The following is a 57,671-nucleotide window of genomic DNA, read 5'->3' on the forward strand; positions in this document are numbered from 1 at the left end:
CATTTTTGAGAGATAATTTTTACTTGGACTTCTTTATTGATATTGCTCTTGAAAATGGAGAAATTCGTGGTCCGGCTGGCAGGGGCCGTGTGTCAGCTGTTGCCCGTAAGGACACTTCTAGGGTCGCAGCAGAGATTCTCTTAAACCCTAAGGAATGGGAAAATCAAACCTTGAATCTAACAGGACCAGAGGATCTTTGTATGGAAGAAATCGTAGAGCTTCTCTCAAAAGAGACCGGTAATGCCATCACGTATGTAGACGAATCGGTAGAAGAGGCCTATGAGTCACGGAAAAAATGGCCAGCACAAACTTGGGAGTACGATGCTTGGGTCAGTACCTATACAGCTATCAAAGTTGGGGAACAAGCTGGGGTTTTTACAGATGTCGAAAAAGTCTTAGGGCATCCAGCAAGTAGCTTATTGGATATTCTTAGAGACAGAAAACTTATTGAGGAAAAATATGATTGAATACAAACATGTAGCTTTGCGCTACACGGAAAAGGACATTTTAAAAGATGTCAATCTCCGTATTGAAAATGGAGAATTTATGGTTCTTGTGGGACCTTCAGGATCTGGTAAGACCACCATGATAAAGATGATTAACCGTCTTTTGGAGCCGACAGATGGCAATATCTATATGGATGGAAAACGCATTAAGGACTATGATGAACGGGAGTTACGTCTCAGCACCGGCTATGTCCTTCAAGCCATTGCCCTATTTCCTAACTTGACCGTTGCGGAAAATATTGCTCTCATTCCTGAGATGAAGGGCTGGAGCAAGGAGCAAATTGCTTCTAAAACAGAAGAACTCTTGGATAAGGTTGGCCTACCTGCTGCAGAGTATGCAAATCGCATGCCTAGTGAATTATCTGGTGGGGAGCAACAGCGGATTGGCATTGTCCGAGCTATCATTGGGGAACCAAAAATTCTATTGATGGACGAGCCCTTTTCAGCCTTGGATGCCATCTCTCGAAAACAATTACAAGAATTGACCAAGGCCTTACATAAAGAATTCGGCATGACGACCATCTTTGTAACACATGATACGGATGAGGCCTTAAAATTAGGGGATCGAATTGCAGTTTTGCAGGATGGAGAAATTCGCCAGGTGGCAGACCCTGAAACAATTTTACAAGCGCCTGCGACAGACTTTGTAGCAAACTTGTTTGGAGGTAGCCTTCATGTCTAATTTCATTTCAACCTTTCAAGAACGTTTTGGGGACTGGTTAACGGCCCTCGGACAGCACTTACAATTGTCTCTTTTGACCTTAATTATTGCAATTTTCCTTTCAATTCCTTTGGCCATTTATCTTAGTACGCGCGAACGTGCCAGTAATTGGGTCTTGCAACTCGCTGGTGTCTTTCAAACCATCCCTTCCATGGCCCTTCTAGGACTCTTTATCCCTATTATGGGAATTGGAACTCTTCCTGCTTTAACAGCTCTAGTCATTTATGCGATATTCCCAATTTTGCAAAATACTATTACAGGATTGCGTGGGATTGACCCTAGTTTGGAAGAAGCTGGGATTGCCTTTGGGATGACCAAGTGGGAACGCCTCAAGAAGTTCGAGATTCCACTGGCTATGCCTGTGGTGATGTCAGGGGTAAGGACTTCTGCGGTAATGATTATAGGGACAGCAACCTTGGCAGCCTTGATTGGGGCTGGAGGACTTGGTTCCTTTATCCTTCTAGGTATTGATCGAAGAAATTATAGCTTGATTCTGATTGGGGCCATTTCTTCAGCGGTTCTTGCTATTTTATTCAATATTGTTCTAAAATGGATGGAAAAAGCCAAGTTACGCACGATTTTTGCAGCTTTCGCTATTATGGTGCTTGGTTTGGGAGCAAGTTACGCACCAAGTATGATGCCTCAGAAAGAGAAAGAAAATTTAGTCATAGCCGGTAAATTGGGACCTGAACCAGAGATTCTCATGAATATGTACAAGCTTCTCATTGAGGAGAATAGTGACATGACGGTGACGGTTAAGCCTAACTTTGGGAAGACAGATTTCCTTTATCAAGCGCTTAAAAAGGGTGATATTGATATCTATCCAGAATTTACAGGGACCATTACAAGCTCTCTCTTGCAGCCAGCTCCTAAAGTCAGCAACGACTCCAAAGAAGTTTTCGAGGTCGCGCGTGATGGTATAAAGAAACAAGATAGTCTAGCTTTGCTCAAACCCATGGCTTATCAAAACACCTATGCAATTGCTGTTCCGAAAAGTATTGCGAAAGAGTATCATCTGAAGACGATTTCTGATCTCAAGAAAGTTCAGGACAAGCTCAAAGCTGGTTTCACGTTGGAATTTAACGACCGTGAGGACGGAAACAAAGGACTTCAATCAGTTTATGGACTAAATCTTAATGTAGCTACCATGGAGCCGGCACTTCGCTATGAGGCAATCCAACAAGGCAACATCCAAATAACAGATGCCTATTCAACAGACCCAGAAATTGCTCAATATGATTTAGTTGTTCTAGAGGATGACCAACACCTCTTCCCACCTTACCAAGGAGCACCCCTCATGAAAGAAGCTCTTCTTAAGAAACATCCAGAATTGGAAGGTATTCTTAATAAGTTATCTGGTAAAATCACAGAGAGCCAAATGAGCCAAATGAACTACCAAGTGGGAGTAGAAGGAAAACCTGCTGCTCAAGTAGCGCGTGACTTTTTGGTCAAACAGGGATTATTGAAGAAATGATCAAGCAAGAAAAAAATACAAGAAACTCTTCTGCGACTCTGTGAGCACTATGGAGAACAAAATTGGTGGCAATCGGATAATAAGATTGAAGACTTGGTATCGACCATTCTGATCCAGCGAACAACAGAGAAGAATGCTAAGTTGGCTTTAGCTGGTCTTATGGATGTCATGACAGTAGAGGAAATCCTGGCTTTACCGCTAGAAGAGTTACAGGAACGTATTCGACCTGCTGGATTTTTTAAGCAAAAATCTCAAACGATTAGGGGACTTCTGATCTGGTTAAGAGAAGTTGGTGGTTTTGAGGTTCTGTCCAAGATTGGAACAGAAGAGTTACGGAAGCAACTTTTGGAGTTAAAAGGGATTGGACCAGAGACTGCAGATGCACTTTTACTTTATCTTTTTGATCGTCCAGTTTTTATTTCTGATGAATATGCGAGAAGACTCTTTCGACGCTTAGGATTTGGAAACTTTGATACCTATAATGAAATGCATGCTGTTTATGGTAACGTTTTGGAAGGCCTCACTCTCAAGCAGTGCTAGGAGATTCATGCAGTCATTGACGAACATGGGAAAGCTTTTAGCAAAAGTAAAGGCCAGTTAGACGAAAGTTGGTTACGATAAAAAAGAGCCTGGGACAGTAGTCCTTTGACTCCACAAAAGAAACGGATTTTGTACTAACCTAAAGTTAGACAATTTATTTAAGCAAAGGATTTAGTTCTGTATTGCACAGGACTAAGTCCTTTTTGTTTTATCTTAATGCGGTTTGTTGTTGTAATAATCAACACAGTCTACACTAGCTTGTTCCAATTTCCCAAGTGACTTAAACGTCTTCTCATGACCATAAAACATCTCAGACTTCAGAATGCCAAAGAAGGATTCCATCATGCCGTTATCTGGACTATTGTATTTACATGACATAGATGACTGGAGTATAAGAGTCATCCAAAAGTATGTGCCTCCTTGTTCACTATCAAAAGATTGGTGAAATGAATAGCGAATATCTCTTTTTTTTGCTCCAAATCAGATTTTTGGATGGAAATACCAGATGATAAAGTAAATCATTTCGAAAATAAAAAAGACAAACGCCCACAATGACGTTTGTCTAGAACAGGGAAGTTATCCTTGTACTTTAGCTCTACTTTATTAGCTTAAATCGTATGTTACTCAACAGATTTTAGGGCTTCGAGCATGTTGACTTTCTTAAGGTGTTGGTTCACAAAGATACCGAGACCTGTCAGAATGACAATAACTACAAGTGTTGGAATAGCATAGATGAGCCAGCCCAGGCTTGGATTGAACATGATATTTTCAGGAGGGATAACCTCTACCATGTATTGATGCAATCCCAAACCAAGTCCGAATCCAACCAAGATACCAATAATAGAGAGATAAATGGTTTCTCGGTAGATGTAGAATGTCACTTCTTTGTCAAAGAAGCCTAGAACCTTAATGGTTGATAACTCACGGATACGTTCTGCCACATTGATATTTGTCAAATTAAAGAGAACAACTAAAGCAAGAAGAACAGAAATCCCAATCAATACTGCCATAACACGGCTAAGGGAGTTGACGATGGTCTTGATTTGTGCCTTTAGAGTAGTATTTTGAACAACACCTTTGACACCATCAAGCTCCATAAATTGACTGGCTGTTTGCTCAACGTTTTTGTCTGAGTGATTCTTCAGTGTCAGAATAGTAGCATTTTGGCTCGCCTCTTTACCAAAAGCATTTCTGTAAGTAGTTTCATTCATAAAGATGAAGTGACCCATATACATTTCAGAAATACCAGCAACTTTGAGTTTGATATCCTTGTCTTGACTATTTTGAACGGTTAACTCATCTCCTACAGAAACGCCAGCTAAGTCTGCCAATTTCTCAGAAATAATAATCCCTTTGTCGGTCAATTCGAGTTTTTGACCAGTTTCACGATTATTGAGCTTGATGTAATGTTGTAGAGTTTCTTGATCCTTGTCTTTGACCACAAGGGTTGTGATATCTTGACGATCGTTATTAGTTCCTGCCTCTTTCGAAAGCATTTCGTAATGAATAGAAAGATGTTCCTTGACCTTGCTATCGTTAATTAATTTTTGGATGTTTTCCTTTTCCTGCTCATTCAGGTGATCCTTATTTGCGACAATCATATCATAACGAATGATGTTAGGGAATTGGCGTGTGTTAAGGTCTCCGATAGATGAACGAATACCGAGTCCCGCAAAGAGAAGTGCGATGGAACCGCAGACACCAAAAATGGTCATGAACATCCGTTGCTTGTAGCGGAAAATATTACGGGCAGTGACTTTTTGTGTAAAGCTCATCCGGTTCCAAAGCGGGGTGATGCGCTCCAGAAGAATTTTAGAACCAGATGTTGGAGGTTTTGGAAGAAGAAGTTGGGCTGGTTTTTCACCTAATTCGCGCTTGGCTACCATAAAGGCAGGAAGAACTGTGGACAAAAGACCAAGCACAATTGCTAGAAGAGTCTTAAACGGATAGAAGTGTAACTCAATCGGTGCGAGCAGGATCCGTTCTTTAAAGCTATTGTAAATGATGGATGGAAGGAGAATATGTCCAGCAGCAACCCCAATAGCAGTACCAATCATGCTCGTCACAAATCCATAAATGATAAATTTACGGATGATGTCCTTGTTTTGGTAACCGAGAGCTTTGAATGTCCCTGCCTTAATCCGTTCTTCCTCGACGAAGCGTCCCATCGTGACGAAGGTTACCAAGGCAGCAATAAAGTAGAGGATAACAGGGAAGATATTACTGAGGTTCTGAAAAACAGAAGCGTTGGTCTCGTAGGAAACGTACCCTTCTGACCAAGGAGCTTCACGACGTGTGTAGACATCGTAGCTTGGTTCAGTAATGCTATCGATTTTTTCTTGAGCTTCCTTTATTTGCTCCTTCTTTTCAGCTATTTCATCTTGTGCTTGTGTCAATTGTCCCTGGACAAGAGGATTCTTATCCTGACCGCTCGCTTTTGCTTGTTCTAGTTTCTTGTTAAGTTCAGTCTCTGCCGTTTGAAGTTGACTTGTTTGTTGGTCAATCTTAGCCTGTGGATCAGCTTTTAATTCTTTCAAACGGTTAGCAGGTTGATTTTTTACTAATTTTTCGAGCTCATTTTCGTGTTTGGAAACCTTGTCAGTGTAATCCTGGGTATAGGGGTTAGCACTATGGACGTCTTTGTAAGCTAAGCGTGCAATCATGTAGACGTCGGAATCAAAACTAGATTTAGGAACTACCGCATAACCATTGAGTTCCCCACTACCAGCTGTCGATGAACCGAGGTCAACACTTGATAAGATTTCAGATGACTGAACAAAGCCAGTGATGGTAAAGGTGTGTTCTTTTAAGACATCCTTACCATTGTCACCCTCTTTTTCAGAAAACGAGATCTTGTCACCAATCTTATATTTGTCTTGATAGACTGAAGAAAGAGCAATTTCACCTTGCTTACTTGGAAGTTTTCCTTTTACAACCTCATAAGTTGAGATATCTTTTGGTTTTGATAATAGTCGAAAGGCATCAGTGGAATCTTTCAGAACGACATCTTTAAAGTAACCGTACTCAATGTTTGCCTCTGAAGAGACTTGATTTAGGAGGTCTTGATCCGACTGGTTAAGTCCATAGCTACCAGTAACTGTGAGGTCAGCAGTTTGGTGTTTAGTGAAATAGCTTGTTCCCGTGTGTTGCATATCTGGGGTTGTCACCTTTAGACCCACAAGAGCGAAAGAACCCAAGGCCATGAGTGAAGCAATAGAAACCACCCGTCCTTTAGAACTAGAGAAAGACTTTCTCACGTCCTTCCAATAAGTTTTACGATTCATGAGACATCCTTTCTAGTACTCGAGGCTATCAATATCTTGTGGATGGGCATTGAGTTCAATACTTTGAACACGCGCATCATGCATATGAATCACACGATCAGCAATCGGGGCAAGCGCCCCGTTGTGAGTGACAATGATAACAGTAGCTCCTTCATTGCGAGCCTTATCTTGGAGAATCTTCAAGACCTGTTTTCCAGTATTGTAATCCAGGGCTCCTGTAGGTTCGTCACAGAGGAGAATTTTAGGATTTTTTGCGACGGCGCGAGCGATAGCTACCCGTTGTTGTTCACCACCAGACAATTGTGCAGGGAAGTTGTTGATGCGTTTCCCAAGACCAACATCAATCAAAGTTTGTTCCGCATCTTTAGCATCCGCGACAATTTCAGAAGCCAACTCTACATTTTCTTTGGCTGTTAAGTTTGAGACCAAGTTATAGAATTGAAAGACGAATCCGACATCGTTTCTACGATAAGCTGTTAATTGTTTCGCATTATAATTGGAGATGTCTTTCCCATCGATGATGACCTTTCCTTCATCATTGGTATCCATACCACCAAGAATATTGAGAACAGTTGATTTTCCTGCCCCAGAAGAACCGAGTATAATCACTAACTCCCCTTTTTCGATCTCGAATGTGATATCATTGTTTGCGATGATTTCCACATCACCTGTTTTATACCGTTTGTAACTATGTTTCATTTCAATATACGCCATGTGTATTTGTCTCCTTTAAAAGTTATCGGCTGCTAAAACAACAACCTGTTGAATGATTACGAACGTTATTTTATGATTTTTTAAATACGATTGCTACAACACAAATCAACAATGTGTTGAAATAAGGATGTGGAAGTTGTATTAATCAATGAAAATACTTGATGATAGTTGACAATTTCAAAAATCAAGATATACTTTAATCAACAATTTGTAGAAACAAGGGGTTCGTATGCAGCAGAGACAAACGACAACTAAGTCAGATATAAAAGAAGCCTTCATTCAGCTGTTAGCTACAAGAAGCTTAGAGGACATTACGATTAGTCAGTTAACCAAAAAAGCGGGTGTTAACCGCTCGACATTTTATCTGCACTACCTTGATAAACAGGATTTTTTAGAGCAGTTAAAGGAAGAAACCTTGACGACTGTTCGCATGATCTTAAGGAAAGAAACCTTTCATCCCAAAGAAGCGTTGGAATCCATCTTGTCTCATTTTCAAGAGAACAGTGCTTTTTTTGTTGAAATTGCAAAAAATCCAAGCTTTCGTTTTGCAGATAACATTCGTTCTTTTATTTTGGGTATGATTGAGTCAACGCCACGTTCTCGACCAGTCATTGTGGCAGCTTATCAAATGCCAGAGCGCTATGCTATTACCATGTATGTTTCTGGTTTGACAGGACTTATTGTCGATTGGATTATCAATGGGACTCAAGAAAGCCCACAACAATTGACCAAAATTATACTAGGTTCTCCAGGAATGGAGTGGTTTCAGGGGTAAGGTGTAGATGGACAAGAAATAATTTAATTTGATACTTTACTAAATTTTCTACACTCACTTGTAGTTTTAAAACAAGGTTAACAATTTAAGGAGCTGAACTTATCAATGAATCACTATACCATCCCACAATTTATCGTCGATGCTTTTACAGATACTGTTTTCAAAGGGAACCCGGCGGCTGTTTGCCTTTTGGATAAATGGCTGTCAAATGATACCTTACAGAATATCGCTAAAGAAAATAATCTTTCTGAGACAGCTTTTACGGTTAAAAATGATAATCACTACGAATTACGTTGGTTTACTCCCGGCGGAGAAATCGATTTGTGCGGACATGCAACCTTGGCAACGGCTTTTGTTCTTTTTAGATTTTTTGAAAAGGATGCTGAAAGTCTAACTTTTGCAACACAGAGTGGGGAACTTTTAGTTACCCAAAAAGATGAGTACTATGAGCTGAATTTTCCAGCATACTCCATGCAACAGGTTGCAGTCACAAATGAGATGGAAGAAGCAATCGGGATCCGTCCGCTTGAAGCATGGCTTGGAAGAGATCTAGTTTGTATCTTGCCACATGAAAATGATGTCATCAATGCAAGTCCAGATTTTGATAAAGTAAAAGCTTTAGATGGGCTTCTCCTGAATATCACTGCCAAAGGAAGCAAGTATGATACTGTGACGCGAAGTTTCGCTCCAAAATTATCAGTCAAGGAAGATCCGGTCTGTGGCTCAGGACACTGTCATGTCATTCCTTTGTGGGCTAATAAGTTGGCACAAGCAGAATTTAGGGCCTACCAAGCCTCTGAAAGGAGTGGACTGCTCTATTGTCGTCTAGCAGGAGATAGGATTTACCTTGCAGGTAAAGCTGCCCTTTATAGTCGTGGTGAAATCTATGTCTTGGACTAAATTTTGTTCAATGACAACAGCGTAGAAGTAATAGTAATTTAAACAAAATACCAGTCGAAAGATGTCTAGCTCTGCTAGGCATTTTAAATTTTCCAATATTATTTGAAGAATTTTCAGAAAAGACTTGACAATTTTGAAAATAAGCGTATGATAAGACTAAGAACTTTTAAAAATAGTAATTTTACTATATTAACTCATGTCGACTACGGATGGTATGGTAAAGTGACTATATGGTTCTAATAACTATTCTATAGAGCGTTGCGTCCGAAAGTCATTCCTGACACGGCTCTTTAAAAACAAAAGGAGAAGATTATGAAAACAGAACCGATTCATCGTACCAGTATGTGGAAATTTAAGTTAAGTGCTGCCACCATGACTTTGATTCCCGCTGCCGTGGGGATTAACTATGTTGCCAAAGCCTTGGCGGAGGGGTTAAAGTTGCCCGTTTGGCTGGGGTCTTTGGGAACCTTTCTTGCCAGCATGTTGGCTGGGCCGGTTGCCGGTGCCATCAGTGGTTTCATCAACAACGTGATCTATGGGCTGACCTTATCGCCAATTTCAACCGTGTATGCGATTACCAGCATCGGAATTGGGATTGCTGTCGGAGTTTTGCACGCCAATGGGTGGTTCTCGTCAGCGCGACGAGTATTTGTTTCTGCTATTATTATTGCCTTCGTTTCAGCTGTCATTTCAACGCCACTCAACGTCATCTTTTGGGGTGGTCAGACCGGTATCGCTTGGGGTGACTCATTGTTTGCGGTAATGGTCGCCAATCATGCACCAGTGTGGCTGGCCTCATTTACCGATGAGTTTGTCTTGGATATTTTGGATAAAGTCTGCGTGGCCTACCTCGCATTCTTCATCTATCGTCAGCTGCCGAAGCGGATGGTGCACTTCTTTAGCGGTGATAAATGATGACTGATCAAACATTGATTTCTGGAGCGCCACGGGTCAAGCTCAAGTGGTACCAGGTGATCGATCCGATTACTAAGCTCTTGTTCATCTTGGACATGACGTTGTTGAGCTTTGCCAGTATGAATTTATTGCTTCAGGCCGGATTAATTCTTGTCGCAACACTGCTATTGTTATTTTCCAAATTGAGTTCTACCATCTTTAAGGCGCTGGGATTCAGCCTGTTTCTGATTTGCACCATGCTGATCATCCAGGGGTTATTTTACAGTCGGAATCAAACTGTGCTGTTTTCTGTGCTTGGGGTGTCGTTCTACAAAGAAGGCCTGATTTACGCCACCACTCTGGGTTGTCGAGTATTGGTGATTATTTTGACCAGTGGCTTTTTTATGGTGACCACGAGTATTTCAGAAAACGCGGCCTATTTGGAACTGTCCGGATTGTCTTATAAAACCGTCTACGTTCTGATGTCGGTGTGTTATATTTTGCCGGAAATGATGCGCAATATGCGGAAAATCCAGCAGGCACAAAAAGTTCGCGGAATCAATCCGCAAAAAACGTTGATTCAGAAATTAAAGTCAGTCCTGCCGGTTCTAATTCCATTGGTGATTAAGACCTTGGATCAATCGATGACGCGGTCGATTTCTCTCCAACTGAGAGGTTTTGATAATCTCAACCGGACTGTCAGAACCTCCCAGCGCGTGTATCGCCTGTCGCGGACGTTGCACATTGGTCTGACTGGATTGGCAATTTTATTGATTGGGTGGAAGATATGGACGAAGATAAACGGATTGTAATTGAAAATTTGACTACCCGTTATCCGGGTACTGAGCAACCACAACTGCGTCAGATTAACGCGGAGGTTCATACCGGCCAGGTGGTTGGGATTATCGGGAATAGCCACTCCGGCAAATCGACTTTGTGCCATGTGCTAGCAGGGGTCATTCCCAAAATTATGTCTGCTGAGATTGAGGGCGACTGGCACATGTTTGGCCAGCGAGTGTCCGACAATTGGCCCGTTTATAATGCCATGAATGGAGTTGTACTGCAAAATCCAGCTGGCCAACTAAGCGGGTTGGCAGACACGGTTGCCGATGAAATCGCCTTTGACTTGATTAATCAGGGAATGGCTGAAGGACTGATTCAAAAACGGGTTGAAGAAGTTGCCACGCAAATGGGGCTGATTGAACAGCTGAATTTGCGTCCCGAGAGCCTTTCCGGTGGTCAGAGCCAGCGGTTGGCAATTGCCACGGCGATTGCGGCTAACCCGGCTGTTTTGATTATGGATGATCCGACCAGTCAGATGGATCCCCTTGGCCGCCGACAATTTTTTCAATGGCTGGCCCAAGTCAAAGAGACGACTGTCTTCATTGTCACCAGTGAAATTGACGATTTGTGCGAAGTCGCCGACGTTGTGTGGGTGCTGCACGAGGGTCAAATGGTAGCCCAGGGCAGGCCGGGTGAGGTGTTTAATCATTTGGCAGCTGACTGGCAGATTCCAGCCCCGACAATCCAGCAACTTGCTCAAAAAATGGATTGGCACTTGGCTGATGGCCGGTATCCGGTGAATTACGCTGATCTGAAGGAGGTTCGTTATGTCCACAATTGAACTGAACAACCTGACGTTCACTTATCCGGAACGGTCCTTTAGCTTGGATGTTGAAGACAAACACTTCGCCGATCCGATGGTGGCGATTGTCGGCCAAAATGGTGCCGGCAAATCAACGCTCTTCAAATTGTTGACGGGCTTGCTGACACCACAAACCGGTGTCATTAAGATCGATGGAGAAAATTTTAATGATCTTAAACCAGTCGAAAAGTTACTGAAGGTTGGGATTACTTTTCAGAATCCTGACGATCAGCTTTTCAATTCGACCGTTCAACGAGAGGTGGAGTGGAGTGTCGCGCAGGTCATGGATGACCACGACACGATTACGAGGCGGGCTTTAGCGGCTCTAAAAAGAGTTGGCTTAGATGATAAAACAGCTGAAAGTCCATATGACCTGTCATTGTCGGAACGCAAGCTGTTGAGCGTTGCCACAGTTTTGGCAGTGGATCCGGCGATTTATTTATTTGATGAGCCGATGATGTCGCTTGATTGGGAAAGCCGGCGCAAGTTGACCGCAATTTTCCATCAGTTGGCTGATTCGGGCCACCAAGTTGTGACCATCACCCATGACATGGATTGGGTCGCCGCCGAGTTTGAGTCGGTGTATGTTATGGAACACGGGAAGTTTGGCTTCGCCGGCAGTCCACGGGAATTGTTCAGCGATCACGAACTTGTCCAGCGAGTGGGATTACTACCACCGCGGATTATGGACATAGCGGAGTCGTTGGGTGATTCACAGACATATTTATCGGTTAATGATTATTGCCAGAAAAATCGAGATGTATAGAAAAAGTCACCTCTGCGGGTTTTCCAGGTTGAAGGATTAACTTCAACTTCTGGCAAGAACTCACATGGGTGACTTTTGTGTTTAATAGGCTCTATGTCAACTGTAGTGGGTGACGAAAAGCTAACATCTAGAGAGGACCAGATAGGTCTTCTCTTTTTTATGTTCAGAGTGATGAAGACACGCTTCCTAAAGTTAATAAAGTTTCTAAAACCGAAGCCCAAGCGTTTTATGTCTTTGATCAACTTATTAGTCGCTTCAAGTTTTGCGTTTGAATAGTGTGTTTCTAGTGAGTTTTTGATGTATTGTTTGTGTCTAAGAAAAGTCCTAAAGACAGTTTGAAAATAATGATTGACGACGTTTAAGTTTTCTTGAATGAGTTCAAAAAACTCATCTGCTCTTTTCTCCTGAAAGTGAAAAAGTAAAAGAGTCGGTTAGCTCTTCTGAAAAGTCTAGTGTCTTCTCAACGACTTCATGTGGACTAAAGGTTTGACGGAAAGTCTTTGAATAAAAAGAGTTGAGAGATAGTTTACGGCTGTCCTTTTGAAAGAGTCTCCAGTGATTTTTCAAGGCTCGATAGGGTAGTGACTTCTTATCAAACTGGTTCATAATCGCAATTCTTTTCTTTAAAAAGGCTCGACTAAGGTGCTGGATAATGTGGAAACGATCAAGAACGATTTTAGCGTTTGGAAAAAGCCTTTTGGCAAGTGGAATATAAGCCCCAGACATATCCATAGTGATAAACTGCACCTGTTGACGAGCTTCATGCTTTCCTGCTGCAATTTCACACAAAGGCTATTGCACCATGAAAAGCTAGATTTGTAAAGGGATTTTACGGTTTTATTTCAAACTAAGGCTGAATGTAAACTTGCTTCCTAAGCCATACTGACTTTCTACTGTAATTTCGCCACCAAGCTGATAAGCTAGTTCTCGTGCAATCGCAAGACCTAAGCCATGCCCACCTGTTTTCATATTACGCGAAGTTTCTACACGATAAAGTCGTTTAAAGATCTTTTCCAAATATTCAGGAAGGATCCCCTGACCCTCGTCTTTCACACTGATTGTCAGCTCTTGTTCTGTTAATTGGGCAAGAACCTCGATTCTGGTTCCTGGTTCTGAATATTTAAAGGCATTGTTTAACAAATTGACCAGAATGCGAGAAAGTTTGTCAGAATGGCTCTTGATTTTCGCCGACTCAGGTGACACTTGAATGTAAACATCTCGCTCTTCTTGTTCAATCTGGAGCTGGAATTCACTCATTGACTCAATCAACAGCTGATCTAAAAAGATCTCTTCGACTTCTTCATCAGCAGTATCTTGAGGTTGTGTATTAAGAGTCAAAACATCCAATTCCTCCACTAGCTTGTTTAGACGCTCAGTTTGCCGACCAATCGTGGATAAGTAGTGGAGCCGCTCCTCTTCCTTAATCACTCCATCTAGAATTCCCTCCACAGTAACCTGAATGGAGGTAATGGGAGTTTTAATATCGTGAGAGAGCTGCGCAATCATCATTCTCTTTTCTTGCTCGCTCTCATCAAGTGATTGAAAGGTAGCCTGCAATTTGTGGGACATGTCATTAAAAGCCTGGTCCAGCTCTTGAAATTCTAATGGGCCTTTGGTTTCAATTTCTGTGCTGAAATCCTTGCTTGCTATATTCTGAGCTTGTTTTTTCAAATGTTTCAGAGAAGAGAAAACAGGCGACAAAAGAAAGATGCTCACTGCAGCGCCAATGAAACTAGCAATCAAGGTCATTCCAACTAGAAAGTAAACTTCACTTTTATCAATCAACATTCGTTGGACTGCCCAGAAAACGACCAAAATAGTCAGTATAGTAGACACTAGATAACCCACTAAAATATAGTTTTTTAATTTCAATTTCTACCTCTTGGTTTTTCCATCTTATAGCCCAAACCCCAGACAGTTTTGATAGCAGGAGCATTTGAATTCGTATACTTGGTCAATTTTTGCCTCAAAGCATGAATATGAACATTGAGTGTATTGGTATCATCCACATAGTCCTCTTGCCATACCTTCTCGTAAAGTTCCGTCTTTGAAAAGACTCTCTCAGGATTGCTGGCCAATACCCATAGAAGTTCAAAGGATTTTACTGTCAATTCCAAAGGTTGCTCCCCAAGGCGGACCTCATGAGTCACATGGTTGATTACCAAGTCACCAAACTCGATCTGTTCTGTCTCTCCCCCACGGCTAAGGCGACGCAAGATATTATTCACTCTTAAAACTAATTCGCGTGGGCTAAAGGGTTTGACTATAAAATCATCTGCCCCCAAACTTAATCCATAAATCTTATCTTGTTCGCTTGTCTTAGCAGTTGTAAAGAGGAAGGGTTGATTCGGGGCGATATACTGAACTTCACTGATAAAATCATAACCGTCCATATTGGGCATCATGATATCTGTGATAATAAGGTCGATAGATTTTTTTCTAAAAAGCTCTAATCCCTCTTTACCATCATGGGCGACTAAAACGTCATAACCAGCCTGTATAAGATAGCGGTTTTGAATATCTAGAATATTTATCTCATCATCAACCAGCAAAATTGTCTTTTTCATTTGACACTCCTTCGATAAAAACAGTGTTACACTTGCTTTAGTATAACACTGTTTTCTCTAATGTTTAAGTGATTTGAATCTTAATCTTCTCGTTTGGTTGTCAAACCCAAAAGTCCAACAAGCCCTGCCAAGGTTAGACCAAAGATACCAAGGCCAGCTGTAGCTGTTTTAGCTTCCCCAGTATTTGGTAGCATCGCTTTATCATCTTTTTTCATCATATTAGCCATTGGGCTAGAAGCTGGTTGATCTACTTTCATATCTGACATATGGTGATTTGTACCCATCATACCCTCAGTCGTACCTGTAGAGCCTGTTTCAGAAGGCTTCGTATTCATCTGACCTTGTTGAGATGGTATTGTCGCCATTTCTTTTCCACGAAGCTGAATCGTTACTTGACGAGTAGCAATCAGATTGGTCAAATCAGGTTTGCCGTCTTTAGCGCCATAGACTTTAACAGTAGCTAGATACGTATGGGTTCCGTTAGCTCGAAGTTGCTCCAGCAAGGCCTGACCATCTTTGCCAACCGTATTGCCATTCAAATCCACTTCGTAGAAATATTGGCCTTTAGCCAAGCCTTCAAGTGGCAATAGAGCAGGATTTTTAGCTGTTCCGTTGTCTGACCACGGAGCCTTGTCTGAAGCTTTCAAGATTAGACGAGTCAACATGCCATCTCCACCAAAAGCTTCGTAGGGAATTACTTGGTTGACACCGGCCAAGAAAGGTCCAGGAACCTTAGCCTTATCAAGGTAGCTAGCTGGAACATCAATCATGTCTTTGATATTGTTAACAACAGACTCTTTAACCTGATTTCGTGTGGTCAAGCCATTCAAATTGACAGTAAAATCTTTAGTTGCTACGAGATTGCTCAAATCTGCCTTGCCATCTTTAGCGCCGTACACCTTGATAGTAGCTTTATAACTTTGAGTGCCGTTTTGTTTTAAGAGGTCAAGCAACTCTTTATCTGATTTTCTTTGGGTGCCTGATAAATCCACTTCATAGAAGTAAAGACCTTTGCCCAATTTCTCTACTGGTGGGAGAGCAGGATTTTTAGCTGCACCATTGTCTGACCATGGAGCCTTGTCTGAGGATTTCAAAATCAAACGAGTTAACATACCGTCACCAGCGAAGAATTCATATGGAATGACTTGGTTAACACCGGCTGTGAATGGACCAGGGAAATTGGCCTTGTCCAAGTATGTAGCTGGAACATCAACCGTATCTTTAGTGTTGTCGGCCACACCTTTTTGAACTTCAGCTGAGGTAGTCAAGCCGTTCAAGTTAACATCCAAATCTTTAGTTGCTACCAGATTGGTTAAGTCAGGTTTGCCATCTTTCACACCGTACACCTTGATGGTAGTTTTATAACTTTGAGTGCCGTTTTGTTTTAAGAGGTCAAGCAACTCTTTATCTGATTTATCTTGAGTACCTGCCAAATCCACTTCATAGAAGTAAAGGCCTTTGCCCAATTTTTCTACTGGTGGGAGAGCAGGATTTTTAGCTGAGCCATTGTCTGACCATGGAGCCTTGTCTGAGGATTTCAAAATCAAACGAGTTAACATACCGTCACCAGCGAAGAATTCATATGGAATGACTTGGTTAACACCGGCTGTGAATGGACCAGGGAAATTGGCCTTGTCCAAGTATGTAGCTGGAACATCAACCGTATCTTTAGTGTTGTCGGCTACACCTTTTTGTACTTCAGCTGGGGTGGTTGCTGGTTGAGCTTCACTTGCTTCACGGTCTTGTCCAGAGACGGCAGGCGCAGGATTTGTCGCAGGTTCAACCACATCTTCTGTTTCTTTCTTAGATTCTGATTTTGCTTGCACTTCTTCTTTTGGTGCTACTACTTGGTCTTCAGCAGTCACATCCGATTTTTCTGGAGAGCTTGTAGTATCCAAGCTTGCTTTAGGTGCTGAGTTTACCTGTTCTGAAGGAAGAGCTGTATCGACTGCTTCTTTGAGAAGTTCAGCTGGTAAGTCGCTCTTTTCACTCACCGAAGCAGCGTCTGGTACGACTTGAGCAGGGGTCGGATTGACGACATCGGCACGTGCAGAACTTGGTTGCCCAACTAGGACAAAGAAGCCACTAGCCACAACAACTGAGGCAACACCGACACTGAGACGGCGAATAGACCAACGAGTATATCTTTGATTTTGATTGAATTTCATAGGATTCTCCTTAGAGTTTTTCTTTATTTGATGGCTCTAGTATAATATCCTAAAATAAAAAAGGCTTAAGGAAAAGTTAAATTTTTCCTTAAATCCCTCTTAAAAATACTTATATTGATTCATTAATCATTGGGGAAGAAAGCAGCCCTTCCTCTCCAACTCACTCAGCTCTGTTAGAGTATCCAAATGTTAGTTATTAATCACCGCCATGATATAGGTATCTGCCTGTAAGAGGTCATAGTGCTTTCTAAGTTCTTGAGAGTATGAAAGCAGTTTTTCTAAAATCTCTTTATTGGTCAAGTGTGAGTAAAAAGTCGGGCGATAAAAACGTCTATCGCTGAGTTTACTACTATCCTGTTGAATGAGTTTCCAGTTACGAATGACTGTCGAAGTAGAGACAGATAGACTGTCTGCGATAGCCGTCATAGGGACTTTCTCGATTAATTTTTGAGTGATTTTCTGGTTGACGATGGTCGCGATTTGGTGATTCTTTTTGACTAAGGAAGTCATATTTAGCCATTTGTCCTAAGTAGCGAGGGCACATAGGTGCAGGATAATCATCTAGCTTATCGATGACTTCTTTATGTGTTCCAGCATCAAAATAATCAAAAATCTTGATGTTCTTGTCTTTAATTACGAGTAAGTTTGTGATAAAATTTAATTGTTTCATAAGATTCTTTCTAATGATGGTTTGGTCACTTTTCATTATAGGTCTTATGGGACTTTTTTTCTACAACAAAATAGGCTCCATAATTCCTATGGTGGTTTTACCCACTACAGAAATTATAGAGCCTTTTATTGCAGTTTACAAAGACTTTTTAAGGATTTTAATTGCATTTTCTTCAGTCTTACTTGTATAATGAATAAAAAAGTAAAAATAGTATTATGAAAAAGAAATGGAAGGTAGTGACCAATTTCTCCAGCAGTGCAACGATTTCTTATATGCATGGAAGAGAAGTTTTTTGGATTGCTAAAGACAACGCCTTGATACTTCGTCAGCTTTTGGTACAATAGTACAAATTTACAAGAGGTGATTTATGATTTAGCAACTCACGATTCCCATTTTAGAGTTTGACAACAAGTCACATGGCCTGATCATTTAAAAAAAGTGAAGTAAGGAAGTCTTGCTTTACATATCCTAATGATGATTAGTAAGAGCAAGGAGTCATTACGTTCTAAAGCACTAGCAACTAGCGTTGGCACCAATGCTAGTCACATTCGAAAGGTAATCGCTTTTTTGAAAAATGCAGTTTTGATTCGTTCCTAGCAAGAAAAACAGTCCTCACTTTTAAAAAATAGAAAATAGGGGAGTTAAAAAGGATATAAACTGTAAAAGGTATAGCATTTTGGATGATGTATAGAATAATAAAAGAGCTCAAGTTTTCATTGATAAAACTTGAGCTTTTTTTATAGTAAGGCTAACAAGATGGTAAGGACCAGAGCGATGCTCATCCGAATCAGGTGGTGGGCTGGGTGGAACACTTCTTTGCGTTTCCCATTCCAATAGGCCCCGTAGCCAATCAAACCACAGCCAATCAGCCAAAGAACTAGAGTGACAATCGGTAAAAAGAAGTAGAGGGTGAGAGATAAGGTCGCAAGACTACTTCCGATGAGGAGAAATGTATTTCCTAGAGTGTGATTCCCTTTTTTAACTTCAGACAGAGAAGCCAATAAGTGAAGAAGAGCAAAAGCAAGGGCAAAGAAGGCCGTAAAAAAGCCGAGAAGAATGGGGAAGAACATAGGGTTTCCTTTCTAAGATATGATTGCCTGAGTACTATTTTTTATGACTGATTTTATGAAGAATCATAAATGATACTACAAGATTTAAAATAATAACCAATAAGGTAAAAAGAGAGTAACCATAAAGTTTAATTGGAAATTCATTTTTGAGATTGCAAAGAGCAAACAAACTCGTTAAAATGCCCGTCAACAATCCAGGCACATATTTTCGAATAACGACTGTCTGAATCAGATGTCCTAAGACATGGTAGATATAAGCGATTATGATGGTTGCGTAAATGCTATAGTTGTTAAACTGGTAACTAAGAAAAAGAGATAGAAGTAGAATCAGAAATTGCTCTAAGACAATGGCATTGAAAGCAAAAGGTGTGTAATAAGATAGGATTCGATTATTTGGATACTGGATTGATATTTTTTTGATAAAGGATGGCATCCAAACGATTTCTTCAAGTTCGTGAAGCATGAAGAGTGATGGAAATAGAAACTAAAATTGCACGCTGGTCATTGAAAATACTCCTTTCTAGTTTGTACCAACTTTCAGAATCTCCAAATAAAACTGAATCACTTCTTGTTCGGTGTAGGACTTACCTTTCTTCAACCACCAGCTGAGGGTTTCGATGAAATGGCTGACGACTAGGTGTTTGAGATAGGAGTGAGGAATGTTAGGGTACGATTGGATGAGTTCGTCGGCTACCATTGGGTAGACATCGTGTTCTAGTTCTTTTCGCAGTTGCCGTATAAAATAATCGTTTTTAGAGAGCAAGAGACTGGTCACATGATCTTGATTTTTCTTGAAATGCTGAAAGATATGGGCCAGATAGTCTTGTGGTGAGAGGTATTCAGCACGCTCAAAGAGATGGTGAAAGAGCTTTTGACAGAGTTCATCCAGTAGTAACTCCTTACTCTCGTAATGGCTGTAAAAGGTCGAGCGCCCCACATCAGCAAGGTCTATGATTTCCTGAACCGTGATGGCCTCGTAGTCTTTTTGATTGAGTAGTTGTAAAAAAGCATTATAGATGGCTTTTCGAGTCTTAGTAATACGACGATCCTGAGCAGTCATATGGACAATTTGAACAAACTGTTCAGTAACGTACAACCTAAACGGTTTGCTCCTATCCTTTCTGTTGATAGTAGTGGATAATAGATAATGAACAAGATGTTCATGAATCTATTATATCAGAGGATTTAGGATTATGAAGACAAAACATGCGGTCTGGATAGCTTTTTTCTTGAATTTAGGCTATGCCATTGTTGAGTTTATTGCAGGAGGAATTTTTGGATCCAGTGCGGTCCTTGCTGATTCCGTCCATGATTTGGGAGATGCGATTGCTATTGGGATTTCAGCCTTTTTGGAGAGCATTTCCAATCGTGAAGAAGACAGCCATTATACCTTGGGCTACAAGCGCTTTAGCCTTTTAGGGGCCATGGTAACGGCTGTGATTCTCATGACAGGATCCGTTTTAGTTATTTTGGAAAATATAACGAAACTCTTTCATCCACAACCTGTCAACGATGAGGGCATTCTCTGGCTTGGAATTATTGCCGTCAGCATCAATGTGCTAGCGAGTCTCGTCATTCGCAAAGGACAAACCAAGAACGAATCCATTCTCAGCCTGCATTTTCTAGAAGATACCTTGGGCTGGGTGGCTGTCATCCTAATGGCCATTGTTCTTCGATTTACCGACTTGTATATTCTGGATCCGCTCTTATCTCTTGCTATTTCCTTCTTTATTCTGTCAAAAGCCATTCCACGTTTTTGGAGTACGCTCAAGATTTTCCTGGATGCTGTGCCAGAAGGAGTGGATATCCAGCAAGTTAAGAGTGATTTGGAGCAGTTGGACTATGTGGCTAGTATCAATCAGCTCAATCTTTGGACCATGGATGGTTTGGAAAAGAACGCCATTGTCCATGTTTGTCTAGAGCATGTCAACCACATGGAGGTTTGTAAAGAAGCGATTCGTACCTTGCTCAAAGATTGTGGCTTTCAAAACGTTACCATTGAGGTTGATGAAGACTTAGCAACCCACCGAGCCCATAAACGCAAGATCAAAGAGTTGGAAGTGAATCAAAGTCATGGACATATTCATCACCATTAAGCAACGTTATTTAAACTCTTAGAGTTTGTCTCTAGGAGTTTTTTTGATACTAAGTTAACTAAAGTAAGCCTTTTCATGATAAAATAGAACAAACGTGGAACAAGGAGTAATTATGAGTAAAAGAGCTGTGTTGATGATGACTTTTGGGTCGCCAGAAGATATTACCTATGAAGGAGTAGCAGAATTTTTCACAAATATACGACGTGGAGTTCGTCCCGAACCCCATGAAATTCAGACCTTATATGACCATTACCTACGAATCGGTGGAACGCCGCTCCAAAGGATAACAAAGAAAGAAGTTGACTTGGTAGCTTCCGCTCTTGGAGAACAAGTGTCGGTTTACTTTGCCAATAAATTTTCCCGACCTTTCATCATAGATGCGGTTAAAGAGATGGAGAATGACGGAATTGAAGAGTGTTTGTGTTTGATCCTAGAGCCCCATTATTCATACTATTCAGTCATGGGCTATGAAAAATTTTTAGAAAGTGATCAAATTAAGTTCCAAATTATCAAGGACTGGTACCGCGAACCTTCTCTACTTCACTATTGGGCTGATGAAATCCGAAAGATTTTAGATCAGATTGGAGACGATAGCTATAAGGTAATTTTTTCAGCTCACAGTGTCCCAGTTTTGGCACTAGATTTTGGTGACCCCTATATCGACCAGATTTATGACAATAGTCGCTTGATTGCGGAGAATTTAGGACTTAGGGAAGAGCAGTACACCAATACTTGGCAGAGTGAGAGTGATATAGGTATTCCTTGGATTAAGCCTGATGTTTTAGAATATCTGCGAGATGAGAGTAACCACCCTGACCACTATATTTTTGTTCCTATTGCTTTTATTAGTGAGCATATTGAGGTTCTTTTTGACAATGATGTGGAATGTAAGGAGCTTTGCCAAGAGCTAGGTGTAGCCTATCACAGACCTCCTATGCCAAATAGCGATCCTCGTTTAATCAAGGCACTTCTTTCGACAATTCAGTCTCATATAGACGGTGACTATAGTGACTATCAACCTCAGCTGGAGACCTTTGATGAGTTGGAGGCTCCATCAAGTACGAGTCAGATTTTGGAAGAAGAGAATGATATCCAAATGCCAGATTTTGTGAAGAAGTTAATTGCCAAGAAAGGCCGCGAAAATGTCAAAATGCCCTATTTGATTAAGAAAATGCTAGAAAAGAAGTATGGGAAAAAATATGATTAGTTGCTATTGTTTGAAAGTAATTTGGATGGCTTGATTTGAGCCAGAGCTTAATTAAAAGTGTATACTAACAGTAACTAAAGAAAAAGAGGTAAACATATGAAATCAGCAGTTTACACCAAAGCTGGCCAGGTTGGTCTGGCAGAAATTGACCGCCCACAAATTGAGGCTCCGGATGATGCCATTATTCGCATTGTCCGTACCTGCGTTTGTGGTTCCGACCTTTGGAGTTACCGTAATCCTGAAATCGAAGAAGGACATAGTAATAGCGGTCATGAGGCTATCGGAATCGTCGAAGAAGTTGGTGAGGCTGTCACTACTGTAAAACCAGGTGACTTTGTCATCGCGCCTTTCACTCATGGTTGTGGAGAGTGTGATGCCTGTCGTGCCGGTTATGATGGGACTTGTGACCGCCATATCGGCAACAATTGGTCTGGTGGCGTACAGGCTGAGTATATCCGTTTCCATTTTGCCAATTGGGCACTTGTGAAAATTCCAGGTCAACCTTCAGATTACAGCGAAGGCATGCTTAAGTCACTTTTGACACTTGCTGATGTCATGCCGACGGGTTATCATGCGGCGCGTGTGGCTAATGTGCAAAAGGGTGATAAAGTGGTCGTTATCGGGGATGGGGCTGTTGGCCAATGTGCTGTCATTGCAGCTAAGATGCGTGGAGCATCGCAAATCGTCCTCATGAGTCGCCACGAAGACCGTCAACAGATGGCCTTGGAGTCAGGTGCGACAGCGGTTGTGGCTGAACGTGGTGAAGAAGGCATTGCCAAGGTGCGAGAAATTCTCGGTGGTGGAGCAGATGCAGCTCTCGAATGTGTGGGTACTGAAGCAGCAGTTGATCAAGCTCTTGGTGTTCTTCACAATGGAGGTCGCATGGGATTTGTCGGCGTTCCTCATTACAATAACCGTGCTTTAGGTTCGACCTTTGCCCAAAATATTTCTGTGGCAGGTGGAGCGGCCTCAGTTACTACTTATGACAAACAAGTTTTGTTAAAAGCAGTTCTTGACGGTGATATCAATCCGGGTCGTGTCTTTACTAATAGCTACAGCTTGGATGAGATTAATCAGGCTTATAAAGATATGGATGAACGTAAGACCATCAAGGCTATGATTGTGATAGAGTAACGAAAAGTCTAGTAGAATTGTTTCTACTAGACTTTTAACTTGGTGTACATAAAATTTTTTAAAATCCCCAATTTGTAAATTAGGCTAGACAGAAAAAGCCATCTATGTAAGGCCAGATAAACACCACATTTGTCTGAAAGGAACTAATATAAATGACCTATACTCATCTTATCACAAACGAGCTCGTAATGATAGAGGCTTACTATCAAGAAAACACAAAAGTTTCAGATATTGTGACCTCACTTGGCAGATCAAAACAGACAATCTACAATGTCATCAACTATCTGAAAGAGGGGGACTCTGCATATGATTACTATAACCGTTATAAAGTCAATAAGAAACGTTGTGGTCGGAATAAAACAAGTCTTACGCAATCAGAAAAAGATTTTATCCAAACTCATTTAGAACAAAGTTGGAGCCTTGATGTCATTAAAGGAACTTATCCAGATAGGGTTTCTTGTTCTATGGGAACTCTCTATCGACTAGCAGACCGTGGTATTTTAAAGAAAGAGGATTTCCCTTGGAAAGGCAAAAGAAAACCAAATGGTCATAGCGAAAAACGAGGAAAACAAGCGTTTCGTAGCGATTTGCGTGAGAGAGCAGACAGTTATCCCGATTTTAAGACGGAATTCGGTTATCAAGAAGGAGCTACAATTGTGGGTGAAAAGAACAAAAGTGCAGTCATTACCTTAGTAGAATGCTGCTCAAAAGCAATCATCACACTGAAAATCAAATGATGGAAAGAAAGTGATATTGAGGCTTCCATTAATCAATGGTTGTCTCTAGTCCTCAGCAATCTCTTTAAGTCGATCACTTTTGATTGCGGAAAAGAATTTTCTAATTGGAAATCTATTTCGAATGCACATGACATTGATATTTTCTTTGCGGATCCAGGATGTCCTGGGCGACGAGGTCTCAATGAACATTCTAATGGCTTATTAAGACGAAATAGACTACCTAAACAAATGGATTTTACGAATATTTCTCAAAATTATTTATCAGCTACAGCTGATAAAAGAAATAGAATTCCTAGGAAGTCTTTGAATTATCAAACACCATACCAAGTTTTTCTGAGTTAAAGGAGTGAAAAAGCCCAATCAGACAAATCTTCAAAGGAGGATTTGTTTTTTTTAAAACTTTTGGTTGACAAATGTAAATCTTAGGAGTAGAATAACATCGTAAGGTTTACAAATGTAGATTTAGAAAGGAGAGGTCATGCAAATTTCCAATGCGGAATGGCGCATCATGAAGATTATCTGGATGGAAGGCAAGCAGACCAGCACGGATTTGATCGCCGTCTTGTCCGAGCGCTTTGACTGGTCGAAGTCAACCATCAAGACTCTCTTGACCCGCTTGGTGGAAAAGGGGTGCTTGACTAGAGAAAAATCAGGCAAAGCCTTTGTTTACTCCGCTCTGTTGACGCAGGATCAGAGTTTAGACTTGGTGGTTGAGGAGGTGAAAGACAAGGTTTGCTCCAAAAGGATTGTCCAGGTGCTTGAAAACTTGATTCAGGCGAGTGACTTTACGCTTGCAGATCTTAATCAGCTGCAGCAGGTCCTGGAAGAAAAGAAAGCAGAGGCTGTCGAAACAGTCCCTTGCAATTGTATGTAATAGAAAGAAGGAATTTCAATGTTTGGATTGTTAATTAGTATTGTATGTTTACTTGGGGTTGCTTTTATTGCTTGGTGGTTCTTTGCAGAGCATGAAAAGGTAAGCGGCCACGCTCGTCAGAAATCAGGTTATCAAGAAATTGAAGTCGAAGTCATGGGGGGCTATTCGCCTGAAACCATTGTCCTGAAAAAGAATGTTCCAGCCCGGATCATCTTTCATCGCAAGGATCCATCTTCATGTCTGGCTCAAGTGATCTTTCCAGATTTTGGCGTTCATGAAGATTTGCCTTTAGGTGAAAAACATGTCATTGAAATTACGCCAGAAAAAGCGGGCGAATATGGGTATTCATGTGGAATGAACATGATGCATGGTCAAATGATTGTGGAATAAAGGAGTTAGGTATGGTAGAAAAACAAAAAGCAGTTGTGGAAAACGGAGTGCAAAAGATCCGTATTACAGCAGAAAAGGGCTATAGTCCCAAAGAATTTCAACTTCAAAAAGGGATCCCTGCTGAAATCACCTTCCATCGGGTCAATCCTTCTGGCTGTTACAAGGAAATTTTGTTTGAAGATCAGGGGATTTTAGAGCCTTTGGAAGTCGGTGTGGATAAGGTGATATCCTTTACCCCGACAGAAACAGGGGACTTTGAGTTTTCATGTGGAATGAAGATGCAAAAGGGTTCCTACACGGTTGTGGAAAAACGCCGTCGTGTCTTAAGTTTACTGGGTCGCTTTTGGATTACTAGTATCTTTACCCTTCCTTTATTGATCTTGATGATTGGGATGTGGGCAGGATTTGTCTCCCATCCAGTCAGTCGCTGGGGGACTTTTCTAGCGACAACGCCGATCATGTTGGTAGCAGGAGTACCTTTTATCAAGAGTGCCTGGGCCTCATTTAAGAAGCACCATTCCAATATGGATACCTTGGTAGCTCTTGGAACCCTGGTAGCCTATGTCTATAGTGTATTTGCCCTTTTTACTGGTCAGCCAGTATACTTTGAGGCTGCGGGTTTTATCATCTTCTTTATCCTTTTAGGGCAAATCTTTGAAGAACGGATGCGTAACAATGCCTCCGAGGCTGTGGAAAAGTTGTTGGATTTGCAGGCAAAAACGGCTCAAGTTCTCCGTGATGGGAACTATGTCGAGGTGGCGGCAGAAGATATCCAAATTAATGACTTGATTCGGGTCCGTCCTGGGGAAAAGATTGCGGTTGATGGGACGATTGTAGAAGGAAGTACGACCATTGATGAGTCGATGGTGACAGGTGAAAGCTTGCCTGTGGAAAAATCAGTTGGTGATGCAGTTATCGGCTCCACTATCAACAGCAATGGGACCATTCTCTTTAAGGCTGAAAAAGTCGGTAGTGAGACCCTCTTATCTCAAATTGTGGACTTTGTCAAAATGGCCCAATCCAGTCGTGCTCCAATTCAAGATTTGACGGATAAGATTTCAGGTATCTTTGTTCCAGTGGTGACGATTTTGGCCATTGCGACTTTCTGGGTTTGGTCCGTGCTTCTGGGCGCGTCGCTTCAAGAGGCCATGCTCTATGCAGTCTCTGTCCTCATTATTGCCTGTCCTTGTGCTCTTGGTTTAGCAACCCCAACAGCCCTGATGGTCGGAACCGGCCGTAGTGCTAAGATGGGGGTTCTGATTAAAAATGGAACAGTTCTTCAAGAAGTGCAAAAGATTCAAACCGTTGTGTTTGATAAGACAGGGACTATTACCATTGGCCAACCACTTGTAACCGATGTTGTAGGAGATGAAGCGCGTGTCTTGACACTGGCTGCTAGTCTTGAAACCTTTTCAGAACATCCACTAGCCCAAGCGGTGTTATCCCAAGCAGAAGAAAAAGGTTTGGTGTTATCCCCTGTGGAAAACTTCCAAGCGATTGAAGGAAAAGGGGTCCAAGGTCAAATCGACCAGCAGTTGGTGACCTTGGGAAATGGTAAACTTCATGACGGGACAGCGATGGATCCGGAGCTTGAAAAACGGATGGTAGAGTTGCAAGAGCAGGCCAAAACAGTGATCAATTTGGCTGTGGATGGGCAAGTGATTGGCTTGATTGCCATTCAAGATGCTCCGAAGGCCAGCTCAAAAGAAGCGATCAAAAAGCTCAAAGAACGGGGCTTGAAAACGGTCATGTTAACGGGGGATAATGAACGGGTGGCCCAAGCTATTGCTAAGCAAGTGGGAATTGACACCGTCATTGCTGATGTCCTTCCTCAAGAAAAAGCTAGCGCCATCCAAAAACTGCAAGAAGCTAGCAAGGTCGCGTTTGTTGGAGATGGGATCAATGATGCTCCAGCTCTCTCGATCGCGGATGTGGGGATCGCTATGGGATCTGGAACGGATATTGCGATCGAGTCCGGTGGCATCGTGCTCACGCAAAATGATTTGCTTGGCGTTGTGCGCGCCTTTGACATGAGTCAAAAGACCTTCCGCAGGATCTTACTCAATCTCTTCTGGGCCTCTATCTACAATATCCTTGGGCTTCCAATTGCTGCTGGAGTCTTTGTAGGACTGGGATTGACCCTCAATCCAGAACTAGCAGGTCTTGCCATGGCCCTTAGTTCTTTGTCTGTTTTGACTAGCTCTCTGCTTCTCAATGTTGCGAAAATTGATTAGACTCAACAAAAAAAGTGGTACAGAATTCATTTAATATTCTGTACCACTTTTTTCTCTTCTCTTCTCTTACAGCCACAAGAGAAAACAGAAGCATATATTTTATAATAAAATATCCTATTATAAGATAGTTTGTGAAAATTTCTCAAATTCAGCATCTGTTATGTAATAGGAATTGAGCATCTCTGAGCAGATCCTTATACATATGAATCTCTTTGTGTTAAATTAGTACTTCAATCGTTTTCATGAGAATGGTCAGAATAAATTCATTTTCAAGACGAGCTTTGATCGGAAAGATGAAGTAGAAGCGCTGTGCTTCATTTTTCAGGATCAAATTAGAAATAAAGGAGAGTTAGAATGACTCAAGAGAAAATTACTGCATCTGCAGCAATGTTGAACGTATTGAAAACAAGGGGCGTAGATACCATCTACGGAATCCCATCAGGAACACTTAGCTCATTGATGGACGCTTTGGCTGAAGACTAAGATATCCGTTTCTTGCAAGTTCGCCACGAAGAAACTGGTGCTCTTGCAGCAGTTATGCAAGCTAAATTTGGTGGCTCTATCGGGGTTGCAGTTGGTTCAGGTGGACCTGGTGCGACTCACTTGATCAATGGTATTTATAAAGAAAAAAGATCTTATTTTCAGTCTTTTAGCAATGCTTGGTCTTGTTTGTGTAGGTGGTTGGCATTTTATTTCCCAAAACCAAGCGCAGGCCGTAAAAGCAGAAGCAAGAAAAACATTTATTCAATCAAGCCGTCCGACCATTTTTTTCCATGGTTGGGGCTCAAGCAGTCGTGCTGAAAGACATATGGCTAATGCGGCTAAAAAAGCTGGCGTTACTCAGACTATTATCGAAGCTAAGGTAGCTGAGGATGGGACAGTCACTCTAAAAGGAACCATTCCTAAAGATGCTGTCAATCCGATTGTCCTAGTCAATTTTGACAATAATCGAGGAGCTAGCACTCAGGATCAGGGCAACTATGTCTACGCTGTTGTCAAAGCTCTCCAAGATACTTATGGAATTACGGAAATGAATATGGTTGCTCACTCATACGGGAATATGGCCATCGTCTACTATATGCTCCAACACGGCAGTGATACGAGTCTACCTAAATTGGTCAAACAAGTGGATATTGCTGGTCACTTTAACGGAATCATCGGTATAGATGAACCGGAAAATCTCACACTAGATGACGAAGGAAAACCATCTAGCATGACAGAGTCCTATCAAGAGCTCTTGTCTCTTGGAAATCACTACCCTCAAGGTCAGGTTGAAGTTCTTAACATCTATGGCAATACAGGTAAAGGGAGTGATGAGCGCGTGACCAATTTGTCTAGTCAATCTTTGGGCTACCTGCTTAAAGGACATGTCAAATCCTATCAAGAAAAGGAAATCTCAGGTCCTGGTGGCCAACACAGTAAACTTCATGAAACAGCTTTAGTTGATGGGCCGATGATTGCTTTCTTGTGGGGCAAATGAGTTTATAAGAAAACAAAAAATTCTAGTAGAGGATGTCTACTAGAATTTTTTTAATACAAATCCCAATCCAGAGTTGAGAATTTCTTGGTTCGGGTTATATAAAAATGCGTAAAATGAATTTCCATTGCTAAGGTCATCACAGTTGCGATGGAGATGACAGTAGTAGGATTGGCTGAAAAAAGAAGGGAGAGAGCCAGTCCGAAAAGGAAGATTCCTGCTTGGATACCATAAAATGTCTTATTATAGCGAAGGTAGCTCTTGTTTTTCTGAAAAAAATTAAATTTTCCGCTTGACAAGTGAGTGAACACTCACTACAATATCACTTGTAATTGAAAGTGAGTAAATACTCACCAAGGAGGATGCAAATGAAAACATTGCTACATTTACAAGATTTACAAAAATCTTTTGGTCAACAACTTGTGTTAAACCACGTTGGTTTTGAATTACAGTCTGGGGAAATCATTGGTCTAATCGGTCCTTCTGGTGCTGGTAAATCAACCATGATTAAAACCATGTTAGGGATGGAAAAGGGAGATAGCGGTATCGCTTTAGTCTTAGACCAGACCATGCCCAATCGTCATATTCTGGGAGATATAGGCTATATGGCCCAGTCAGATGCTTTATATGATGCTTTGTCAGGACAAGAAAATCTGGAATTTTTCGGTCAGCTAAAAGGACTTTCCAAAAAAGACTTAACAACAGAAATTGCCCATGTGTCTCAGGTGGTAGATCTAACAGATCACTTAAATAAGGCTGTGTCTGGTTATTCCGGAGGCATGAAACGACGCTTGTCGCTGGCGATTGCGCTTTTAGGAAATCCTCAACTCCTGATTTTGGACGAACCGACAGTTGGAATCGACCCTTCTCTTCGAAAGAAAATCTGGAAGGAATTAATTACTCTTAGAGACAAGGGTGTAGGAATTTTGGTTACCACCCATGTCATGGATGAGGCAGAGCTGACAGATAAGGTTGGCCTCTTGTTAGGTGGAAACATCATTGCCTTTGATACACCAAAAAATCTCAAGGAAAGTTATGGTGTTTCAAGTATTGAAGAAGTCTTTTTGAAAGCGGAAGGAGAATAAGATGAGAACCCTTGCCATTGCAAAAAAAGTTATCAAAGAATTGCTTCGTGACAAACGAACCCTTGCCATGATGTTTGTGGCTCCAGTCTTTATCATGTGGTTGATGAACCTCATGTTTTCGGCTAGTACAACCGTGAACATCAAGCTAGCAACGCAGGATCTACCAACTAGTTTGGTAAAGAAAATGGATGATCTGGACCATGTCAATGTGAAAACATACAAAGACATGGAGCAAGCCAAAGAAGACTTGGCTGATGAGAAAGTCGACGCCGTCATTTCTTATAAAGACGGGGAGTATCAGGTAGATTATGCCAATACAGATGCTTCGAAAACTGCTATGACCCGTCAAGTATTGCGGACCAGTATCGCCAGTGAAGGCACCAATCAACTATTAACTCGTGTTAAACAGGCCCTTCCTCAATTGAAACTCGATGCAAAATCACCAGAAATTAAGGAATCTTATGAGTATGGGAATGAAGATACAGGTTTCTTTGCCAAAATGATTCCAGTCTTGATTGGATTTGTCGTCTTCTTCTTTGTCTTCTTGATTTCAGGGATGGCGCTGTTGAAAGAACGCACCAGCGGGACCCTAGATCGCTTATTAGCCACTCCGGTCAAACGTTCTGAAATCGTCTATGGTTACATGATGTCTTATGGAATCATAGCTATTCTTCAAACAGCAGTTGTTGTTTTAGCAGCTATTTGGTTGTTGAATATTGAAGTTGTCGGAAGTTTATTAAATGTTATAATAGTTAATGTGGTATTGGCTCTTGTAGCACTCGCCTTCGGAATTCTCTTGTCCACCTTGGCCAAATCAGAATTTCAAATGATGCAATTTATTCCTCTTGTGATTATGCCGCAGCTCTTTTTCTCAGGAATCATTCCTCTTGGTTCAATGGGAGAGTGGGCAAAAACAATTGGGAAATTCTTGCCTTTGACCTACTCAGGTGATGCCATGAGTCAGATTATTCTTTACGGACGTGGACTTGGAGATATTTTACCAAATATTGGTGTTCTACTAGTCTTCCTTGTCGCTTTGACAGTTCTCAATATTGTCGGCTTGCGTCGTTACCGTAAAGTATAAAATATAAATATACGAGGATGAAAATGAGTGAGAGTGTTTTTGAGTCGTTTGAAGCTTATCTAAAGGGTGCAGACTATCCCAAGGGAAAGAAAAAAATCATGCAGGCGGCGGTCGATTTGATTTCTACTAAGAGTTACAATGGAACCTCCACCTTACAAATTGCTAAACATGCGGGACTTAGCCAAGCAACGCTCTTCAAGTATTTCAAGACCAAAGAAGATTTATTAACGGCTATTTTGCACCCTGTTGTTCCAGGACTTTTCGGTCGTTTTTTTGAAGAACTTTTAGCCTTAGAAACGACTGAAGAAAAGGTGCATTATCTGGTCCAAAATCGTATGGCCTATCTCAAAACGAATCGCGCTTTGATGAAAATTATTCTTCAGGAAATTTTTTCAAATAAGAAACTGAGAAAAGAACAACTTTATATTTGGAATACTCTTCAGGATAAATTATTAGTACTCCATAAGGAATTGATAGCAGATTCACGAGTGAATCCTGAAATCACGGTTCCTCAAATGGTTCGTATTTGTATAGGTCCCTTATTGGCCTACTTTGCCCAACTCTATATCGTTAGCGACAATAGTGACATAAGAGAAGAAGACTTAAATTTGTTGGAAAAACAGATTTTAGGTGGTTTGTGGAAATAAAACCTGACTGCAATCATATTTCTTAAAGTAGCATACAAAAAGACATGTTTCTATCTAAAGCAGATTCATGTCTTTTTTTGTTGGATTTATAATTTTAATTATAATCCTTCAATCACCTGACACAGTGCCTCCACATCTTCCTTTTGAGTGGACCATGAGGTCGCAAAGCGAATGACAGTTAGTTCGTCATCATACTTTTCCCAGAAGGAGTAGACCACTTTCTCAGAGAGTTTTTCCATCTGCTCTTTTGTCACCAAACAAAAGATCTGGTTGGTCGGATTTTCAAAATAGAGAGGAAGTCCTGCTCTTTTACAAGCTTGACGGATCTGATTAGCATAAGTAATCGCATCATGGCCGATAGTGTTATATAGATGGTTTTTGAACAATTCGTCAAATTGGATGCCTAACAGTCTGCCTTTGGCTAAGAGAGCGCCATGTTGCTTGATGATGGTGGTCATATGAGGAAGGAGACGAGGATTAGGAATGACCACCGCCTCTCCAAACATGGCCCCGCACTTGGTGCCACCGATGTAAAAAGCATCACAGAGCTGGGCGAGGTCAGCTAGAGTCACATCATTTTCAGGACAAGCCAGAGCATAGGCTAGACGTGCTCCATCGACAAAAAGCTTAACATCGTGCTTTCTGCAGACTTGAGCAATAGCTTCCAATTCTTCTCTTGAATAAAGTGTTCCAAGCTCAGTCGGTTGTGAGATGTAGACCATGCCTGGCATGACCATGTGTTCGTGATTGCCATCTGCCCAATAATCTTCAATAGTTTCTTTAATTTGTTGGGCGGTCAATTTACCGTCTGCTGTATCGAGTTCTAGAACCTTGTGGCCGCCAAACTCGATGGCCCCAGCCTCGTGCACACTGACATGCCCAGTTTTCGCTGCGATCACTCCTTGATAAGATTGAAGGAGGCTATCGATCATGATTTGATTGGATTGGGTCCCGCCCATAAGAAAGCGAACTTCTGCTTGGAGACAGTCACAGGCCTCTCGAATCTGTTCAATGGCACTCTTGGTAATCGGATCTGTCCCGTAACCTGTCATTTCCACTTGGTTGGTTTCCATCATACGTTTGAGAATGTTAGGGTGTGCTCCTTGTAAATAGTCATTGGCAAAATTCAGTTGTGTCTTCATTTGAATGTTTCTCTTTCTTTGTTGATGATATTAGTTTAAAATACTTATTGATATAACACAAACGGCAAAAACTCATCGCATCTATGATATAATGTAATGGATAGAGAGGAGCAGTTTATGGATGCCAGTAAATGTCAGGCTGTTTTAGTAGCTAGTGAGACCGGTTCTTTTTCAGCAGCAGCAGAACAGCTGAACTATACCCAGTCAGGGATTACGAGAATGATTTCAAGTTTAGAGGAAGAATTAGAATTCCCGATTTTCATACGCAACAAAAAGGGTGTTCGCTTAACGGAAAATGGCAAGTTGATGATTCCCTATTTCAGGGAGATTGTTGATGTCAATCAAGTAGCTACCCAAGTCAGTGAGGAAATTAAAGGGGTAGTCAGAGGTTCCATCACAATTGGCTGCTACTTTAGCGTGTCCTCCATGTGGATGCCTAGCCTCCTAAAGACTTTTTCCGAAACCTATCCATTGATTCAAATTACTCTGTTAGAAGGTGGCAATAAGGAGATTGCCAAGTGGCTAGCCGAAAAATCTGTCGATATTTGTCTGTGCGCTGAGCCTCAGGATAGTGGGGAGTACAGCTGGAAAGAATTGTATCGAGACCCCTTGGTGGCTTGGTTGCCTAAGAATCATCCCAAAGCCAAACAAAAGACTTACAAGATTAAGGATCTGGAAACAGAAGATTTTATCCATACCTTACCTGGTCAAGATACAGACCAGGACCGCTTAATCAAGCAAGAAGGCCTTAATCTGCAGACACGATTCACAACCAAGGACGGCTTTACGACCTATCAGATGGTCAAGGCTGGTCTAGGAGTCAGCTTCAACCAAGCTATGATTGCAAGAGACTGGAAAGAAGAAGTGGTGCAAGTTCCTCTTAGTCCGAAACATTTTGTTTCACTGGGAATTGCTCTTCCTAAAAAAGAAAAAACTTCCCCAGCTGTCCAACGATTTATGGATTGCCTTGATTCTTGGTTGAAAGATTTGTTGAAATAATCTGTTATTAGCATATTAGGAGAGAGTATGATACATAAACATGAAATCCCAATTTTAGAGTTTGATGACAATCCTCAGGCTGTGATTATGCCGACCCATGAGGATTTAGGTTTGGACTTGCCGGCTAGGTGTGTTTACGGCTTTTTAGAGGAAGAAGTAGAACGCTATGCGATATCAGTTGGCGCTGAAAAAGTTGGCGAATTTGTCTCTGCCACCAAAACCTATCCTGTTTATGTCATGAATTACAATGGGAAGGAAATTTGTTTGGCTCAAGCTCCAGTTGGCTCAGCTGCAGCTGCACAATTTATGGATTGGCTAATTGGTTATGGTGTAAAGCAAATCATATCAACTGGAACTTGTGGCGTCTTGGTAGACATACCAGAGAATGTTTTTTTGATTCCGACGAGAGCTTTGAGAGATGAAGGTGCAAGTTACCACTATGTTGCGCCATCTCGCTATATAGACATGAATGAACAAGCTCTTGGAGCCATTGAGAAAACGTTAAAACAAAAGAAAATCCCCTATGAAGAGGTCATGACCTGGTCTACAGATGGCTTTTATAGGGAGACACCAGACAAGATTTCCTATCGTATTGAAGAGGGCTGTAGCGTTGTAGAGATGGAATGTGCAGCACTAGCAGCAGTTGCCCAATTTCGTGGAGCTATTTGGGGCTTACTTCTCTTTACGGCAGATTCCCTTGCAGATATTGACAATTACGATCAACGAGATTGGGGTTCAGAGGCTTTTGATAAGGCTTTAGAGCTTTGTCTAGATATCATTGTTCAGATGTAATTTTGATTCAATAAAAAAGAGCATGACTATATAATCTTGCTCTTTTTATATGTAAATCACTATTTCAAAATATCCCAAAGTTCTTGGGTGGTATCAGCTACAAAATCAGGCTTCCCTGCCAATAGGGTTTCGTTTACTCCAAATCCCCAGGTTACCGCTATTGTTTTGATGCCAACCGTTTTTCCTCCAATCAAGTCGAACTTGGTATCACCAACAATGACGGACTGGTCTTTAGGTGCTTCATTTTCAGAAATGGCACGCTGCAAGACATCAGCCTTGTGAAAGGCACTAGGAGTAGATCCATAAATGCCATCAAAATATTCAGTAATTCCAAGGTGTTTGCACATCTCCAGAGCGATAGGTTCATTTTTTGAAGTTGTGATAAAGATTTTTTTGCTAGTATCTTGACTAAGTTGTTGAAGGATTTCTTTTATGCCATCATAGAGGTGAGCCTCCAATTGCCCTTTAGTCTCATAATAGTCACGATAAATTTTGACAGCTTGGTCAGCACCTTCTTCACTAACCTCTTCTTTAAAGGTTACTTCGAGAGGTGGTCCCATAAAGGTACGAATTTTCTGATCACTAGGAACAGGAAGGCCTAGTCTTTCAAAGGTTTGAACAAAACCATTGTGGATTCCCTCAGAACTATCAACGAGGGTACCATCAAGGTCGAAAAAAATGTGTGTGAGTGTCATAGAATTCTCCAACAAAGTGTCCTTGGTTTATTATATCATGATAAAAACGGTTTAAGTGGTTAAGGCTATTTATCATTCTAAAGTTGACATAACTTTTTTATGTGTAACGGTACGTTCTTGCTTATTTCCAAGTGCTTTGATACGAGCTTCCAGAAGAATAGGACGACCTTGAACACTTCGCGTATAAATGAGGTTATATTTTCCTACACTTTTTTGGATGTGTTGGAGGAAAGACTCTGCATCTGCCTTACGCTTTTCAAACATACTTGGAACGGCAAAAAATTCGGTTTGATCTTTCACCTTGTGACAAGACTTTAAGATATAGCGTTGATTTTCGATAGGAGCGAAAAACTCAGTCAAAGCCTGAGCAAAGATTTCTTTCTCCCTCATGCTAGCACCCTTGAGATAGATAGCGTTATAAATCGCCTGTTTACTATCTTTTACCACTCTAGGAGCAGACTCTTCAGTCTCAATCTGACCTGAATCAAGAAGGGCTTGGTGGATAGCTTTACCAAAAATTTCCAAACGTTTATAGGGACTTTTATAGATAAAATATCTTCCCCAAAAGATAGCCAGTACAAGTAGCGCAAGTAAGAATATCGGTAGGCTTTGATTAAACGGCTTCCCAACAATTAGATATCTCCCCAAATCAATAATAAAATAAGTGACAGCTAAGGCTTGAGAAATAAGTAAGGCCTTCATCCAATCATTAAGGTATGCTAACGGTAAAAATTGTTTGTCGACTTCAACTTCATTAGCAACTTCCATTTCTTCGTTAAGAGGTAGAGCTTGTTGCCACCGGTCTTTAAGCTCCTGACGTTTTTGAGACAGAGTAATGGCATTTTGATTAAGTTTTTCTAGACCCTTTTGGCTAAAAGTTATTTGATTGAGGTCAAGGCGATCAATGCCAGATTCGATAGTGAGCTCTGAATAATGGAGACCAAGAAACTGTGTCATACGCCTATCTAACAAGTCTAGGTCAGGACTAAGTCCATAAAACTGTAGCTCTAATGTCTCATCATAATTTTCTTCATCATTTTGAAATTCAAACCACTTCCTAGGTGATAAATTAATAGAAACCAAATGCCAGATATTACTCGTTTTATCAGGATTGTCTGGCCAGACACGGATGGCACGTCCTCGCATCTGATTACTTAGCATGAAGCTTCCAACAAAACTAGCTAAAATGAGGGAGTTTACACAGGGGGCATCCCAACCTTCGCCCAATAAAGATTTGGTCCCAATAATCACCTGAATATATCCTTCTTGGAAAAGTTGGGTAAGGGCAGTCACTAGATCATGGTGAGAACCAGAAACACTCACCTTAAGATAGTCTTCTTGGCTCAACTGTCCAATAATATCATAGGATAAACGAGAATTAGGAATGAGTCGCTCCAGATGTTCTTTAGCTGAAGTTGGAATAATCACTAAACTTCCTGTCAATACAGCTATTGGTACTGTCCAAGACTGTTCAATCATTTCTCTACGAATAGATTCAAAGTAAGAGAGGACACCTAGTTGGGTAAATTGAGCATTTTTATCACCTAAATGAACTTGAAAATCCTTACGTATAAAGTCTGTCAAAACAAGTTGACGGAGATTATTTCCTAGAGACTGGTACTCTGCCTTAAAAATATCTCTAACAGCATTGAGTTTTCCCAATGATTGATTGAGCAGAACATCTTGTTTCTTATTCCGGATAAGTTTAACTTGATTTCTCTCGATAAGACCATTTGCTTTCAAATCACTCTTTAGCTGATTAAAGGCTTCCTCGGTAAATCCATACCAATTTGGGACCTGGAAAATCAAGCCATTAAGCAAGGTTTCAAACCACTCAAGCGTAAAAGTTGGCAAGGCTTTTGTAGCGAGAAGTCCTTGAAAACGTTGTGGGAAGGGCAAGTTTTTAGACCTTAAGAAAATCAGAATAGCAGAAAGATATTTAGGATTAGCCAATAGGTCATCATCGCTAATTTGGTTACTTAGTGCCGGACTAGACTGAATGGTGTTTGAGAAGTTTATATCTGTAGATAGTTTAGTTAGAAAGTTAAGTTTCTGCTTTTCAAACTGATCTAATTGTGTTCGTTCTTCCTTAGTTGGAAAGGCGAAGTAGACATAGTCCTGGTGAGGACAGAGCGTCCCTTCCTTAACCAGTTCAGGCACTGTAATTTCTTCATCAATCTCACCACACATGCTTATGTAACGCTCCCAAAGAGCAGGTTCTCCCTCGTATGGAGGGGTTGCTGTCAAGGAAATCATCTTAATTTTAGGAAAGGATTTACGAAAAATCTCTAAACTCTTCCACCATTCATTTCTTAAATGATGGCATTCATCCAGACAAAGAGTCCCTAAATCTTGGTCTCCAAAAGTTTTTCGAATATCGAAACCTTGAAAATCGAAATGCTCTTGTTGTGACTCATCATCTGTGTCCTCAATAAGACTATCGCCCACGACTTGGTTCATAGCACTGTGCAGTGCCTGATAAGTCGCAACCGTAATCATTTTAGGCCTCTTTAAGTCTTGTGAAATGAGTTGTTCTGCTTGGTTAGCATTACTTAAAAAAGCTTGTTTGATCCGATTTACCCATTGTTGACGGATGGTAACTGTCGGAACTAAAATTAAAGTTGGATTACCAAAGCGCTGTATAAATTCAATTCCTAAGGTTGTTTTACCAGAACCAGGAGCAGCCACCAAGTGAATCTTTCCATCATCCATAAAACTTTCGGCTTTATCGAGAACACGCTGTTGGTACTGTCGCCATTGTCCCTTAAATGAAAGCTGATCTAACATAATTTCCCTCCAATGTTATCTATCATTATAACACAGTTCAGATAACTAAAAGGTTGTTATTAGGGCTGAACAATCCTAATGAAGGATTGTTTTAACCATTAAAACAAAAGAATCAAAAATATAGGTTTGAACGAATCAGTAAGTGATTGACATTAAAGAAGTTTTAAGATAACTTTAAAGTAACGATTTAATCCGATCTTATCGAGGAGTTGCCATGAAAAAAATAAATCTTCTTTATTTATTAGCTATTCTGGCCATCATATCTGGTCTTTTACTATATTACTTGCCAGACATGACGTCTGGACATAATGCAGAGTCAAATCAAACAAGTCAGACTTTTAAGGAGAAGACGATTGTTCATGATTTTGGTACGACAAAGTTGAAAAAAGTTCCTAAACGTATTGTTATCCTCGACAACCTCTATGGTGAAATCTTGAATCCTTTAGATATCACTCCTGTAGGTGCAACAACTGGTCAAGCTGATAGTCAAGAATTTTCAACCCTCTTTAAGAAACAATACAAGGATGCAAAAGTGGTTTCAGTTGGTTGGCAGGGAAATCCAGATTTGGATAAGATTGCTGAGTTAAAACCAGATTTAATCCTTATGACAGGCGAGCAGGAAGACCTCTACGAGGAGCTGTCTGAAATTGCACCAACTGTTGGCTACCAGATCAACACTGATGAAAACTGGGACTATCACGAAACCTCATTAAAGGTAGCAGAAATCTTCGACAAACGTGATGAGATGAAGAAGGACCTGGATAGAGTGGATGCTAGGGAGGCTGTTTTCGCAGAGAATGTCAAAGCTAAGTTTGGCAATCAAAAACTCATGTACCTGCGCGTGACAGACAATGACATCCGTTATTACGCTTATGGGCATTTTGGTTATCTGTATGATACTTATCATTTCAATCGTGCTGAAACCTTCAATCCAGATGATATGTTCCAAGTTATCGATCCAGATAAACTAAAAGACATTAATCCGGACCTCCTGATTGTTCAAGCAGATTCTCAAGAACTCCTAGATAACAAACTTAAAAATAACCCTGTCTGGAGTAGCTTAAAGGCAGTTCAAAATAACAAGGTAATTTATGCTGATTACTCAACCTACATGCTAGGCTTTGGGATTGTCTCCCAAGAGGCCATAATGAAACAGATATCTGATGAATGGGGATTAAATTAAACTAAAAACGACCTTGATGGTCGTTTTTTCTATGTTCAAAAGTAGTCTAACTGATAAACAAGCGTCGAATATGTTTCCTCAAGGCAAAATAGAGCTGAATGGTCATGGGAATCCAAATCAAGGGCTCGCATAGGATAACGCCAAGGTAGCCCATAGAAGGAATAACCAAAAGAACAAAGAGAATTTTTCCAAAAAGCTCAATGAAACTAGAGGTTAAAGGCGTCAGTTTCTTACCTAGACCTTGTAGGCAATTTCTAAAACTAAAGAGCATCCCCAAAATAGGATAGAAGAGAGAACTGATACGGAGGTAGCGGCTGGCATTGTCAATAATCACAGCATTATCAGAACCAGAGATAAAACCAGCCAAAAAGGGACTTGCTATATAGAGAAGGACACAAGCAATGACAGACCAAGTGATAGAAACAAGACAAGATTGTTTTAAACCAGCCACTATGCGTTTAAACTGTTTGGCCCCGAAGTTTTGTGAGGTGAAGGTGGTCACCCCAGTAGCAAGTGAGGTCAAAGGGAGAACTGCGAAAGACATGATACGCCTTGCTGCAACCTGAGCACTGATGATAAGAGGGCCAAAACCGTTAATGGCATATTGTAAGGTCACAGTCCCAATCGAAACAATAGAATTCATGAGTCCCATGGCCATTCCTTGTCCAAAGAGGTCCAAATAAAGACTTGAATCAAGAACAAAGTCTGACTTGCTTGGTAGAAGGAAGGTCACTTTTTTCTTAATATAGTACAGACAGAGGATAGCTGAAAGTCCCTGTGAGATAATTGTCGCTAAGCCTGCTGATTGAACACCAAGATGAAGTTGTGTAATAAAGAAAATGTCTAAAACGATATTGACTAGTGCTGAAAAAATCAGAAAATAGAGGGCGGTAAGACTATCCCCAACCGCTCTGAGAAGTCCTGCACACAGATTATAACCCAAAGTTACCCCAACACAGGAGACAATCATAGAAATATACTGGTAGGACTGCCCGATGATTGAAGCAGGTGTCCCTAAAAATCTTAGCAAAGGATAGAGGCCGAAATGTCCTAGAATCATAACCAAGGCACTTAAGCCTAAACCAATCACAACGGTGGCCGCCACAGACTGACGAAGTTTCCTGTAGTCTTGAGCACCATAGTAACGTGCGATAACAACGCCCATACCATTTCCAACGCCAAGAGCAAAGCCGATAACCAAATCAAAAATAGCAGAAGAAGCTCCTACAGCAGCCAAGGCATCTGGACCTAGAAAGCGACCCACAATCATGACATCAGCAGTATTGTAGAGTTGCTGGAAAATATTGGATATCAAAATTGGTAGGGCAAAGATTAAAAGAGACCGCAAAATAGGGCCTCGTAAAAGATCAACTGACGAATTTTTCATAGAACTATTATAACAAGATTGTAATTGTGAAACAATGATAAAAAGCCATCCTAGGATGACTTTCAGAAGAAATTATATAAATCAATGCTCACGGGCATTCCATTTAAATGCAAAATTTGAAATAAAGATAAGTACAAATACCCAACAAATTAAAGCAAACACACTTGACTCAAATATTTGAAATTTTTCAAGTTTTATAAAATATTCTGTGTTAGCTCCTATAAAAGAAAATCTCGTGATGTAGCTCATAATTTTATTGCTCATATCAGATGAAAGCATTGGTAAAAAAGTAGCTATAATCAAGACAATCATACTAAATAATGTTGTGTGAGTTTGAGTCTTAGAAAACAATCCTATAGACAAATTCAACAGAATAAATGCTAACGTGGTCAATACTACTACAACAAAATACGTTAGCCAACTTGGAATAGCTATTCCAAATATTACAGGCATAAACAAAGCCGATAAAACAGAAAAAATAAAAGGAAATGAAATGACAGAAATTATATAATTATACTTTGTAACACCACTCAATATCAATGTTCTTAAATTCTTCTTCTCTTTTTCTTCAGAAATCATCATTGAAGTAAAAGTACCAGCTGTCATACTATAAATCAAACTAAGTCCCATGTTTAAAAAATACATTTCGCCATGAATCATAGGGATAGCTTGTAAAATAGCAAAATCAACAAACGGTGTAACTACACATACAAACAACAAAACTTTATTACTGATTATGTATTCCCAACGCAACCATAAAAGTGCCATCAATCTATGCATTTTTTGAATCCTCCGAAATCTTTATAAAAATATCCTCAAGCGTATTTTCTAAAGTATGCACACTAGCTACATCAGAACCACCTAAATATTTAGCCGCCTCTGCTTGAGATACCATTATCGAATCTCCATTTTTAAAACGAATAATAGCCTTATCTTGCTGACTATATTTATCTATGATTTCTTGAGGAGAACCATATTCTAATATATGACCTGAATTCAATAATGATATACGGTCACAAATCTTAGTAGCTTCATTCATATCATGAGTTGTTAAAAATATTGTTGTTCCCTCATTTTTTAAATTCAACAGAATATCATGTACTTTATTTGATAAAGCAGGGTCCAAACCCGATGTAGGTTCATCTAAAAAAAGAATTTTAGGATGATGCAAAATTGACCGAATAAGAAGCATACGCTGTTTCATACCAGTTGATAGTTTTTCTGCCTTCTTATCTTTATCTTCAAATAATTCCAGTTCCTTCAACATAGCATCAAGTTTATCTAAACTCACATTGTGATATTTAGCAAAGAATTGCAAGTTCTTATAGACTGTCATCTTTCCATAAAAACCAACAGTATCACTCATTATACCAATATTTAAAAAATCCGAAGGAAGTAACTGATTGGACTCTTTATTTAAAATATAAGCTTTTCCGCTATCCTGTGTTAACTGTCCCGTCAAAATATTTATAGTCGTCGTTTTACCAGCACCAGAAGGACCTAGAAAACCAAAGATTTCCCCTTCCTTAATCTCAAACGAAATATTGTCCAAAGCAACTTGATTCCCAAAACGCTTAGAAAGATTGTCTACTTTTATCATTATATTCCTCGTTTCTAATGTAAACACTTGTAATCATTATAAAAATGTTGAACTATACATATATTATAACTGCGAAGGTGAATGACATATTTGCTGTAGCTATCGCTTACAAGGTTACAAAAGTTATTATCATTGCTCATATTACTTGTCATGTGACCACTCACTAATAAAATAATGATATAACAATGAAGCTATACATTAGTTTTTCATTATATCACTTTTCTTATCATTATCTAATAAAACACTGATATTTTATCATATTTCGAGAATATTTATAGTTAAAAAGCCATCCTAGGATGACTTTTGCATATTTTGTAGATAGCGTCTAAGTATTTGTGTCATATGATTGTAACCCGCCGCAATCATTGGAATTTGTAAGTAAATATAAGGTAGGGTGTACTGGCTCTTAGTCTCTGAAATGAGGTGAAAGAGGATGCCACCAAAGAGATAGAGGAAGGCATAGAGGCCTAGTGTTGCTCCATCTCCCATTCGTTTATAAGTGAAAGCGTAGTAGAACACACCACCGAGATATAGGACTAGGAGATAGCCTTGCATATAGGTCACAAAAAAGAGATGCAGGGTTCCATCGTGATAGATGGAGGTCGCAAACCTATTCCACAAAGGCTGAAACTTGTCTTTACTTGGACCGTTCCAGATGGACTGGAAGCTTCCCTCTGTCCAGGAACTGATAAACTTGGTGCTAAAAAACCAACTGGCCTCATCGGGATGTGCTAGAAGATATTGAACACGTCTATCAAAAAGATGATTGGCGCTTTTTTCAATCTTTTCGATATTGCCCTTTTTCTTAGCATAAATGTCACGGACATAGCCGGTATACCATCCTGGCATTCGTTTAGAATCGGGTTTGTCCTGTAAGCCCATAGCCAACCAAGCAATCTGAGGTGTTCCAGGAATTTTTTGGTGGGTGGTAATCTCGTAGTAACTGGTCGTCGCCTTATGCAAACTCATAGGAAAGGCAAAGAAAGCTAAGACTAAAAGCAAATAGCGATACCGTTTTTCTCTAAGCGTTAAGAGTATTAGAATACCAGATAGAGCAATAATGAGAATGATGTTGTTGCTCCTTACCCAGTAGGCCAAAGATAGCATGACCACCGAAAGAATCGCATTCCTAGCCTTACCACGTCTTAAGTAACGTAGAAAGAAGAGAATAGCAAAACTAGAAAAGAACAACCCATACATAAGTCCATAGGCAAACATAATGTTAAAGACTAGAGGCAAGAAACCAAAGCTCATGATGACAGCCAAACGACTAACTAAACGCCTTGTAAATAGTTCATCCGTGATTTTCCATGTAGCATAGTTCATACCAATGACCATGCCAAGATTCAATACATAGAAAACAGAGATAACTGGTAAAGGAATTAGATAGAGAACCAAGCGTTCAAAACTAAGCAAACCCAACTGATGCGGATAGCGGTAGAAGTAGGCTCCTGGTTTTATTAGGGAGAAGTTGCCAGCATTGAACTGGACTGCTCCTTTAAAGACAGTACCTGCATCGTCTCGACCAGCAAAACTGGTCAGAAAAATCAAAAGTAGGCCAAAACTCACAAAGCAAACGGAAAAAAAGACGAAAATCTGCTTTGTTGTCAGTTCCTTTAAGATTTTAGGCCAGAGAAGGGTCAAAAGCAGAATGGCCCCACCTGAAACATAAACGTACCAAGGAACGCTACTAATCTCTGCCCACTCAAAGTATCCCGTCATCATGGTCGTGCGAATGAACAAAGTAGTTACAAATAATAGCCCAAAGACTAAGAGCCCCACATAGCGCCCTAACCATTCTAAAAAAGAACTCGTATATGACATAAGAGCCTTCATGCTGAAAGTCTCCTTTAATATAGGTAATTACCCTTATAGTTTAGCACAGTCATCGGAAAAATGTAATGAAAACTAAAAGAAAATCCCATTCATCAACGAAAGAAATTGATCTAATGAAGACATAGAAAAACTCTCTCGTTTCTAAAACAAGAGAGTTTGATTTTATAAAGCAGATTACTTCATCCGCATACTATCAATTTTTTCTTCAGTCGGTGTGACACGTAAGGTCTTTTGTCCCGTATAAGTTACAAATCCAGGCTTACCTGCCGTTGGTTTATTGAGTTTCTTAACATCAATCATATCGACTTGAACCAAGTTTGACAGACGTGCCTTAGAATAGTAGGCTGCCAATTCAGCCGCATCAGTTTTGACCTCGTCGGTTGGATTAAGATTGTCCTTGATAACCACGTGACTCCCTGGAATATCCTTGGCGTGGAACCAGAGCTCACCTTTTTTAGCCATCTTGAAGGTCAACTCCTCATTTTGCAGGTTGTTACGACCAACCATGATAATGGTCTTACCATCAGAAGCCAGATACTGTTCAGGTTTCTTGCGTTTGTGGCGCTTGTCAGTTGAACGACGCTTCATAAAGCCAGCCTGAACAAGCTCCTCACGAATATCCTCGATTTCATCCATGTTGGCTTGAGAAAGACTAAATTCAACACTCTCCAGATAATCAATAGTCTGCTTGGTTTCCTCAATCAAACCAGTCAAGTGCTTAACAGCTTCCTTGAGTTTCTGGTATTTCTTGAAGTAACGCTGAGCATTTTGGTTAGGCGTTAGAGCAACGTTTAGAGGAATGGAAATCTTTTCACCAGTGTAGTAGTTGTCTAGTTCGACACTATCCTTGTCATTTGGTACCATGCTGAGGTAGGTGGTCAAAAGCTCACCTTTTTGACGGAACTCCTCAGCATTTTCAGTTGCCGCTAGCTCTTTTTCTTGTTTAACAAGTTTCTTCTTGTTTTTTTCCAGCTCATTTTGCACACGATGGATCAAATCACTAGCCTGTTGAGCCACACGGTCACGCGCCGCCTTGTCCAAGTAGTAGTAGTCCAAAAGGGCTGACAAGGTTTCAAACTCAGGTTGGTCCTGACTATCTGAGAATCTTACAGCTGAAAATGCCTTAGCCGTTAAGTTTGGCTCTACTTCACGATTGAAGAAGGCACGGAAATTCTTGAGTTTATCAGTCTCAAGTAAGGTTGATAATTCATTGGCCGTGTCACGCCCCAAACCTTGGAAAAGTTTTTGAAGGTTTCTAGCTGACAAATCCTCAGTCTGTAGGATTTCAAAGAGTTTTTCGTCTGGTATGTCGTAAGGATTCTTAGCGTCCGTCTTAGGAGGAGCGATGTAGCTAGACCCAGGCAGAATAGTACGGTAACTATTTTGTGAGAAACCAACATGCTTGATAGACTCAATGATTTTGCTCTCGTTCTTGTCAATCAGGATAATGTTGGAGTGTTTCCCCATGATTTCCATAACAAGAGTAACCTTAACGCTGTCACCGATTTCGTTTTTGTTTGATACGGAAATCTCAAGAACACGGTCGTTTTCCAGTTGCTGGATATCCTCGATAACCGCTCCCTGAAGGTATTTCCGCATAATCATGGTATAGGTGTTTGGATTCTGTGGATTTGGCAAGTCAGCCTTGGTCGTTTGAATACGTCCAAAAACAGGGTGAGCCGAAAGCAGAAGCTTGTAATTCTGACGATTGTTACGAATGGTTAGGACCAACTCACGCTCAAAAGGCTGATTAACCTTCTGAATACGCCCGTAGAGAACCTGCTCACGCAACTCAGCCGTCATATGATGAAGAAAAAAGCCGTCAAAAGACATGATGTACTTCCTTTCTTGTTAGTGATAATAATTGTTTTATTTTAAAAATAAAATTTTCTGTGAGACTTTCCTTAGGTGTTGGCGGACGTCAGCGAACTTTTACAAAGTTCCATGACTAATTTTTGAGCCTAACGTCTCAAAAATTCCGAGCGCCTGAAACCTTTTAGTTTCAGGCGCTTTTAACACGGCGGAAAGTCTCGGTTAATTGCTCGCTCTGCTCGAAAAATAGTTATTTCAAAAACTTGAAGAGTTTATGAACTTTGTTAGTTATTTTTAAATAATTTGCATACGTTATGAACGTAAATATTGCCTAACTATTATAGCACAAAGAGAGTAAAAATGCTTTGAATGGGTAGTCGGAATTGAGTTTGTTATTATCATGGATCATTCTTTATTACAAAAATTGTTCCGCTAAATCAGTTAAAAGTTATGGCTTAGATTATCCTGAATACCTTTGAATTTATATCTGACTTGTGGTATCATTTAATATGCTGAAAATTAAAGGAGCATTAAATGAACGATATTAAAAAGATATGCAATGCGACTAATTTGAAATACCTAGCTGTTGCACTTATGTTTTTGGACCAAATTTATCAGATGTTCGGGAGTATGGGGGCACCTATATGGTTGACGATGTTGGGACGTCTGTCTTTCCCAATTTTCCTCTTTCTTGCTGCTGATAGTTTTCACTACACTCATGATCGTATGGCTTTTCTCAGGCGTCTGCTTTACATGAGTTGGTTTATGATCATTGGCAACGCCATCATTGGTAGTATTTTTCATAATGGTAGTATCGGTTTAACCAACAATGCCTTTTCAACCTTCTTTATCACTGGGATTTTTATTTGCTCTTGGGATTTGTTGGCTAAGGGGCTTCGCGATAAATCGAACAAGGAGTTGATTCAAGGGATTGGTGTTTTTCTCTTGCCGATTCTTTCGTCTATTCCAGTTGTGATACTTGCAGGCATATTTGAAACGCCACATGCAAACCCAATCGTTGTGCAGATTGTTGCCTTTATCTTGTCACTAGTGCCAAGTATTATCATGGTAGAGGGTGGCTTTGTTATGGTTATTCTTGGGTTGCTATTCTATATTTTCCGTACCAATCGCATTGCTCAAATCATTGTCTTAGCTGTTATTTCAGTGATTGCCCATCTCTTTGATCCGACGGGTGTGCAATGGATGATGGTCTTTGCTGCGATTCCTATGTATTTTTATAATGGTAAGCGTGGTAGTGGTAACAAGAATTTCTTCTATATTTTCTACCCAGCCCATATTTATCTCTTGTGGATCCTAGCAAGTTTGTTTAGATAAAATGACAAAGACAGTCCTTGTGCTGTCTTTTTTCGTGCTCAAAGTCCGTTTTTATGGTTTGTTTCCTGCTTCTAAAACTGCTATAATTTAAGGCGTAATAGAATCAAGTGATAAGTCAATTGGAGGTATATCATGACAAAAGTAGCAGTAGTATTTGCGGAAGGATTTGAAGAAATCGAAGCTTTGAGCCCAGTGGATGTCTTCCGCCGAGCAGGGTTTGACTGTAGCATGCTTGGACTTGAAAGTGCGTCTGTAACTGGCTCACATGGGATTCAAGTCGCTATGGATGGCGTATTTGATGGCAATTTTGCGGATTACGACTTGGTGGTCCTTCCTGGAGGTATGCCTGGCTCAACTAATCTACGCGACAACGAAACTTTGATCGCCTCTCTTCAAGAGGCTGCAAAAGCTGGAAAATATGTTGCTGCCATTTGTGCGGCACCAATTGTTCTCGAACGTGCTGGCCTTCTTGAAGGGCGTAAATTCACATGTTTCCCTGGTGTTGAGGAACAAATTGCATCTGGCGAGCATCAAACTGACTTGGTGGTTGTTGATGGCAATATTGTCACTAGCCGTGGTGCCGGAACAGCCCTAGCCTTTGCTTACGCCTTGGTTGATTTGTTGGGTGGCGATGGTCAGCAGTTGGCTCATACTATGGTTTACGACAGATTGTTTAAATAATCTTATTTTAAGACTCTTGTTCAAGACTTCTAACACCTCTTGTTAGGAATATTGACAATTCATGTTACTCTATGAAATGATTGAGAACGTATCACACAGAGGGCCTAGTTATAGGCTGGAGAGACCTTAGCTTAGTTTTATGAGCTTTGGTTTTTTCTTTTCTCCTTTGACATCCGTCTTGAAAACGGTTATAATAATCACGAAATAACCTTTAAATGAGTCCAGAGAGGCTTAAAAGGTCGGACAGAGTGAAACAGCAGGGTTCTCCTGTGATTTTTTGTGCGACCTTGCCATGTGGCGAGGTTTTTTTGATGACATTTTGCAGTTTAGAAAGGGTTGTCATGATATTAGTTGAAGATTTAACCATTGTGAGTCAGCGTGAGATTGCACCTCGTATTTTTGAGATGGTGCTTAAAGGAGAGATGGTTGCAGATATGCAGGTTGGACAGTTCGTCCACCTCAAAGTTCCAGATCCAAGCAAGCTCCTTCGTCGTCCAATTTCCATTTCAGAGATTGACTATGACAAGAAAGAGGCAACCATTGTCTATCGTGTGGAGCGTGAGGGAACAGCTATCCTTTCTAAGATGGTAGCTGGTCAAACCATTGATACCATGGGCCCTCAGGGAAATGGTTTTGATATTTCTGTTATCGAGGCTGGGCAGAAAGCCCTCCTCGTTGGTGGAGGTATTGGTGTGCCACCTTTGGTTGAGACTGCTAAGCAGTTGAAGGCTAAGGGAGTGGAAGTTGTATCAGTCATTGGTTTTGCCAATAAGGATGCTGTCATCTTGGAGGACAAGCTCAAAGCTTGTGGTGATGTTTATGTGACGACTGATGACGGTTCATACGGTATCAAGGGTTACGTTTCGACAGTCATTGATAGTTTCGACTGGACACCAGATGCCGTTTACAGTTGCGGAGCTCCAGGCATGCTTAAATATGTCGATAGCAAGTTTGAAAATCACCCTCACGCCTATGTTTCTATGGAAGCTCGTATGGCTTGTGGTATGGGTGCTTGCTATGCCTGTGTGGTTCACGTTAAAGGAGAGTCGGACGCCAAAAATCTTCGTGTTTGCGAAGAAGGACCAGTCTTCCCTACTGGAAAAGTTATCGTCTAGGAGGTTACTATGTCAGAGATGAATTCAGAAAATCGTTTAGCTATTAGCCTTCCAGGGCTCGACTTGAAAAATCCTATTATCCCGGCCTCAGGTTGCTTTGGTTTTGGTCAAGAGTATGCCAAGTATTATGATTTGGATAAACTAGGTTCCATCATGATTAAGGCAACGACCGCCAACCCTCGTTTTGGTAACCCAACACCCCGCGTGGCAGAAACTCCATCAGGCATGCTCAATGCCATTGGCTTGCAAAATCCAGGTGTTGATGCCGTCTTGTCTGAAAAACTCCCTTGGTTGCAGGAGCATTATCCAGAGCTTCCCATCATTGCTAATGTGGCTGGATTTTCAAACGAAGAATATGCGGAAGTCTCTCACAAGATTTCCAAAGCTAGCAACGTCAAGGCTATTGAGCTTAATATCTCTTGTCCAAACGTGGACCATGGCAATAACGGCCTCCTCATCGGACAAGTCCCAGACCTTGCCTATGCGGCAGTAAAAGCTAGTGTCTCTCACTCTGATGTGCCTGTCTATGTCAAACTGACACCGAGCGTGGCTGATATCACAAGTGTCGCCAAAGCAGTCGAGGATGCCGGTGCGACAGGTTTCACTATGATTAACACCTTGGTCGGTACACGCTATGACTTGGCTACTCGCAAACCTATCATTGCCAACGGTCAAGGTGGCATGTCGGGGCCAGCCGTATTTCCAGTAGCCCTTAAACTTATCCGCCAAGTTGCCCTAGCTTCTGATCTACCAATCATCGGTATGGGTGGCGTCGACAGTGCCGAAGCGGCCATCGAAATGTTTATCGCTGGTGCCTCAGCCATCGGTGTCGGAACAGCCAACTTCGCAGATCCCTATGTCTGCCCTAAAATCATTGACCGCCTCCCTGAAGTCATGGACAAGTACGGAATCACAACACTTAAAGACTTACGCAATGAAGTTAGAACTGACTTGTTGGGGAAATAGAATAATTGATTTAAAAGTAAAAAGATGGAAACTAAAACTTCCATCTTTTTTTGATTATTTTCTTCTTCGAGCTCTGATTCCCTCAATTACAGTGGCAATTGCCTCTAATTCCCCATCTGTTAACTGTTCGCCATCTAGAACTAAGTTAAGTTGAGAGAGTTGTGAAATCTCAATTCCATTTGAATTCTCTTTCTTTATTTCTTCTTCAAGTCCAAATTTTGTAAGTGAATAATATATTTTCTCGTAAGACTTGGGTAACTCATCAAAAGAGTCCTCAATAAGTTTTTTTAGTTCATCTCTGTATTTCTCAAGCCAATACTGCGTAACTTCTGCGTCTATATCTAATGTTTCAATAAGATCAATTTTTTTATTAAGACGATTTGGTGTTGATTTTAATACATCAATATTCAGTTCCTGTTTCAAGTAACTATTTTGATAATCAGCAAAATCACTCCAACTATAACCTATGAAATATACATGCAAATCATAAGGTTCGATGTTCTTTAGATATAAACCTTTAGAATCCACACAAATTTTTCGACCACAGCTATAATATATAGTATCTTTTCCTTTATGTTCAATGGTAAGTTTACTTTTCCATTTCTCAAAACACTCAGTTGTTGTATAGCGATCCCGTAAAGTCTCGTCAAAACCACTAGCTTTAGCAAGAACTAAAAGATAACTCTCTAGGAATTTTTCTGAGGGAAGTCGTTTCCCAGTTTCAACTAGTGAGATAAGTGTTGATGATGTTTTTGTTTCCTGCTTGATATCTTGAGCAGTCAAAGATAGATTTTCACGTTTCTCTTTTAACCATTTTCCAATCATACAGCAACCTCTCTCGTAGTAATATCGATAATGTGTCCATCCGAAATAATGTCTTCACTTATAAACATTTCTATATTTTCTGGCCTCACGAAACTAGAAAATAAGACCTGTTGACCTTTATTTTGTAACCATTTTGTTAGTTTAATAAGTTCTTTTTTAGCCAATTCAGTTTTGAGGGAGTCGACACCCTCAAAAACAAGAAAATCAATTCCTTCAAAAATTTCAGAAACGTTCTGAGAAATTCCATCATCTTTATTTGATGTAATAATATCTTCAAATTCGGAGGCATTGAAGTATTCAACATTTAGTTCTGGGTGTAATTCATTTATTTTCTCGTAAACCGAATTTAGTACTATTTTTGTTGTTTCTAGTTCGTTACAATATAGAATAAGAGGAATAGATTCTTCATCCAAATTAGTGATAACTTTTTCAATAGTTTTATCTAGTAACTTAGTAGATTCATTGTTGAAGTTTTCTTCAAAACTATCTGAATGTTGATTACTGTAATATTGTAGTGTGTCATATAGATTCTGAGCATCAAATCCTTCCCCTAGAAAAGTAACCTTATTTTGTTCACCTGTTGGGTAAGCTTTAATTAATTGGTTTAGTAGAACCCCTAGATCTATACCGTTTTTTAGAATTGCATCATAAATTTCTGAGTCGTTTTGATTTAATATATTTCCTTGATTTTCTATAAAATCAAGGAAACTAATGACAATTTTTTCTTCTTCTGGAGAAAAAATTTCAATAGGAGCCTTAAGTGTTGTTTGTAACTGAACTACAAATGTATCAATTACCTCATTCTTAAGTTTAATTTTCTTTTTCGTCTCATAGCGTTCTTTAATTATATCCCATATGTTATTCCTCTTATCTTCTGAAATACTCATAAAGAAACGATCCAAGTAATAAATTATAAAATCTCCCGAATCAAGTTTTTCGATATGAATATTATCTTTCCATTCCAAATAGTCAGTTTCATCGTCTGTCATATTATCACTTACTGAAAGATCTGCTAGCTTATCTAGTATATCATAAAGCATGGTAGCCGATGGCAAGTGCTTTTGGACTTGATAATTTTCTATCTGTTTCATTACCTTCTGATATTCATCAGAGTTACTGTTAACTCGAATTTTTTCAGCATGCATTTTCAATAGTTGTTCAAGCATGTTAACACCTCTTTCTTATTTTACAAGATTATTTTACAATGTAAAAATGGATATAATCAATAGAAGTAGAGGTTTAAGATTAGGTATTTAGAACAAAATCCCCCTTTGACATTCCCTTATAAAAGCGCTATAATAGAACAAATTGAACTGAACCTTTAATCGAGTCCAGAGAGGCGAGAAAGGTGTACTGAGATGCTACGGCATCACTAAAGGGTAGGGACTGCCCTATTTTCGTGCAACCTTCGCTGACTGGCGGAGGTTTTTTGTGTGAAAGGATATAAGAAATGAGAGAAAATCGTCCTGTTATTGCCCTTGATTTCCCTACTTTTGAGGATGTGAAGGCTTTCCTTGCTAAGTTTCCTGCTGATGAAAAGCTCTATGTGAAGATTGGTATGGAACTTTACTATGCGGCTGGGCCTGAGATTGTGCGCTACGTTAAAGAGCTTGGTCATAGTGTTTTCCTTGACCTTAAGCTTCACGATATTCCAAATACTGTGAAATCAGCTATGCGTGTCTTGTCTAACCTTGGCGTTGATATGACTAATGTGCATGCGGCTGGTGGTGTGGAAATGATGAAGGCTGCGCGTGAAGGCTTGGGAGATGGTCCAATCTTGCTTGCTGTAACACAGTTGACCTCTACCTCTGAAGAGCAGATGCGTGATTTTCAAAATATCCAAACCACCCTTCAAGAATCAGTGGTTCATTATGCTAAGAAGACTGCTGAAGCAGGTCTTGATGGTGTTGTCTGCTCAGCACATGAAGTAGCAAAAATCAAAGAAGCGACGAATGAAGATTTCGTTTGTTTGACACCTGGTATCCGTCCAGCAGGAGCAGCAGTTGGTGACCAAAAACGTGTCATGACACCTGCCGATGCCCGTCAGATTGGTTCAGATTACATTGTTGTTGGTCGTCCAATTACACAAGCTAACAATCCTGTAGCAGCTTATCACGACATTAAGGCCCAATGGAACGGTCAATAAATTTTGAAAAAGACCTTATTTCATAGGAAAATAGATGGAATTAGGTTATAATAAAGAATAGAAAACGCTTTACGGAGGATAATAATTATGACATTAGCATCACAAATCGCATCTGACTTGCTCGATATCAAGGCTGTTTACCTTAAACCTGAAGAACCATTTACATGGGCATCAGGAATCAAATCACCAATCTACACAGACAACCGTATTACTTTGTCATATCCAGAAACTCGTACACTTATTGAAAATGGTTTTGTGGAAAAGATTAAGGAAGAATTCCCTGAAGTAGAAGTGATTGCAGGTACTGCAACTGCTGGTATTCCTCATGGTGCGATTATCGCTGACAAAATGAACCTTCCATTTGCCTACATTCGAAGTAAACCAAAAGATCACGGTGCTGGTAACCAAATCGAAGGTCGTGTGGTTAAAGGCGAAAAAATGGTTGTTGTTGAAGACTTGATTTCAACTGGTGGTTCTGTACTTGATGCTGTAGCAGCTGCAGAGCGTGAAGGGGCTGATGTTATCGGTGTTGTGGCTATCTTTACTTACGAATTGCCAAAAGCTGAGAAAAACTTTGCTGATGCTGGTGTGAAATTGGTTACTCTTTCAAACTACACTGAGTTGATCAAAGTTGCTAAAGTTCAAGGCTACATTACAGCAGATGGACTTCAACTTTTGAAGAAATTCAAAGAAAATCAAGAAACTTGGCAAGACTAATTATCAAGATTTAAGGCGGAACGTTTTAGGCGTTTCGCTTTTTTTAGTATAATTTAGGAAAAGATAAGCAGGGAGAGTATAAGATGTCAATTAATGAGTGCTCAGATGCAACGGCAATGGCTGAAGCCGTGCAAAATAAGACAGTCAGTCCCCGAGAACTAGTGGAGGCTACCATTCGTGAAGCGGAGAGGACGAATCCTAAGATAAATGCTATCGTCAGTCAACGCTACGAGAAAGCTATAGAAGAAGCTGAAACTAGAGACTTTTCAGAGAAACCTTTTGCTGGAGTACCGATTTTTCTAAAGGATTTGGGGCAGGAACAAGCTGGTGAGCCGTCAACTGCGGGTTCTCGTCTATTTACTACTTATCGGGCTAAGGAAAGCGATAATTATGTTAAGAAGCTTGAGGAACTGGGCTTCATTATTTTAGGGCGTTCTAGCACTCCTGAGTTTGGCTTCAAAAATATCAGTGATGCTCAGATTCATGGTTCTGTCAATCTACCTGATGATGTCACGCGTAATGCTGGTGGCTCAAGTGGTGGAGCGGCTGCTCTTGTGAGTTCTGGCATTTCTCCCTTGGCACCAGCTAGTGACGGAGGGGGCTCTATCCGTATTCCAGCTTCCTTTAACGGTCTTATTGGTCTCAAGCCTACCAGAGGACGAATTCCAGTTGGTCCTGGTTCTTTCCGTGGCTGGCAGGGAGCCTCTGTCCAGTTTGCTTTAACTAAGACTGTACGAGATACAAAACGCTTGCTCTATCACATGCAGACGTGTCAGATGGAAAGTCCCTTTATTCTACCGAAGCTTAGCAAAGTGTCTTTAGAAGAACCTGTTAGACCTTTGAAGATTGCTTTTTCGACTGTCTCTCCTATTGGTGGTAAGGTGTCAGAATCTGCTATTGCAGCGACAAAAAAGGCTGCTAGAGCCTTAGAAAGTCTAGGACATCATGTGCATGAAATCAGCGACCAGCCCTTGAATGGGGTTGAAGCCATGCAGTCTTACTACATTATGAATAGTGTCGAGACAGCTGCCATGTTTGATTCTATAGAGGCTGGTTTAGGACGCAAGATGACCTTTGAAGATATGGAGTTGATGACTTGGGCTATTTTCCAATCTGGGCAAAAGATTCCCGCTAAAATTTACTCTAAAATTCTAGCCCAGTGGGACCAGTATAGCCATCAGATGGCGAATTTTCATGAGACTTACGATATTCTTCTGACACCTACAGTTGCGGATGTGGCACCTAAGCATGGACAGTTTGCCCTCTCTGAAAACTTACAAAATCAACTCAAACATATGGCTGATTTTGACTGGCCAAAGCAACAGGAACTTATTTGGGAAATGTTTGCGGATAGCTTAGATTGGACACCTTTCACGCAACAAGCAAACCTGACGGGACAACCATCAATTTCTTTACCTGTCTATCGGGATGATCAAGGTCTTTCACTCGGAGTTCAATTAACAGCTGCTAAAGGAAGAGAGGACCTCCTCTTACACTTGGCCCAACAGATGGAAGAACGTTCGGTTTTTAGCTAAACATTCTTATTTTCAGTTCAATATTTTGTGAAACCCTTTCAAATAGTATAGGCTAAGATTATAAGTTTTTAACTTAACTTCATTTTTTAAGGAGATACACATAGATGAAAAAGAGATTTTTCGCCGTATTTAGCCTAATTTTGGCTGCGGTCTTTTTGGTTGCTTGCTCGTCACAAAGTACAGGTGAAAAGAACTGGGAAAAGATTGAGAAACGTGGGAGCATCAAGGTTGCGACTGCTGGAACTCTTTACCCACAAAGCTACCACGATGATAAGAACAATTTGACTGGTTATGACGTTGAGATTCTCAAAGAAGTTGGAAAACGTCTTAAGTTGAAAATTGACTTCACTGAGATGGGCGTGGATGGTATGCTTACTGCTGTAAATAGTGGGCAAGTAGATATCGCTAACTACTCACTCGAAGATGACAACAAGAACGTTAAAAAATTCTTGCGTTCTGAACCATACAAGTATTCATTTACATCCATGGTAGTCCGTGAATCAGATAATTCAGGAATTTCTTCATGGAAGGACCTCAAAGGCAAGAAAGCAGCCGGTGCTGCAAGTACCAAGTACATGAAGATTGCCAAAAAAATGGGTGCTGAACTTGTCGTATATGACAATGTTACCAATGACGTTTATATGCAAGACTTGGTAAATGGTCGTACAGACGTTATCGTCAATGATTACTATTTGCAAAAGATGGCAGTAGCCGCTATCAAAGACAAGTACCCTGTTAAGATCAACGATGGTATCTACAGTAACCCTTACTCAACAAGCTTTACTTTCTCATTGAAGAATAAAACTCTTCAAGAAAAAGTTAATAAAGCTATCAAAGACATGAAGAAAGATGGTACCCTTACCAAGATTTCAGAGAAGTTCTTTGCTGGTCAAGACGTTACAAAGAAAACGAAAGTTGACTACACTGAGATTGACATCTCTGATGTTGAATAATATGAGCGATCCGATTGGATCGCTTATTTGCTAAAGAATTGTTTAGAAAGATAGACTTATGATTATTGATTTTTCACTGATTCTAAAGAGCATTCCCTATGTTCTATCAGGTTTGCCCTATACTTTGGGGATTTCCCTTTTAAGCTTTATGGTGGGGAATGTATTTGCCATCATCCTTGCCTTTATGCGGATGTCGCAAAAACCTTGGTTGAAGTATCCTGCCCGTGTTTATATTTCCATCATGCGTGGGGTCCCTATGTTGGTCGTGCTCTTCATTCTTTATTTTGGTTTGCCTTACGTTGGTGTTCAGCTGCCCGCCCTTCTTTGTGCCTTTATTGGTTTCTCCTGTGTTAGTGCCGCTTATATGGCAGAGATTTTTCGTTCATCCATAGCTGCCGTAGATAAGGGGCAGTGGGAAGCCGCTCGCTCTCTTGGTCTTCCTAAGAAGTCTATTATCCGTCGAATTATCTTACCTCAGGCCATGCGTATAGCAGTAGCACCTCTTGGTAATGTCATCATTGACATGGTAAAGAGTTCCTCGTTGGCGGCTATGATTACAGTGCCTGACATTTTCCAAAATGCTAAGATTATCGGTGGGCGTGAGTATGACTACATGTCTATGTATATCCTAATCGCCCTTATTTACTGGACTTTGAGCTTCACTCTGGAATTACTTCAAGGCTATCTTGAAAAATGTTTAGCTACCTATTGATTATTGAAAAAATTTTTTGATTATCTAATAAAACATTGAAATTTATTTAATTCTAATCTTATAAATGTGGTATAATAAAAACGATTTAACAATCAGAAAGGTATTTTGGAATGAAGAAGAAAACAGTCGTTGCAACGACCCTATCAACCCTACTTGTCTCAACTGCCATCTTGGCCAATGCTGTCCAAGCTGACGAGGTAGAAACTCATGCAGCTGTAACAGCACCAAGCACTGAAGTAGTAGCTACAGAGGCAACTACCAATGCGACATCTACTACAGCAACAACTGCATCTAGCGAGTCTGCAGCACCGGTGGCTAGTTCAACATCAGTTGTTACTGCTTCAACAGCTGAAACAAGCGAAACAGCAGTTGCCACTGCAAGTGAAACTGCAACTGCAGCCGCAACTCCTACAACAGAAGTCGTAACAAATGCTAGCACAAGTACCAGCAACGACACTGTAACAGTCCTTCACACTAACGATGTTCATGGTCGTATGGTTGAAGATGATCGTAACGGAGTTATTGGTGATGCCCTTTTGTCTGGTATCGTAAATGATTCTCGTTCAAAAGGAACAACCCTTGTCTTTGACTCTGGGGACTCATTCCAAGGTCTTCCAATTTCTAACAGTTCTAAGGGTGAAGACATGGCAAGCGTCATGAATGCTGTTGGTTTTGATGCCATGACAGTGGGTAACCATGAGTTTGACTTTGGTCTTGATCAATTGCGTCGTTTGAGCAAACAAATCAATTTCCCAATCATCACATCTAACGTATATGTAAATGGCGTACGTCTT

Annotated in this window: 51 protein-coding genes and 8 pseudogenes (2 of these 59 cut by a window edge); 37 read left to right on the plus strand and 22 right to left on the minus strand. The window is 40.5% G+C overall.

Features of this window, described 5'->3' with window-relative positions:
* From HMPREF2979_RS08265 to HMPREF2979_RS08280, 4 genes are all read left to right on the plus strand, one after another.
* On the plus strand, window positions 1-467 hold the 3' portion of the coding sequence (locus HMPREF2979_RS08265) for an SDR family oxidoreductase (RefSeq protein ID WP_070656139.1). 388 nt of this gene lie to the left of the window's left edge; 467 of the gene's 855 nt are visible here — the last part of the coding sequence; its start codon lies beyond the left edge, outside the window; it ends in the stop codon at window positions 465-467.
* On the plus strand, window positions 460-1,188 hold the full coding sequence (locus tag HMPREF2979_RS08270; RefSeq protein WP_061652351.1) for an ABC transporter ATP-binding protein: 729 nt from the start codon (window positions 460-462) through the stop codon (window positions 1,186-1,188). Before HMPREF2979_RS08265 ends, HMPREF2979_RS08270 begins: the two co-directional genes overlap by 8 nt.
* The gene (locus HMPREF2979_RS08275; RefSeq protein WP_070656140.1) at window positions 1,181-2,701 is read left to right on the plus strand and encodes an ABC transporter permease/substrate-binding protein; all 1,521 of its coding nucleotides are present in this window, start codon (window positions 1,181-1,183) and stop codon (window positions 2,699-2,701) included. Before HMPREF2979_RS08270 ends, HMPREF2979_RS08275 begins: the two co-directional genes overlap by 8 nt.
* A gap of 93 nt (window positions 2,702-2,794) precedes the next feature.
* Window positions 2,795-3,241: an endonuclease III domain-containing protein gene (locus HMPREF2979_RS08280; RefSeq protein ID WP_261787318.1), complete on the plus strand. Its 447-nt coding sequence runs from the start codon at window positions 2,795-2,797 to the stop codon at window positions 3,239-3,241.
* 158 nt (window positions 3,242-3,399) lie between these two features.
* On the opposite strand, the pseudogene HMPREF2979_RS08285 reads toward HMPREF2979_RS08280, so the two are convergent.
* The 3 genes and pseudogenes from HMPREF2979_RS08285 to HMPREF2979_RS08295 all read right to left on the minus strand — a co-directional run.
* Window positions 3,400-3,631 (minus strand): annotated as a pseudogene (locus HMPREF2979_RS08285) (IS3 family transposase); the annotation flags it as partial.
* 230 nt (window positions 3,632-3,861) lie between these two features.
* A complete protein-coding gene (locus HMPREF2979_RS08290; RefSeq protein WP_070656142.1) occupies window positions 3,862-6,525 on the minus strand; it encodes an FtsX-like permease family protein in 2,664 nt (887 codons plus the stop codon).
* Between the two features lie 12 nt (window positions 6,526-6,537).
* Window positions 6,538-7,239 (minus strand): ABC transporter ATP-binding protein, encoded by a 702-nt coding sequence (locus HMPREF2979_RS08295; protein ID WP_070656144.1) that lies wholly within the window; start codon window positions 7,237-7,239, stop codon window positions 6,538-6,540.
* Between the two features lie 229 nt (window positions 7,240-7,468).
* On the opposite strand from HMPREF2979_RS08295, the gene HMPREF2979_RS08300 reads away from it, so the two are divergent.
* The 6 genes from HMPREF2979_RS08300 to HMPREF2979_RS08325 all read left to right on the plus strand — a co-directional run bounded on the left by HMPREF2979_RS08300 (window position 7,469) and on the right by HMPREF2979_RS08325 (window position 12,219).
* Complete coding sequence (locus tag HMPREF2979_RS08300; RefSeq protein WP_070656147.1) at window positions 7,469-8,014, plus strand: TetR/AcrR family transcriptional regulator; 546 nt, start codon at window positions 7,469-7,471, stop codon at window positions 8,012-8,014.
* 105 nt (window positions 8,015-8,119) lie between these two features.
* Entirely contained in the window at window positions 8,120-8,914 is a 795-nt protein-coding gene (locus tag HMPREF2979_RS08305) for a PhzF family phenazine biosynthesis protein (RefSeq protein ID WP_070656150.1), read from the plus strand.
* A gap of 312 nt (window positions 8,915-9,226) precedes the next feature.
* Entirely contained in the window at window positions 9,227-9,829 is a 603-nt protein-coding gene (locus tag HMPREF2979_RS08310; RefSeq protein WP_002884905.1) for a membrane protein, read from the plus strand.
* On the plus strand, window positions 9,829-10,620 hold the full coding sequence (locus tag HMPREF2979_RS08315; protein WP_186821188.1) for an energy-coupling factor transporter transmembrane component T: 792 nt from the start codon (window positions 9,829-9,831) through the stop codon (window positions 10,618-10,620). The genes HMPREF2979_RS08310 and HMPREF2979_RS08315 overlap by 1 nt, the downstream gene beginning before the upstream one ends.
* A complete protein-coding gene (locus HMPREF2979_RS08320) occupies window positions 10,596-11,432 on the plus strand; it encodes an ABC transporter ATP-binding protein (protein ID WP_022496220.1) in 837 nt (278 codons plus the stop codon). Before HMPREF2979_RS08315 ends, HMPREF2979_RS08320 begins: the two co-directional genes overlap by 25 nt.
* Window positions 11,419-12,219, plus strand: coding sequence for an energy-coupling factor ABC transporter ATP-binding protein (locus tag HMPREF2979_RS08325; protein WP_002884839.1), 801 nt, complete (start codon window positions 11,419-11,421; stop codon window positions 12,217-12,219). The genes HMPREF2979_RS08320 and HMPREF2979_RS08325 overlap by 14 nt, the downstream gene beginning before the upstream one ends.
* A gap of 127 nt (window positions 12,220-12,346) precedes the next feature.
* Here HMPREF2979_RS08325 and HMPREF2979_RS10155 read toward each other — a convergent pair.
* The 5 genes and pseudogenes from HMPREF2979_RS10155 to HMPREF2979_RS10160 form a co-directional block, all read right to left on the minus strand.
* A pseudogene (locus tag HMPREF2979_RS10155) lies at window positions 12,347-12,981 on the minus strand (transposase); the annotation flags it as partial.
* Window positions 12,982-13,056: 75 nt separating this feature from the next.
* Entirely contained in the window at window positions 13,057-14,091 is a 1,035-nt protein-coding gene (locus HMPREF2979_RS08335; RefSeq protein ID WP_070656155.1) for a sensor histidine kinase, read from the minus strand.
* Window positions 14,088-14,786 carry a response regulator transcription factor gene (locus HMPREF2979_RS08340; RefSeq protein WP_070656157.1) on the minus strand — a complete coding sequence of 233 codons (699 nt, stop codon included), beginning with the start codon at window positions 14,784-14,786 and terminating at the stop codon, window positions 14,088-14,090. Before HMPREF2979_RS08340 ends, HMPREF2979_RS08335 begins: the two co-directional genes overlap by 4 nt.
* Window positions 14,787-14,866: 80 nt before the next feature.
* A complete protein-coding gene (locus HMPREF2979_RS08345; RefSeq protein ID WP_070656159.1) occupies window positions 14,867-16,954 on the minus strand; it encodes an SSURE domain-containing protein in 2,088 nt (695 codons plus the stop codon).
* A 225-nt stretch (window positions 16,955-17,179) separates the two neighbouring features.
* A pseudogene (locus HMPREF2979_RS10160) lies at window positions 17,180-17,624 on the minus strand (ISL3 family transposase); the annotation flags it as partial.
* 215 nt (window positions 17,625-17,839) lie between these two features.
* On the opposite strand from HMPREF2979_RS10160, the gene HMPREF2979_RS10495 reads away from it, so the two are divergent.
* Together HMPREF2979_RS10495 and HMPREF2979_RS08355 are read left to right on the plus strand one after the other, a co-directional pair.
* Entirely contained in the window at window positions 17,840-17,968 is a 129-nt protein-coding gene (locus HMPREF2979_RS10495) for a hypothetical protein (RefSeq protein WP_261787320.1), read from the plus strand.
* Window positions 17,969-18,074: 106 nt separating this feature from the next.
* Window positions 18,075-18,218 (plus strand): annotated as a pseudogene (locus HMPREF2979_RS08355) (Rrf2 family transcriptional regulator); the annotation flags it as partial.
* Window positions 18,219-18,361: 143 nt separating this feature from the next.
* On the opposite strand, the gene HMPREF2979_RS08360 reads toward HMPREF2979_RS08355, so the two are convergent.
* The 3 genes and pseudogenes from HMPREF2979_RS08360 to HMPREF2979_RS08370 form a co-directional block, all read right to left on the minus strand.
* On the minus strand, window positions 18,362-18,694 hold the full coding sequence (locus HMPREF2979_RS08360) for a glucuronide permease (RefSeq protein WP_070656163.1): 333 nt from the start codon (window positions 18,692-18,694) through the stop codon (window positions 18,362-18,364).
* Window positions 18,695-18,728: 34 nt separating this feature from the next.
* Window positions 18,729-19,199 (minus strand): annotated as a pseudogene (locus HMPREF2979_RS08365) (HXXEE domain-containing protein).
* A gap of 15 nt (window positions 19,200-19,214) precedes the next feature.
* On the minus strand, window positions 19,215-19,754 hold the full coding sequence (locus HMPREF2979_RS08370) for a TetR/AcrR family transcriptional regulator (protein ID WP_222609760.1): 540 nt from the start codon (window positions 19,752-19,754) through the stop codon (window positions 19,215-19,217).
* Between the two features lie 133 nt (window positions 19,755-19,887).
* Here HMPREF2979_RS08370 and HMPREF2979_RS08375 point away from each other — a divergent pair, with 133 nt between their 5' ends.
* The 9 genes and pseudogenes from HMPREF2979_RS08375 (at window position 19,888) to HMPREF2979_RS08410 (ending at window position 28,846) form a co-directional block, all read left to right on the plus strand.
* Window positions 19,888-20,790 carry a cation diffusion facilitator family transporter gene (locus HMPREF2979_RS08375; protein WP_070656169.1) on the plus strand — a complete coding sequence of 301 codons (903 nt, stop codon included), beginning with the start codon at window positions 19,888-19,890 and terminating at the stop codon, window positions 20,788-20,790.
* Between the two features lie 112 nt (window positions 20,791-20,902).
* Window positions 20,903-21,997: a ferrochelatase gene (gene hemH, locus HMPREF2979_RS08380; protein ID WP_070656172.1), complete on the plus strand. Its 1,095-nt coding sequence runs from the start codon at window positions 20,903-20,905 to the stop codon at window positions 21,995-21,997.
* Window positions 21,998-22,093: 96 nt separating this feature from the next.
* Window positions 22,094-23,131 carry a zinc-binding dehydrogenase gene (locus HMPREF2979_RS08385; protein WP_070656174.1) on the plus strand — a complete coding sequence of 346 codons (1,038 nt, stop codon included), beginning with the start codon at window positions 22,094-22,096 and terminating at the stop codon, window positions 23,129-23,131.
* Between the two features lie 152 nt (window positions 23,132-23,283).
* Window positions 23,284-24,210: pseudogene (locus HMPREF2979_RS08390) on the plus strand (IS30 family transposase).
* 136 nt (window positions 24,211-24,346) lie between these two features.
* Window positions 24,347-24,742 carry a CopY/TcrY family copper transport repressor gene (locus HMPREF2979_RS08395; protein WP_004182480.1) on the plus strand — a complete coding sequence of 132 codons (396 nt, stop codon included), beginning with the start codon at window positions 24,347-24,349 and terminating at the stop codon, window positions 24,740-24,742.
* 18 nt (window positions 24,743-24,760) lie between these two features.
* Entirely contained in the window at window positions 24,761-25,132 is a 372-nt protein-coding gene (locus HMPREF2979_RS08400; protein WP_070656176.1) for a cupredoxin domain-containing protein, read from the plus strand.
* A gap of 11 nt (window positions 25,133-25,143) precedes the next feature.
* Window positions 25,144-27,366, plus strand: a complete 2,223-nt coding sequence (locus HMPREF2979_RS08405; protein WP_070656177.1) for a heavy metal translocating P-type ATPase — start codon at window positions 25,144-25,146, stop codon at window positions 27,364-27,366.
* A 354-nt stretch (window positions 27,367-27,720) separates the two neighbouring features.
* Window positions 27,721-27,987: pseudogene (locus HMPREF2979_RS10165) on the plus strand (thiamine pyrophosphate-binding protein); the annotation flags it as partial.
* On the plus strand, window positions 27,986-28,846 hold the full coding sequence (locus HMPREF2979_RS08410) for an alpha/beta hydrolase (protein ID WP_070656402.1): 861 nt from the start codon (window positions 27,986-27,988) through the stop codon (window positions 28,844-28,846). The pseudogene HMPREF2979_RS10165 and the gene HMPREF2979_RS08410, both read left to right, overlap by 2 nt.
* Before the next feature lie 50 nt (window positions 28,847-28,896).
* On the opposite strand, the pseudogene HMPREF2979_RS10565 reads toward HMPREF2979_RS08410, so the two are convergent.
* Window positions 28,897-29,142, minus strand: a pseudogene (locus HMPREF2979_RS10565) (low temperature requirement protein A); the annotation flags it as partial.
* Between the two features lie 69 nt (window positions 29,143-29,211).
* Between HMPREF2979_RS10565 and HMPREF2979_RS08415 the strand changes: the two are divergent.
* The 3 genes from HMPREF2979_RS08415 to HMPREF2979_RS08425 are packed head-to-tail and all read left to right on the plus strand — an operon-like array spanning window position 29,212 to window position 31,659.
* Entirely contained in the window at window positions 29,212-29,928 is a 717-nt protein-coding gene (locus HMPREF2979_RS08415; protein WP_070656178.1) for an ABC transporter ATP-binding protein, read from the plus strand.
* 1 nt (window position 29,929) lies between these two features.
* Window positions 29,930-31,012, plus strand: coding sequence for an ABC transporter permease (locus HMPREF2979_RS08420; RefSeq protein ID WP_070656179.1), 1,083 nt, complete (start codon window positions 29,930-29,932; stop codon window positions 31,010-31,012).
* A 23-nt stretch (window positions 31,013-31,035) separates the two neighbouring features.
* Window positions 31,036-31,659: a TetR/AcrR family transcriptional regulator gene (locus tag HMPREF2979_RS08425; RefSeq protein WP_037599905.1), complete on the plus strand. Its 624-nt coding sequence runs from the start codon at window positions 31,036-31,038 to the stop codon at window positions 31,657-31,659.
* Window positions 31,660-31,757: 98 nt separating this feature from the next.
* On the opposite strand, the gene HMPREF2979_RS08430 is transcribed toward HMPREF2979_RS08425, so the two are convergent.
* Entirely contained in the window at window positions 31,758-32,801 is a 1,044-nt protein-coding gene (locus HMPREF2979_RS08430; RefSeq protein ID WP_081370417.1) for a threonine aldolase family protein, read from the minus strand.
* 117 nt (window positions 32,802-32,918) lie between these two features.
* Between HMPREF2979_RS08430 and HMPREF2979_RS08435 the strand changes: the two genes are divergently transcribed.
* Together HMPREF2979_RS08435 and HMPREF2979_RS08440 are read left to right on the plus strand one after the other, a co-directional pair.
* Window positions 32,919-33,800, plus strand: a complete 882-nt coding sequence (locus HMPREF2979_RS08435) for a LysR family transcriptional regulator (protein WP_070656182.1) — start codon at window positions 32,919-32,921, stop codon at window positions 33,798-33,800.
* A 27-nt stretch (window positions 33,801-33,827) separates the two neighbouring features.
* The gene (locus tag HMPREF2979_RS08440) at window positions 33,828-34,592 is read left to right on the plus strand and encodes a nucleoside phosphorylase (RefSeq protein WP_070656186.1); all 765 of its coding nucleotides are present in this window, start codon (window positions 33,828-33,830) and stop codon (window positions 34,590-34,592) included.
* 59 nt (window positions 34,593-34,651) lie between these two features.
* On the opposite strand, the gene HMPREF2979_RS08445 is transcribed toward HMPREF2979_RS08440, so the two are convergent.
* Together HMPREF2979_RS08445 and HMPREF2979_RS08450 are read right to left on the minus strand one after the other, a co-directional pair.
* Entirely contained in the window at window positions 34,652-35,287 is a 636-nt protein-coding gene (locus HMPREF2979_RS08445; protein WP_014634523.1) for an HAD hydrolase-like protein, read from the minus strand.
* Between the two features lie 72 nt (window positions 35,288-35,359).
* The gene (locus HMPREF2979_RS08450) at window positions 35,360-38,074 is read right to left on the minus strand and encodes a DEAD/DEAH box helicase family protein (protein ID WP_070656188.1); all 2,715 of its coding nucleotides are present in this window, start codon (window positions 38,072-38,074) and stop codon (window positions 35,360-35,362) included.
* A gap of 214 nt (window positions 38,075-38,288) precedes the next feature.
* On the opposite strand from HMPREF2979_RS08450, the gene HMPREF2979_RS08455 reads away from it, so the two are divergent.
* Window positions 38,289-39,257, plus strand: coding sequence for an ABC transporter substrate-binding protein (locus tag HMPREF2979_RS08455; protein ID WP_070656190.1), 969 nt, complete (start codon window positions 38,289-38,291; stop codon window positions 39,255-39,257).
* Window positions 39,258-39,303: 46 nt separating this feature from the next.
* Here HMPREF2979_RS08455 and HMPREF2979_RS08460 read toward each other — a convergent pair whose 3' ends face one another.
* The 5 genes from HMPREF2979_RS08460 to HMPREF2979_RS08480 all read right to left on the minus strand — a co-directional run bounded on the left by HMPREF2979_RS08460 (window position 39,304) and on the right by HMPREF2979_RS08480 (window position 45,913).
* Window positions 39,304-40,644, minus strand: a complete 1,341-nt coding sequence (locus HMPREF2979_RS08460; protein WP_070656192.1) for an MATE family efflux transporter — start codon at window positions 40,642-40,644, stop codon at window positions 39,304-39,306.
* A gap of 81 nt (window positions 40,645-40,725) precedes the next feature.
* Entirely contained in the window at window positions 40,726-41,424 is a 699-nt protein-coding gene (locus tag HMPREF2979_RS08465; protein ID WP_070656194.1) for an ABC transporter permease, read from the minus strand.
* A complete protein-coding gene (locus tag HMPREF2979_RS08470) occupies window positions 41,417-42,244 on the minus strand; it encodes an ABC transporter ATP-binding protein (protein WP_070656196.1) in 828 nt (275 codons plus the stop codon). The genes HMPREF2979_RS08465 and HMPREF2979_RS08470 overlap by 8 nt, the downstream gene beginning before the upstream one ends.
* Before the next feature lie 291 nt (window positions 42,245-42,535).
* The gene (locus HMPREF2979_RS08475) at window positions 42,536-44,080 is read right to left on the minus strand and encodes a hypothetical protein (protein WP_070656198.1); all 1,545 of its coding nucleotides are present in this window, start codon (window positions 44,078-44,080) and stop codon (window positions 42,536-42,538) included.
* 174 nt (window positions 44,081-44,254) lie between these two features.
* Complete coding sequence (locus tag HMPREF2979_RS08480; RefSeq protein ID WP_070656199.1) at window positions 44,255-45,913, minus strand: Rqc2 family fibronectin-binding protein; 1,659 nt, start codon at window positions 45,911-45,913, stop codon at window positions 44,255-44,257.
* A gap of 513 nt (window positions 45,914-46,426) precedes the next feature.
* On the opposite strand from HMPREF2979_RS08480, the gene HMPREF2979_RS08485 reads away from it, so the two are divergent.
* From HMPREF2979_RS08485 to HMPREF2979_RS08500, 4 genes are all read left to right on the plus strand, one after another.
* Window positions 46,427-47,227, plus strand: a complete 801-nt coding sequence (locus HMPREF2979_RS08485; protein ID WP_070656200.1) for a TraX family protein — start codon at window positions 46,427-46,429, stop codon at window positions 47,225-47,227.
* A gap of 132 nt (window positions 47,228-47,359) precedes the next feature.
* Entirely contained in the window at window positions 47,360-47,908 is a 549-nt protein-coding gene (locus HMPREF2979_RS08490; protein ID WP_070656201.1) for a DJ-1 family glyoxalase III, read from the plus strand.
* A gap of 341 nt (window positions 47,909-48,249) precedes the next feature.
* Window positions 48,250-49,023 (plus strand): dihydroorotate dehydrogenase electron transfer subunit, encoded by a 774-nt coding sequence (locus HMPREF2979_RS08495; protein ID WP_070656203.1) that lies wholly within the window; start codon window positions 48,250-48,252, stop codon window positions 49,021-49,023.
* Window positions 49,024-49,032: 9 nt separating this feature from the next.
* Window positions 49,033-49,989: a dihydroorotate dehydrogenase gene (locus tag HMPREF2979_RS08500; RefSeq protein ID WP_186821189.1), complete on the plus strand. Its 957-nt coding sequence runs from the start codon at window positions 49,033-49,035 to the stop codon at window positions 49,987-49,989.
* Between the two features lie 54 nt (window positions 49,990-50,043).
* Here the strand turns inward: HMPREF2979_RS08500 and HMPREF2979_RS08505 are convergent, their stop codons facing one another.
* Window positions 50,044-50,814 carry a helix-turn-helix domain-containing protein gene (locus HMPREF2979_RS08505; protein ID WP_070656204.1) on the minus strand — a complete coding sequence of 257 codons (771 nt, stop codon included), beginning with the start codon at window positions 50,812-50,814 and terminating at the stop codon, window positions 50,044-50,046.
* The gene (locus tag HMPREF2979_RS08510) at window positions 50,811-51,980 is read right to left on the minus strand and encodes a DnaA ATPase domain-containing protein (protein WP_070656206.1); all 1,170 of its coding nucleotides are present in this window, start codon (window positions 51,978-51,980) and stop codon (window positions 50,811-50,813) included. Before HMPREF2979_RS08510 ends, HMPREF2979_RS08505 begins: the two co-directional genes overlap by 4 nt.
* 284 nt (window positions 51,981-52,264) lie before the next feature.
* Between HMPREF2979_RS08510 and pyrF the strand changes: the two genes are divergently transcribed.
* From pyrF to nt5e, 6 genes are all read left to right on the plus strand, one after another.
* Entirely contained in the window at window positions 52,265-52,960 is a 696-nt protein-coding gene (gene pyrF / locus HMPREF2979_RS08515) for an orotidine-5'-phosphate decarboxylase (RefSeq protein WP_070656209.1), read from the plus strand.
* A gap of 87 nt (window positions 52,961-53,047) precedes the next feature.
* Entirely contained in the window at window positions 53,048-53,677 is a 630-nt protein-coding gene (gene pyrE / locus HMPREF2979_RS08520) for an orotate phosphoribosyltransferase (RefSeq protein ID WP_004182503.1), read from the plus strand.
* Between the two features lie 83 nt (window positions 53,678-53,760).
* Window positions 53,761-55,212, plus strand: a complete 1,452-nt coding sequence (locus HMPREF2979_RS08525; RefSeq protein WP_070656213.1) for an amidase — start codon at window positions 53,761-53,763, stop codon at window positions 55,210-55,212.
* A gap of 104 nt (window positions 55,213-55,316) precedes the next feature.
* Entirely contained in the window at window positions 55,317-56,165 is an 849-nt protein-coding gene (locus HMPREF2979_RS08530; RefSeq protein ID WP_002884961.1) for a transporter substrate-binding domain-containing protein, read from the plus strand.
* Between the two features lie 58 nt (window positions 56,166-56,223).
* Complete coding sequence (locus HMPREF2979_RS08535; protein WP_070656214.1) at window positions 56,224-56,877, plus strand: amino acid ABC transporter permease; 654 nt, start codon at window positions 56,224-56,226, stop codon at window positions 56,875-56,877.
* A 110-nt stretch (window positions 56,878-56,987) separates the two neighbouring features.
* A protein-coding gene (nt5e, locus tag HMPREF2979_RS08540; protein ID WP_070656217.1) for a cell surface ecto-5'-nucleotidase Nt5e crosses the window boundary here: on the plus strand, window positions 56,988-57,671 show its start. 1,563 nt of this gene lie beyond the right edge of the window; the window shows 684 of its 2,247 coding nt (coding positions 1-684); its start codon is at window positions 56,988-56,990; the stop codon falls past the right edge of the window.

The sequence above is a fragment of the Streptococcus sp. HMSC078H12 genome, assembly GCF_001814615.1.
Taxonomy (GTDB): domain Bacteria; phylum Bacillota; class Bacilli; order Lactobacillales; family Streptococcaceae; genus Streptococcus; species Streptococcus salivarius_F.

Bases quoted from the DNA above. Each gene is read 5' to 3' on its own strand.
- HMPREF2979_RS08510 (WP_070656206.1), bottom strand. From the start codon at position 51,980: ATGCTTGAACAACTATTGAAAATGCATGCTGAAAAAATTCGAGTTAAC.
- HMPREF2979_RS08430 (WP_081370417.1), bottom strand. From the start codon at position 32,801: ATGAAGACACAACTGAATTTTGCCAATGACTATTTACAAGGAGCACAC.
- HMPREF2979_RS08505 (WP_070656204.1), bottom strand. From the start codon at position 50,814: ATGATTGGAAAATGGTTAAAAGAGAAACGTGAAAATCTATCTTTGACT.
- HMPREF2979_RS08495 (WP_070656203.1), top strand. From the start codon at position 48,250: ATGATATTAGTTGAAGATTTAACCATTGTGAGTCAGCGTGAGATTGCA.
- pyrF (WP_070656209.1), top strand. From the start codon at position 52,265: ATGAGAGAAAATCGTCCTGTTATTGCCCTTGATTTCCCTACTTTTGAG.
- HMPREF2979_RS08315 (WP_186821188.1), top strand. From the start codon at position 9,829: ATGACTGATCAAACATTGATTTCTGGAGCGCCACGGGTCAAGCTCAAG.
- HMPREF2979_RS08395 (WP_004182480.1), top strand. From the start codon at position 24,347: ATGCAAATTTCCAATGCGGAATGGCGCATCATGAAGATTATCTGGATG.
- HMPREF2979_RS08455 (WP_070656190.1), top strand. From the start codon at position 38,289: ATGAAAAAAATAAATCTTCTTTATTTATTAGCTATTCTGGCCATCATA.
- hemH (WP_070656172.1), top strand. From the start codon at position 20,903: ATGAGTAAAAGAGCTGTGTTGATGATGACTTTTGGGTCGCCAGAAGAT.
- HMPREF2979_RS08310 (WP_002884905.1), top strand. From the start codon at position 9,227: ATGAAAACAGAACCGATTCATCGTACCAGTATGTGGAAATTTAAGTTA.
- HMPREF2979_RS08440 (WP_070656186.1), top strand. From the start codon at position 33,828: ATGATACATAAACATGAAATCCCAATTTTAGAGTTTGATGACAATCCT.
- HMPREF2979_RS08465 (WP_070656194.1), bottom strand. From the start codon at position 41,424: ATGCATAGATTGATGGCACTTTTATGGTTGCGTTGGGAATACATAATC.
- HMPREF2979_RS08485 (WP_070656200.1), top strand. From the start codon at position 46,427: ATGAACGATATTAAAAAGATATGCAATGCGACTAATTTGAAATACCTA.
- HMPREF2979_RS08400 (WP_070656176.1), top strand. From the start codon at position 24,761: ATGTTTGGATTGTTAATTAGTATTGTATGTTTACTTGGGGTTGCTTTT.
- HMPREF2979_RS08290 (WP_070656142.1), bottom strand. From the start codon at position 6,525: ATGAATCGTAAAACTTATTGGAAGGACGTGAGAAAGTCTTTCTCTAGT.
- HMPREF2979_RS08405 (WP_070656177.1), top strand. From the start codon at position 25,144: ATGGTAGAAAAACAAAAAGCAGTTGTGGAAAACGGAGTGCAAAAGATC.
- HMPREF2979_RS08375 (WP_070656169.1), top strand. From the start codon at position 19,888: ATGAAGACAAAACATGCGGTCTGGATAGCTTTTTTCTTGAATTTAGGC.
- HMPREF2979_RS08300 (WP_070656147.1), top strand. From the start codon at position 7,469: ATGCAGCAGAGACAAACGACAACTAAGTCAGATATAAAAGAAGCCTTC.
- HMPREF2979_RS08415 (WP_070656178.1), top strand. From the start codon at position 29,212: ATGAAAACATTGCTACATTTACAAGATTTACAAAAATCTTTTGGTCAA.
- HMPREF2979_RS08500 (WP_186821189.1), top strand. From the start codon at position 49,033: ATGTCAGAGATGAATTCAGAAAATCGTTTAGCTATTAGCCTTCCAGGG.
- HMPREF2979_RS08325 (WP_002884839.1), top strand. From the start codon at position 11,419: ATGTCCACAATTGAACTGAACAACCTGACGTTCACTTATCCGGAACGG.
- HMPREF2979_RS08425 (WP_037599905.1), top strand. From the start codon at position 31,036: ATGAGTGAGAGTGTTTTTGAGTCGTTTGAAGCTTATCTAAAGGGTGCA.
- pyrE (WP_004182503.1), top strand. From the start codon at position 53,048: ATGACATTAGCATCACAAATCGCATCTGACTTGCTCGATATCAAGGCT.
- HMPREF2979_RS08305 (WP_070656150.1), top strand. From the start codon at position 8,120: ATGAATCACTATACCATCCCACAATTTATCGTCGATGCTTTTACAGAT.
- HMPREF2979_RS08470 (WP_070656196.1), bottom strand. From the start codon at position 42,244: ATGATAAAAGTAGACAATCTTTCTAAGCGTTTTGGGAATCAAGTTGCT.
- HMPREF2979_RS08475 (WP_070656198.1), bottom strand. From the start codon at position 44,080: ATGAAGGCTCTTATGTCATATACGAGTTCTTTTTTAGAATGGTTAGGG.
- HMPREF2979_RS08420 (WP_070656179.1), top strand. From the start codon at position 29,930: ATGAGAACCCTTGCCATTGCAAAAAAAGTTATCAAAGAATTGCTTCGT.
- HMPREF2979_RS08270 (WP_061652351.1), top strand. From the start codon at position 460: ATGATTGAATACAAACATGTAGCTTTGCGCTACACGGAAAAGGACATT.
- HMPREF2979_RS10495 (WP_261787320.1), top strand. From the start codon at position 17,840: ATGAAAAAGAAATGGAAGGTAGTGACCAATTTCTCCAGCAGTGCAACG.
- HMPREF2979_RS08340 (WP_070656157.1), bottom strand. From the start codon at position 14,786: ATGAAAAAGACAATTTTGCTGGTTGATGATGAGATAAATATTCTAGAT.
- HMPREF2979_RS08385 (WP_070656174.1), top strand. From the start codon at position 22,094: ATGAAATCAGCAGTTTACACCAAAGCTGGCCAGGTTGGTCTGGCAGAA.
- HMPREF2979_RS08295 (WP_070656144.1), bottom strand. From the start codon at position 7,239: ATGGCGTATATTGAAATGAAACATAGTTACAAACGGTATAAAACAGGT.
- HMPREF2979_RS08450 (WP_070656188.1), bottom strand. From the start codon at position 38,074: ATGTTAGATCAGCTTTCATTTAAGGGACAATGGCGACAGTACCAACAG.
- HMPREF2979_RS08345 (WP_070656159.1), bottom strand. From the start codon at position 16,954: ATGAAATTCAATCAAAATCAAAGATATACTCGTTGGTCTATTCGCCGT.
- HMPREF2979_RS08445 (WP_014634523.1), bottom strand. From the start codon at position 35,287: ATGACACTCACACACATTTTTTTCGACCTTGATGGTACCCTCGTTGAT.
- HMPREF2979_RS08370 (WP_222609760.1), bottom strand. From the start codon at position 19,754: ATGACTGCTCAGGATCGTCGTATTACTAAGACTCGAAAAGCCATCTAT.
- HMPREF2979_RS08435 (WP_070656182.1), top strand. From the start codon at position 32,919: ATGGATGCCAGTAAATGTCAGGCTGTTTTAGTAGCTAGTGAGACCGGT.
- HMPREF2979_RS08535 (WP_070656214.1), top strand. From the start codon at position 56,224: ATGATTATTGATTTTTCACTGATTCTAAAGAGCATTCCCTATGTTCTA.
- HMPREF2979_RS08275 (WP_070656140.1), top strand. From the start codon at position 1,181: ATGTCTAATTTCATTTCAACCTTTCAAGAACGTTTTGGGGACTGGTTA.
- HMPREF2979_RS08490 (WP_070656201.1), top strand. From the start codon at position 47,360: ATGACAAAAGTAGCAGTAGTATTTGCGGAAGGATTTGAAGAAATCGAA.
- HMPREF2979_RS08480 (WP_070656199.1), bottom strand. From the start codon at position 45,913: ATGTCTTTTGACGGCTTTTTTCTTCATCATATGACGGCTGAGTTGCGT.
- HMPREF2979_RS08530 (WP_002884961.1), top strand. From the start codon at position 55,317: ATGAAAAAGAGATTTTTCGCCGTATTTAGCCTAATTTTGGCTGCGGTC.
- HMPREF2979_RS08360 (WP_070656163.1), bottom strand. From the start codon at position 18,694: ATGTTCTTCCCCATTCTTCTCGGCTTTTTTACGGCCTTCTTTGCCCTT.
- HMPREF2979_RS08320 (WP_022496220.1), top strand. From the start codon at position 10,596: ATGGACGAAGATAAACGGATTGTAATTGAAAATTTGACTACCCGTTAT.
- HMPREF2979_RS08460 (WP_070656192.1), bottom strand. From the start codon at position 40,644: ATGAAAAATTCGTCAGTTGATCTTTTACGAGGCCCTATTTTGCGGTCT.
- HMPREF2979_RS08525 (WP_070656213.1), top strand. From the start codon at position 53,761: ATGTCAATTAATGAGTGCTCAGATGCAACGGCAATGGCTGAAGCCGTG.